45 protein-coding genes and 1 tRNA gene (2 of these 46 running past the window's edge) are annotated in these 57,671 nt (G+C 39.0%); 34 read left to right on the top strand and 12 right to left on the bottom strand.

Going from position 1 to position 57,671, the window contains the following annotated elements; genetic code table 11:
• Nucleotides 1-190 carry the start of a MarR family winged helix-turn-helix transcriptional regulator gene (locus LIV57_RS04255; RefSeq protein WP_227941565.1) on the bottom strand. The gene continues 233 nt to the left of window position 1, outside the view, so only the first 190 of its 423 coding nucleotides appear in the window; its start codon is at nt 188-190; its stop codon lies off the left edge, out of view.
• Between the two features lie 51 nt (nt 191-241).
• Between LIV57_RS04255 and LIV57_RS04250 the strand changes: the two genes are divergently transcribed.
• Nucleotides 242-2,491 carry an ATP-binding cassette domain-containing protein gene (locus tag LIV57_RS04250; protein WP_227941564.1) on the top strand — a complete coding sequence of 750 codons (2,250 nt, stop codon included), beginning with the start codon at nt 242-244 and terminating at the stop codon, nt 2,489-2,491.
• 117 nt (nt 2,492-2,608) lie between these two features.
• Here LIV57_RS04250 and LIV57_RS04245 read toward each other — a convergent pair whose 3' ends face one another.
• The 7 genes from LIV57_RS04245 to LIV57_RS04215 all read right to left on the bottom strand — a co-directional run bounded on the left by LIV57_RS04245 (nt 2,609) and on the right by LIV57_RS04215 (nt 9,891).
• Complete coding sequence (locus LIV57_RS04245) at nt 2,609-3,643, bottom strand: phytase (RefSeq protein ID WP_227941563.1); 1,035 nt, start codon at nt 3,641-3,643, stop codon at nt 2,609-2,611.
• Nucleotides 3,644-3,650: 7 nt separating this feature from the next.
• Nucleotides 3,651-6,461: a TonB-dependent receptor gene (locus LIV57_RS04240; protein WP_227941562.1), complete on the bottom strand. Its 2,811-nt coding sequence runs from the start codon at nt 6,459-6,461 to the stop codon at nt 3,651-3,653.
• Nucleotides 6,462-6,594: 133 nt separating this feature from the next.
• A complete protein-coding gene (locus LIV57_RS04235; RefSeq protein WP_227941561.1) occupies nt 6,595-6,978 on the bottom strand; it encodes a hypothetical protein in 384 nt (127 codons plus the stop codon).
• Nucleotides 6,979-7,045: 67 nt separating this feature from the next.
• Nucleotides 7,046-7,579 carry a Crp/Fnr family transcriptional regulator gene (locus LIV57_RS04230; RefSeq protein WP_227941560.1) on the bottom strand — a complete coding sequence of 178 codons (534 nt, stop codon included), beginning with the start codon at nt 7,577-7,579 and terminating at the stop codon, nt 7,046-7,048.
• A 10-nt stretch (nt 7,580-7,589) separates the two neighbouring features.
• Entirely contained in the window at nt 7,590-8,126 is a 537-nt protein-coding gene (locus tag LIV57_RS04225; protein WP_227941559.1) for a TetR/AcrR family transcriptional regulator, read from the bottom strand.
• Nucleotides 8,127-8,183: 57 nt separating this feature from the next.
• Complete coding sequence (locus LIV57_RS04220; RefSeq protein WP_227941558.1) at nt 8,184-8,897, bottom strand: hypothetical protein; 714 nt, start codon at nt 8,895-8,897, stop codon at nt 8,184-8,186.
• A 112-nt stretch (nt 8,898-9,009) separates the two neighbouring features.
• On the bottom strand, nt 9,010-9,891 hold the full coding sequence (locus LIV57_RS04215; protein ID WP_227941557.1) for a cupin-like domain-containing protein: 882 nt from the start codon (nt 9,889-9,891) through the stop codon (nt 9,010-9,012).
• A 234-nt stretch (nt 9,892-10,125) separates the two neighbouring features.
• On the opposite strand from LIV57_RS04215, the gene LIV57_RS04210 reads away from it, so the two are divergent.
• The 3 genes from LIV57_RS04210 to LIV57_RS04200 all read left to right on the top strand — a co-directional run bounded on the left by LIV57_RS04210 (nt 10,126) and on the right by LIV57_RS04200 (nt 13,532).
• Nucleotides 10,126-11,421, top strand: coding sequence for an Ig-like domain-containing protein (locus tag LIV57_RS04210; RefSeq protein ID WP_227941556.1), 1,296 nt, complete (start codon nt 10,126-10,128; stop codon nt 11,419-11,421).
• A 255-nt stretch (nt 11,422-11,676) separates the two neighbouring features.
• The gene (gene putP / locus LIV57_RS04205; RefSeq protein WP_227941555.1) at nt 11,677-13,173 is read left to right on the top strand and encodes a sodium/proline symporter PutP; all 1,497 of its coding nucleotides are present in this window, start codon (nt 11,677-11,679) and stop codon (nt 13,171-13,173) included.
• A 194-nt stretch (nt 13,174-13,367) separates the two neighbouring features.
• Complete coding sequence (locus LIV57_RS04200) at nt 13,368-13,532, top strand: bacteriocin-like protein (RefSeq protein WP_227941554.1); 165 nt, start codon at nt 13,368-13,370, stop codon at nt 13,530-13,532.
• Nucleotides 13,533-13,559: 27 nt separating this feature from the next.
• Here the strand turns inward: LIV57_RS04200 and LIV57_RS04195 are convergent, their stop codons facing one another.
• Nucleotides 13,560-14,723 (bottom strand): MFS transporter, encoded by a 1,164-nt coding sequence (locus LIV57_RS04195; RefSeq protein WP_227941553.1) that lies wholly within the window; start codon nt 14,721-14,723, stop codon nt 13,560-13,562.
• Nucleotides 14,724-14,830: 107 nt separating this feature from the next.
• Between LIV57_RS04195 and LIV57_RS04190 the strand changes: the two genes are divergently transcribed.
• The 4 genes from LIV57_RS04190 (at nt 14,831) to LIV57_RS04175 (ending at nt 17,464) form a co-directional block, all read left to right on the top strand.
• Nucleotides 14,831-15,187 (top strand): winged helix-turn-helix transcriptional regulator, encoded by a 357-nt coding sequence (locus tag LIV57_RS04190; protein WP_227941552.1) that lies wholly within the window; start codon nt 14,831-14,833, stop codon nt 15,185-15,187.
• A 65-nt stretch (nt 15,188-15,252) separates the two neighbouring features.
• Nucleotides 15,253-16,248, top strand: a complete 996-nt coding sequence (locus tag LIV57_RS04185) for an MsnO8 family LLM class oxidoreductase (protein ID WP_227941551.1) — start codon at nt 15,253-15,255, stop codon at nt 16,246-16,248.
• Between the two features lie 56 nt (nt 16,249-16,304).
• Nucleotides 16,305-16,856 carry an AAA family ATPase gene (locus tag LIV57_RS04180; RefSeq protein WP_227941550.1) on the top strand — a complete coding sequence of 184 codons (552 nt, stop codon included), beginning with the start codon at nt 16,305-16,307 and terminating at the stop codon, nt 16,854-16,856.
• Between the two features lie 44 nt (nt 16,857-16,900).
• A complete protein-coding gene (locus LIV57_RS04175; RefSeq protein WP_227941549.1) occupies nt 16,901-17,464 on the top strand; it encodes a DUF6624 domain-containing protein in 564 nt (187 codons plus the stop codon).
• Here LIV57_RS04175 and LIV57_RS04170 read toward each other — a convergent pair.
• Together LIV57_RS04170 and LIV57_RS04165 are read right to left on the bottom strand one after the other, a co-directional pair.
• Complete coding sequence (locus LIV57_RS04170) at nt 17,461-17,799, bottom strand: nuclear transport factor 2 family protein (RefSeq protein WP_227941548.1); 339 nt, start codon at nt 17,797-17,799, stop codon at nt 17,461-17,463. The genes LIV57_RS04175 and LIV57_RS04170 overlap by 4 nt on opposite strands.
• Nucleotides 17,800-17,862: 63 nt before the next feature.
• On the bottom strand, nt 17,863-19,014 hold the full coding sequence (locus LIV57_RS04165; RefSeq protein ID WP_227941547.1) for a tetratricopeptide repeat protein: 1,152 nt from the start codon (nt 19,012-19,014) through the stop codon (nt 17,863-17,865).
• Between the two features lie 147 nt (nt 19,015-19,161).
• Here LIV57_RS04165 and LIV57_RS04160 point away from each other — a divergent pair, with 147 nt between their 5' ends.
• From LIV57_RS04160 to LIV57_RS04125, 8 genes are all read left to right on the top strand, one after another.
• Nucleotides 19,162-19,665, top strand: a complete 504-nt coding sequence (locus LIV57_RS04160) for a DinB family protein (protein ID WP_227941546.1) — start codon at nt 19,162-19,164, stop codon at nt 19,663-19,665.
• Between the two features lie 76 nt (nt 19,666-19,741).
• Nucleotides 19,742-21,514, top strand: a complete 1,773-nt coding sequence (locus LIV57_RS04155; protein WP_227941545.1) for a S41 family peptidase — start codon at nt 19,742-19,744, stop codon at nt 21,512-21,514.
• 531 nt (nt 21,515-22,045) lie between these two features.
• Nucleotides 22,046-24,208, top strand: a complete 2,163-nt coding sequence (locus LIV57_RS04150) for a type VI secretion system Vgr family protein (protein WP_227941544.1) — start codon at nt 22,046-22,048, stop codon at nt 24,206-24,208.
• Nucleotides 24,208-25,467, top strand: coding sequence for a tetratricopeptide repeat protein (locus tag LIV57_RS04145; protein ID WP_227941543.1), 1,260 nt, complete (start codon nt 24,208-24,210; stop codon nt 25,465-25,467). Before LIV57_RS04150 ends, LIV57_RS04145 begins: the two co-directional genes overlap by 1 nt.
• Before the next feature lie 18 nt (nt 25,468-25,485).
• A complete protein-coding gene (locus LIV57_RS04140; RefSeq protein ID WP_227941542.1) occupies nt 25,486-30,258 on the top strand; it encodes an RHS repeat-associated core domain-containing protein in 4,773 nt (1,590 codons plus the stop codon).
• A gap of 14 nt (nt 30,259-30,272) precedes the next feature.
• Nucleotides 30,273-30,944, top strand: a complete 672-nt coding sequence (locus LIV57_RS04135) for a hypothetical protein (RefSeq protein ID WP_227941541.1) — start codon at nt 30,273-30,275, stop codon at nt 30,942-30,944.
• 318 nt (nt 30,945-31,262) lie between these two features.
• Nucleotides 31,263-31,757 (top strand): hypothetical protein, encoded by a 495-nt coding sequence (locus LIV57_RS04130; RefSeq protein ID WP_227941540.1) that lies wholly within the window; start codon nt 31,263-31,265, stop codon nt 31,755-31,757.
• A 197-nt stretch (nt 31,758-31,954) separates the two neighbouring features.
• A tRNA-Ser gene (locus LIV57_RS04125) sits at nt 31,955-32,039 on the top strand.
• Between the two features lie 95 nt (nt 32,040-32,134).
• Here the strand turns inward: LIV57_RS04125 and LIV57_RS04120 are convergent.
• Nucleotides 32,135-32,923 carry an AraC family transcriptional regulator gene (locus LIV57_RS04120; RefSeq protein WP_227941539.1) on the bottom strand — a complete coding sequence of 263 codons (789 nt, stop codon included), beginning with the start codon at nt 32,921-32,923 and terminating at the stop codon, nt 32,135-32,137.
• An 89-nt stretch (nt 32,924-33,012) separates the two neighbouring features.
• Between LIV57_RS04120 and LIV57_RS04115 the strand changes: the two genes are divergently transcribed.
• The 18 genes from LIV57_RS04115 to LIV57_RS04030 form a co-directional block, all read left to right on the top strand.
• Nucleotides 33,013-33,273, top strand: a complete 261-nt coding sequence (locus LIV57_RS04115) for a hypothetical protein (RefSeq protein WP_227941538.1) — start codon at nt 33,013-33,015, stop codon at nt 33,271-33,273.
• The gene (locus LIV57_RS04110) at nt 33,260-34,594 is read left to right on the top strand and encodes a TolC family protein (RefSeq protein WP_227941537.1); all 1,335 of its coding nucleotides are present in this window, start codon (nt 33,260-33,262) and stop codon (nt 34,592-34,594) included. The genes LIV57_RS04115 and LIV57_RS04110 overlap by 14 nt, the downstream gene beginning before the upstream one ends.
• Nucleotides 34,595-34,605: 11 nt before the next feature.
• On the top strand, nt 34,606-35,652 hold the full coding sequence (locus LIV57_RS04105; protein ID WP_227941536.1) for an HlyD family secretion protein: 1,047 nt from the start codon (nt 34,606-34,608) through the stop codon (nt 35,650-35,652).
• Nucleotides 35,653-35,654: 2 nt separating this feature from the next.
• A complete protein-coding gene (locus tag LIV57_RS04100; protein ID WP_227941535.1) occupies nt 35,655-37,244 on the top strand; it encodes an MFS transporter in 1,590 nt (529 codons plus the stop codon).
• A 573-nt stretch (nt 37,245-37,817) separates the two neighbouring features.
• A complete protein-coding gene (locus LIV57_RS04095; RefSeq protein WP_047430953.1) occupies nt 37,818-38,543 on the top strand; it encodes an NUDIX hydrolase in 726 nt (241 codons plus the stop codon).
• Between the two features lie 16 nt (nt 38,544-38,559).
• Nucleotides 38,560-40,044 carry a xylulokinase gene (locus LIV57_RS04090; protein ID WP_227941534.1) on the top strand — a complete coding sequence of 495 codons (1,485 nt, stop codon included), beginning with the start codon at nt 38,560-38,562 and terminating at the stop codon, nt 40,042-40,044.
• Between the two features lie 107 nt (nt 40,045-40,151).
• On the top strand, nt 40,152-41,480 hold the full coding sequence (gene xylA / locus LIV57_RS04085) for a xylose isomerase (RefSeq protein WP_227941533.1): 1,329 nt from the start codon (nt 40,152-40,154) through the stop codon (nt 41,478-41,480).
• A gap of 93 nt (nt 41,481-41,573) precedes the next feature.
• Nucleotides 41,574-44,468 (top strand): SusC/RagA family TonB-linked outer membrane protein, encoded by a 2,895-nt coding sequence (locus tag LIV57_RS04080; protein WP_202842954.1) that lies wholly within the window; start codon nt 41,574-41,576, stop codon nt 44,466-44,468.
• Between the two features lie 12 nt (nt 44,469-44,480).
• Nucleotides 44,481-46,439: a RagB/SusD family nutrient uptake outer membrane protein gene (locus LIV57_RS04075; protein WP_227941532.1), complete on the top strand. Its 1,959-nt coding sequence runs from the start codon at nt 44,481-44,483 to the stop codon at nt 46,437-46,439.
• Nucleotides 46,440-46,518: 79 nt separating this feature from the next.
• Entirely contained in the window at nt 46,519-47,694 is a 1,176-nt protein-coding gene (gene uxuA / locus LIV57_RS04070) for a mannonate dehydratase (RefSeq protein ID WP_227941531.1), read from the top strand.
• A 31-nt stretch (nt 47,695-47,725) separates the two neighbouring features.
• The gene (locus LIV57_RS04065; RefSeq protein ID WP_227941530.1) at nt 47,726-48,541 is read left to right on the top strand and encodes an SDR family oxidoreductase; all 816 of its coding nucleotides are present in this window, start codon (nt 47,726-47,728) and stop codon (nt 48,539-48,541) included.
• 225 nt (nt 48,542-48,766) lie between these two features.
• Nucleotides 48,767-50,185 (top strand): glucuronate isomerase, encoded by a 1,419-nt coding sequence (uxaC, locus tag LIV57_RS04060; RefSeq protein ID WP_227941529.1) that lies wholly within the window; start codon nt 48,767-48,769, stop codon nt 50,183-50,185.
• Nucleotides 50,186-50,189: 4 nt separating this feature from the next.
• Nucleotides 50,190-51,188 carry a sugar kinase gene (locus tag LIV57_RS04055; RefSeq protein ID WP_227941528.1) on the top strand — a complete coding sequence of 333 codons (999 nt, stop codon included), beginning with the start codon at nt 50,190-50,192 and terminating at the stop codon, nt 51,186-51,188.
• Complete coding sequence (locus tag LIV57_RS04050) at nt 51,185-51,817, top strand: bifunctional 4-hydroxy-2-oxoglutarate aldolase/2-dehydro-3-deoxy-phosphogluconate aldolase (RefSeq protein WP_227941527.1); 633 nt, start codon at nt 51,185-51,187, stop codon at nt 51,815-51,817. Before LIV57_RS04055 ends, LIV57_RS04050 begins: the two co-directional genes overlap by 4 nt.
• A gap of 4 nt (nt 51,818-51,821) precedes the next feature.
• Entirely contained in the window at nt 51,822-53,096 is a 1,275-nt protein-coding gene (locus tag LIV57_RS04045; RefSeq protein ID WP_227941526.1) for an MFS transporter, read from the top strand.
• Between the two features lie 37 nt (nt 53,097-53,133).
• On the top strand, nt 53,134-55,644 hold the full coding sequence (locus LIV57_RS04040) for a glycosyl hydrolase family 95 catalytic domain-containing protein (protein WP_227941525.1): 2,511 nt from the start codon (nt 53,134-53,136) through the stop codon (nt 55,642-55,644).
• A gap of 11 nt (nt 55,645-55,655) precedes the next feature.
• Entirely contained in the window at nt 55,656-57,374 is a 1,719-nt protein-coding gene (locus LIV57_RS04035; RefSeq protein ID WP_227941524.1) for a glycoside hydrolase family 43 protein, read from the top strand.
• Between the two features lie 86 nt (nt 57,375-57,460).
• Nucleotides 57,461-57,671, top strand: the 5' end (the start) of a protein-coding gene (locus LIV57_RS04030) for a glycoside hydrolase 43 family protein (protein ID WP_227941523.1). Its footprint extends 1,397 nt past the window's final position; only the first 211 of its 1,608 coding nucleotides appear in the window; it begins with the start codon at nt 57,461-57,463; its stop codon lies beyond the right edge, outside the window.

Here is a 57,671-nt window from a genome sequence, read left to right as displayed (position 1 = left end):
TGGCTGCCTGGCTAATGTTGAAAGCCAGTGATATTTCCCTTCCTGTTGCTGTTCCTTTCCTCATAATAAATTCAATAATATTATAATGAGCAGCAGTTACTCCGTTAATGTCACCCCGGTTCATGTTAGCCAGAATAAGACATTGGAAATCAGTAAATGTGTTAAAAAATTCTTTTTCAATGGGTTTCATTACAAATATGCTTAACTTAGTTAAATATTAACAAAGTTAAGTATTTTTATCATGGAAAATATAGAAATTACGAACGCCCGTCAGAATAATCTCAAAAATATTTCCATAAAAATTCCAAAGTACAGGATCGTGGTTTTTACGGGAGTATCGGGATCCGGAAAATCATCTTTGGTCTTTGAAACGATTGGAGCTGAAGCACAAAGACAGATTAATGAGACCCAGAACAGCTTTATCAGAAACCGCCTGCAGCATTATGGCCTTCCGGATGTAGATAAAATTGAAAACCTTAATGTTCCAATCATTATCAATCAAAAACGGTTGGGTGGAAATGCCAGATCTACAGTGGGAACGGCAGCGGACGTGTCTGCTTCTCTGAGACTGTTGTTTTCGAGAATGGGAGAGCCGTTTGTAGGATATTCCAATGTATTTTCATTTAATCACCCTCAGGGAATGTGTCCTGAATGTGAAGGATTGGGATTTGTGCAAACTTTAAATGTGAATACCTTGATTGACCGTGACAAATCTTTGCATGAAGGAGCCATTCGCTTCCCTACATTTCAGCCTGGAGGATGGCGTTTAACAAGATATACTTTGTCCGGTTATTTCGATAATGATAAAAAGTTGAAGGATTTCACCGATAAAGAATGGGAAACCCTGTTGTATGCACAGGAACACAAACCGAAACATCCTGATAAAGAATGGGGAAAAACGGTAAAATATGAAGGTATTGTTCCAAGGATTGAAAAAGCATTTCTGAAAAAAGATTCAAAAGAAAACATCACAAGAAAAGACGCTCTGAAGAATATTGTGATTACCAAAACCTGCCCGTCTTGCCAGGGAAAACGTCTGAACGAAAAAATACTGTCCTGTAAAATCGAAGGTAAAAGTATTGCAGATTGTATGGCCCTTTCAGTGGATGAACTGCTTGAGTTTATTACCTCACTGGATTCAAAAGCATATGAAGTCGTCATCAAAGAGCTTTCCGCAAAGCTGCAGAATATCATTACGATAGGATTGCAGTATCTGACTCTTGACAGAAGTACCAACACGCTTTCGGGAGGAGAATCCCAGCGTATAAAAATGGTGAGGAGTTTGGGAAACAGCCTGGTAAATCTGTTGTATATTTTTGATGAACCCAGTATTGGACTTCATCCGAAGGATCTGCAGAATATCATCACTATTATTCAGCAGATCAGAGACAAAGGAAACTCTGTTTTAATCGTTGAGCATGATCCGGATCTGATCAAAATGGCGGACAGGGTGATTGATATTGGCCCCGGTTCAGGAAGAAACGGAGGAGAAGTGATCTATGACGGGACATTTAAAAATTTAAAAAAATCAGCAGGTAAAACAGGTTCTTATTTCGCAACAAAACCTTCCATCAAACAAGAATTCAGAAAACCTGATGGCTATCTGGAAATTAAAAATGCCAACAGATATAATCTTAAAAATGTGACGGTAAATATTCCCACCGGGATAATGACAGTCGTTACCGGAGTGGCAGGATCCGGCAAAAGTACCCTGATAAACCGTATTTTGCCGGAACTTTATCCGGATGTAACTATTATTGATCAATCTTTGTTCGCTGCAAGTGCCCGCTCCAATTTGCTTACTTATCTCGGAATATCAGATATTGTGCGTAAGCTTTTTGCACAATCCAATCATGTTTCTGATAGACTGTTCAGCAGAAACAGTGAAGGAGCCTGCAAAAACTGTAAAGGTTTGGGAATAGAAAAGATTGACCTGGCTTTTATGGATGATATTGAGCAGCCATGCGAGGTTTGCGGAGGTTCAGGATTTGATCCTGATGTACTGCAATATACCTACAGCGGAAAAACAATTGCAGAAGTCATGAGCATGACAGTTTCTGAGGCTGCTGATTTTTTTAAGGAAGAATTGGTGCTCAGAAATTTTGATCTGCTGATACAATTAGGACTTGATTATCTGACATTAGGGCAAAGACTGGACAGCTTTTCCGGAGGCGAAAGACAACGCCTGAAGCTGACAAGAGAACTGAAAAATACCAATCAGATCATTATTCTGGATGAACCAAGCACAGGACTGCATCCAAGTGATACCCAAAAACTGCTTACGTTTTTTAATGGACTTGCAGATCAGAATAATACGCTGATTGTTATCGAACACAATCTTGATATTATTTCCCAGGCAGACTGGATTATTGATATGGGACCGGGTGCAGGGAAATTTGGAGGTGAAGTATTGTTTGAAGGAACTCCGGTGGAGCTATTGAAAAATAAAAAATCATTCACTGCAGAGTTTTTGAGAAAACATATCCAATAAAACAAAAGCATTAAGTTGAACTGAACCATGAGATTGCTTCACCTATGGTTCGCAATGACAGGACAGTTCAACTTAATGCTCCTAAAACCTTATCAGCCTTAATGATTCAAGATTCTTTTATTTTCCAGCCTTTACCGCAGATTTAATGGCTTTTTCAATCACTCTCCAGTCATAATAATGAAATACTCTGCCATTGCTCATCGCAACAAAAACGCCTTTCGGGAATTTTGCACCCAAGTTAACATGGGTCACTTCAGAACCATCACTTTCTAATGTAGAAACCGGAATTTCTGCAATTCTCCCCTTTGATTGGTCTTCTCTTAAGTAGACATTAAAGGTATCATTCTGCTGATTCGAAACCAGAATATAACCTTTCCCTTTATCAGTAGGATAGATGGAAATTCCTTCCACATCAGATTTAAAATCACCTTTTCCGAAAACAGCTAATTCCTCATTACCTTTTTCCGGATCAGCATAGTATTTATGAACTCCAAACTGCTCATCAGAATAGTAGATATAGCCCATTTCGTCATCTACAGCAATGCTTTCAATCTCTTTCAGGCCACTGTATTTTCCGAATTTACGGACAACTTCTCCGGTGATAGAGCCATTTTTCTCCGTAAGCTTATATTGCGATAGGTAGCCGTCAGCAGGACCAGATTTTCTTCCTACAATGACAAATATTTCTTCTGTCTGCGGATTTTTATACATTGAAACTCCCATCGGACCACGTTCCGTTTCTCCTTCAAATACAGAGACTTCTCCCACTTCTTTCAGTTCAGGAAGCGAATATAATTTTACTTTGTTCGTTTCCCTTTCCGTTACGGCAGCGATGTCTGTTTTCTTTCCATTTAAAATAAAACCATATTCAAGATCAACATTGTTGGGACGTTTCAATCCTAATACTTTATGGATGATTTTTCCGTTAAGATCAAAGGCGTACAAACCTCCATCCGTATCTTTATCTGTGCCGATGATTATACTTTTTGAAGCATCCTGAGAATTGATCCATATGGCAGGATCATCCGTATCATGAACTACTGTTTCTGTGATAACAGCAGGTTTTAATTTTTCTATGGCTTCTTTCTGCCCTTTGCAGCTGATCACAAAAGGAAGAACTGCAAGTGCTAGTATATAATGTATGTTTTTCATGTTTATTTTAAAAATCAAATTTCACTCCCATCGTAAACCTTGGTCTGTAATATTCAGCCTGTGCGGTTCTGCTTGGGATTCCCTGGTAGTATCTTAACGGCTGGTTCGTCAGATTATTGGCTTCTGCAAAAACTCTGAGCTGGGTCGTAATCTTGTAGGAAGCATTAGCATCAAGGAAAAACTGTTTGTCGTAATAACGGTCATCAAATGCCTTGCCACCAAGCTCATCAATATAATGAGAAGCATAGTTCATGGAAACTCTTGCTGAAAAACGTTTGTTTTCCCATGAAAGAGATCCGTTGAACATATGAGGAGCAGCTCCCGGAAACCCTACATCTGTTCTTTCAATGCCTTCTTCATTGGTAATTCCTTTTGCTTTGGATTTAGTATAAGTATAGTTGACATACACTCCAAGTCCTTTCCAGAAAGCTCCGGGAATGAAATCAAGCTGTCTTTGCAAAGCAACTTCAAACCCATAAATATCTACATTGTCACCATTACGCTGCTGGGTAAATTTCCAGTTGCTTTCTCCGGCCGGAATTGGGTTGGTTTGTCCCGCAAAATCATTGGCAAAGTCGTTCGCGGTATAATTTCTTTTGGAATACGTATAAATGAAATCGTTAAGATTTTTATAGAAAACACCTCCGGAAAGAATCCCTACAGACTTGAAATATTTTTCTGCCATGAAATCAAAATTGTAGGCATAGGTTGCCTTCAGATTCGGATTTCCTGCTGCAACAATTTCATCTTCTGAAATAACATTCAGGTAAGGAACTAAAGAATAATAGTTCGGGCGGGCAAGAGCGGTAGTAAATGCTGCACGAAGGACAAGATCCTGCACCGGGACATATTTGAAGGAAATATTCGGAAGGATATTGGTATACGTATTGGTATTATTGATTTGCCCTACCAGATCCTTCTCATTCATGACATAATTTCCGGTGTAATCAATCTGGGTTGTTTCAATACGGGCTCCAACGATCATGGATAGTTTATCATTAAAGTCCTGATCCCATCGGATATAACCTGCATAGATCTGCTCTTTTGCATTGTAGTTGCTGGAAAGATACTTTTCAGGTTTCAGCTTACCGTTAAATAAAGTTGGATTGAATAAATCCAATCCGCCAAGGAAAGAAGGATCAACAAATGTTCCCGGAACATAATTTCCCGGCTGGAAGTTTTCACCATTAAGGTGTATGGTTGGCACCGATAAAAGACTTCCCATATTGTTAACAGGTGTAAAAGCGTAGAAATCATTCTCTCTTTCCTTTTTCTTCAAACGCATCCGGAAACCGGTACGAAGTCTTCCTTTCTGACCATCAATCACGGAAAACGGAAAACGTACATTCACTTTTGCTCCCAGTTCTTTTTCCTGAGTAAAGTTATTGGCATCCGAGAGATCACTCAGTTTATAGCTTCCCAGATTGTCTGCTGCGAGAAGGTTGATCACAGGTTTTTCAGGATTGCTAAGGTCAGGAGCGAAGTTCATTTTGCTGTTTTCAAACTCTATATAACGCTGATGAGGCTTATCTTCACTTGCGATGGCGTAATTGACAGCCCAGTCGAGGTCAACTTTAGAACCTAATAAATGTTCTCCTCGTAAAGCATAGTTCTGAACTTTTTGTTTTTCCAGACGGGTATTGTCATTATCGGCATCACCTCCTTTATTTTGTCTTGTGATACTTCCTTTCCAGTCTGTAATCTCAGTTTCATCAGCATTATAAACAGGTTTTATTTTATATCCTAAAGCAAATCTGGTTTCCTTATCATTCCTGAAGTTGTACATCGCAGAAGCATAGATCTTATTTTTGGAATTGAACTCATAATCCATGTTGAGATCAAAACTATGTCTGATACGGTGTTCATTATAATAGCGAACTCCCATTTTGCTTACATAAACCGTTTGGGCAAGATCATTGGCCTGGCTCCATACGGGTTCTATATTGTCCGAACCAAAATTGTTGTTGTTATAGGAAAAACTGAATACCGCGCCTAATTTTTTATCCAGAAAACGGTTTCCGTACACAAATCCGGCAGTGTAATTTCCTTTTTCACGGATGGGATTGTATCCTCCGGCAACGGTTGCGGAAATCCTCTGTCCGTTCGGGGAAGCCCTGGTAATAAGGTTTACGGAACCTCCGATGGCATCGGCGTCCATATCCGGAGTGAGGGTTTTATTAACTTCTATAGTAGAAATCATATCGGAAGGGATCAAGTCCATCTGTACATTACGGTTATCTCCTTCAGCAGACGGAATCCGGTCGCCATTCAGCGTAACGGAGTTCAGATTGGGAGCAAGCCCTCTGATGATAAGGTTTCTGGCTTCACCTTGGTCATTTTGTATCGTAATTCCCGGAACACGTTTCAAAGCATCTCCGATATTGGCATCCGGAAAACGTCCGATCTGATCAGAAGAAATCACATTGGTAATATTGGCGTTATTTCTTTGTTTATTCAAGGCTCTTGCCTGATTTTTCAGAGTCGCTCCCGAAACTACAATGGCTGCAATGGATGTCTCTTTCTTGTCGAAGATAATATTCTGACGGGTGTTTTTTTCAGGTTCTACCGTTACAGTATACTCATGCACACCATAACCGAGGTAGTCAATTTTCATGGTATAGCTTCCAGGAGGAACATTCAGAAATACAAAGTTTCCGTGCTCATCCGAAGTGGTATATATATTTCCCGGGCTTAAAGAGATCTTGGCTCCAGGTAGGGCTATCTTTGAATCATCATTGATATTTCCGGACAAAGAACCGTTTTGCGCATAGAAAAAAATAGAGGCACAAAACAAAACAGACGTAAAAATTTTCTTCACTTTTAATATTTTAGATAAAAATAACAGTAAAATTAAACGTCTGTTTGGCAAATGCGTTGAAGAGAAAATTAAGGTTTTCTTAAGAATTGTTAATATAGAAACTGTTTGTTGAAAGGAAATATGCAGTGATTGTTTACCTTTCAGATCCTAAATTCTTTTCAACAGTATTCCCCTCTAGAAGTAAAGTCAATTCATTACATCGTATAATCTGATGATTCTGGATAGTAAATTCTGCCAATACTTTATGTACCACCTTACTTCCATCTTTTAGGGTGGATTTTGCTATGTGGTGGGTAAATATGATATTCCCATTTTCAGCGTGGCTGATGATATCAAGCTTCTGTTCAGCCACTTTTTCTTTCAGTTTTCTGATGTGAAGAACAAATTCATCATAAGTAAGCTGAGAATGATCAACAATCTGAATGTATTCTTTTGAAAAATATTTCTCAATTAATAATTCGTCAAATACCGGATTTTCTAATACTTCTTGGAATACCTGCCGGATAAAATGCTGCATAATTTTATTATTTTGAAGCAAAATTACCTTACAGACTCATGACTAAACGATAACAATTGTAAAGAAATTACTTACGGTTGCGTATTCTGCTTAGTGAAACACTTGTGATTCCAAGATAAGAGGCAATATAATGCTGCGGAAAGCGCAGAAGAAGCTCCGGTCTGTTTTTGAGAAGCTGCTGATACCTTTCCTGAGGTGAATCTCTGATAAAAGAAATCAGCCGTTTATTAATTTCACTGAAACGTTTGTAAAAAAGTGGTAGGAAAATATGCTGGAATTCCTCATTTTCCATGAGCCTGTGAAAAGTTTCAGCCTGTAATTCATAAACGGTAGTTGATTCCAGAGTTTCAATAACAAAATCGCTGGGATTGCCATTCAGGAAGCTGTCAAAAGATGAAACTGCCTGGTTTTCTGTTATAAACTCCAGGGTAAGTTCTTTTCCGTCCTGATAGAAGAATATTCTTAAGGCTCCTTTTTTTACAAGGAACATCTTATCTGAGATCTTTCCTTCCTCAAGCAGGATCGTTTTAGCAGGATAAGTAATTTCAGTTGATAAATGAAGGTCTGTTTTCAAAAAAGAATGAAGATCAGGAATGTGCATATCTGAAGGATTAATGGGAGGCGTTCAGTATATCCTGTACGATCACTTTAGATTTTTCAATCAGTTCATTGGATCTGTAAAGCTGACTGGTCAGGATCGAACTTTCAAAAAGAAGATAGATATGGGCTGAAATCATATCGTTTTGGATATCTTCATTGAAGGATTCTCTCAACTTTATTTTATGATCACGGATTACTTTATGAATTTCTTCCTTATCTGCAGGAATTTCTGACAAAATATTCAGAAAGCTGCATCCTCTGAAATCTTCTCTTTCATTCATGTCGATCAGGAAATCGAAGGATTTCCGGAACTTTTCTTGTAGTGTTTCTGCTTCTGCTGTGAATTTTTCAAGTTCAGACACCCAGTAATCATATCTTTTATTAAGAAATTCTATGCAAAGATCATCTTTAGACTTAAAATGCTGGTAAAAGCTTGCCTTGGATACCTTAGACTCCTCAATTATTTGATTGATGCCCGTATTGTTGTAACCTTGCCGATGGAAGAGAACCATTGCAGTGCTTATTATTCTTTCGCGAGGTTTGGGCATAATGTAAAATTTTTACAAATGTAAATAAAATATGAACAGACTGGTAGGTGTTGGTTTTTAAATAAATCCTTTTGTATAATATAGCTGAATAACAAAGAAAAGTAAGGTAAAAAACCATACGATATAAGGATGATAAGTGAAGTTATTTTTCAGAATATAATGCAACGCTTTGAAAAGCTTGAAAATTCCGATAATTCCAATGATAATAAAAGCCAGAATAACGAGAATGAGCAAATATTCTCTTGTTCCATAATTATTTATCTTGTCCAGGCTTTGTATGTAAGCATTTACATTCAAAGTTTGTCCCAGAAACATAGCCGAGCTGATTAATATAAAAAAAGGAGTAGAGGTGTATACGGTTGTATAAATAAAAGAAAATAATAAGGTCCGGAAGGTGACGGTATTCACTTTTTCTTTTTTGTACCATAATATGGCAACGGTGAATAATACCGCAGTAATATTATTCATCAAAAATATAAAGAGCGCTTTTTCTACCATACTGAGCCCTTTGATCTTTGAAATAATATTATGCTCACCACCATAATCCATTAAAAGAACAGAGACAATCACAGAGGTATAAACAGACAGTTTGATAGGAGATAGGTAGTCGTGAAAACGTTCAGTTTCCTCTTTTTCCATCTCGTGAGCAGACAGGTCATAACATCGGCGGGGATCCTGAAACAATTTGAAGATGGTTACCGGAACCAATAAGATTTCAATAATAATCTGAAGGCACAGCTTCTCAAAGCTATCAATTAATTTTTCAAACATATATGTGTATTTTTGTATTTAGGGAACGTTTGCAATTTAATTATTTTTTGCAATACATCTCAAAAGTGAATAAAAAAAGTGGATGATTCGCTCAGAATCATCCACTTTTATTTTATTTTGGCAGTCCTTTTTTCAAAGCGATATGGGCTTTTTCTACTGCTTTTCTTTCTTTCCAGTCCATATACCTTTTCTTGTATCTGGCTTTCATAAAGTTATCAAAATTACGCTGAACAGCAAGATTCCATAGAGAATGTGCTTTTACAGCCCAGCTTTTATCCCAGGCACGCAGGGAAATAGAGAACGATCCGTCCAGATATTTCATCCAGTGCCACCAGCCTGTAGGCATAAATAAGGTATCTCCGTGCTCCAGAAAACATTCAATGCCTTCTATACCGTTCAAAGCCGGAAACTTTTCAAAGTCAGGATTGGCAATATCATAATCTTCCAGTGCATAGGTGGCATAAGGAAGTTTATACAGACGTGTTTTCCATTTGTATTCAAACAGAAGAACATGCTTTCTTCCATTGAAATGGGTATGGAAAATATGTGGCATATCAATATCGTAATGAAGGAATGTCACAGAACCTTTACCTCCGAAAAACATACTGGGATATTTATCTAAAAATCCACCCATAAGATTTTTTGGTGGCACATAGTCGTCCAACAGTTTGGGAGCAAATTTTATAGGGTCAAAGAAAAAAATTCTCAGATCTGTAGGCTCTTTCTGAATAAGATCAACATAATCACGAAAAGGCATTTTTGTAGTCGGAGTATTGATAGGAGCGGCAGGATCTGCTTTGGAACTATCATAAAGGGGAACTTCAACATCGCCTACTACTTCTTTCATGTAATCCATCGTCCATTTCTGATAAGCGGGCCACTTTCTTGCCATATTTCTGATTACCACCGGCTTACATGGCTTTAGATATTTTTCACGGAAATCTTCCTGTGAAATGTCATCTACAATATCAATTGGTTTAAGGATTATTCCCATTCGTTCAAATTATTAAGCTAAAGTATTAAATATTTGTGATAAAAAGATGGAAAGAATTAAAATTATTTGGAATTAATATAAATAAAGAGTAAAATGCAGATTTACACCTTACTTTTTTGGAGTTATTATGATGAGGATGTTTCTGTTATTCTTTTAATTCTATTGTGTGCAAACGATAAACGATATTTGTAGAATACAATAATTGTATGTATCATTGTTGTATTAAAAACAGCCATGAAGCGTATTTCGACTATTATTCTTTCGCTTGTATTTGCAAGTGCTTTTTCACAGAAATCAACAAGGATTTTTACTTCAGATATTGATAATTTTTGGGTGGCTTATGACAGCATTCAAAAAACAAATGATTATTCCGGAAAGCTTGATCTTATCAAACGACTCTATACTGACAAAGCAACAAAAGGCTTAAAAGCTTTTATGGATGCCAGAGATTATAACGATAGTGTATATGTGAAAGCCATAGAAAAATATCCTAAATTCTGGAATTCAGTCAGGCCGAATACCTTAACGATAAAAACCAAGACCAAAGAGTTGGAAGCAGGTGTTGCCAGGTTGAAGAAATTGTATCCTGAACTTAAAGATGCCGAAATGTATTTTACAATTGGGGCACTTAACTCTGGCGGAACTGTGAGCGGAAATATGGTATTGGTAGGTGCAGAACTTGCCAGCGGAACAGAAGCTACAGAGGTCTCAGAATTTAAAGATGAATGGCTGAAGGGTGTTTTTGCCAATCAGTCTCTGGATAATATCGTTTCCCTGAATATTCATGAATATATCCATACCCAGCAGAGCGGAAATCAAAACAGGGTTTTAAACCAGGCCATAAAGGAAGGATCATGTGATCTGATTGCCGAACTTGTGATGAATGAACCTTTGAAAAGGAAATATATTTCATACGGAATAGCGCACGAAGCTGAAATTAAAGCTCAGTTTAAAAAAGAAATGTTTAGCGGTAATCTTCCCAACTGGTTTTATAATGGAAGACAAAAAGGAGAAGGAGCTGATTTAGGGTATTATGTGGGGTATGAAATCAGTAAAATGTACTACCAGAATACCAAAGATAAAAAGCAGGCTATCAAAGATATTATTGAGCTGAATTATGATGATAATAAAGCTGTTGAAGATTTCCTGGACAAATCAAAGTTTTTCAAGGAAAAAACCGCTGATCTTTTGAAAGAATATCGTAAGAAGCAGCCATATGTTGTAAAAATAGATCCTGAAAATGGCTCTGCGAGCGTAAGTGCTGATATAAAAGAACTCAGAATTACTTTTTCACAGGAAATGGTACCGGAATACTTTTCTTTTAATCTTTCTGATAAAGGAAAAGAATATATGCCGATGACCAAAGTGAAAGGAATGGAAAATAATGATAAAACGTTGGTCTTGGGAGTAGATGTAAAGCCCGGCAAAGAATATGAATTTATACTCACTAATAAAAGTTTCAGGTCTAAAGAAGGATACCCTCTGAAAGATGAAAACTTGGTTATAAAATTTAAAACGAGGGAAAAATAGTTTGATTACAAACGATTGATAACCAGCTTTTATATACAGTTTCAATAGTTTGCTTGTTGGTTGCTATTTTTTTTCTCAGTATTACAGAAGGTTTGGGGTAAATATAATTCTGTTTTTGTTTATGGGGCTCGGTTTTATATTATCATTTGTTGTTTGGCAGAGTTCGAAAAAAGCTGCAAAAGTAAAAGCTGAGTTTGCTTTTCATAATTCTATTCATTAGAAAATCATTATATTCGGCTTCGTAAAAATAATGATATGCAAGTATATGAAGGGATTTCTGTGGGGTTGTATCTGTTATTAATGATAGGTATAGGCATATATTCTTATAGAAAATCAACAAGTAATTCAGAAGAGTTTTTAATTGGCGGCCGGAAAATGGGAGCTGCCGTAACAGCATTGTCTGCGGGAGCTGCCGATATGAGCGGATGGCTTTTGATGGGAGTACCGGGGGCGATGTATTTGTCCGGAATTTCAAGCTCCTGGATTGCCATAGGATTAACCATTGGTGCTTATCTCAATTATATTATTGTAGCCCCAAGACTCAGAATTTATACCGAAGTGGCACAGAATGCCATTACGTTACCTGTATTTTTTGAAAACAGGTTTAAAAATAAAAATCAGCTTCTGAAGATCACGTCGTCTATTTTCATTCTGGTATTTTTTACCCTGTACACTTCTGCAGGAATGGTATCCGGAGGAAAATTATTCGAATCAGCTTTTGGAATGGATTATACGGCAGGCTTACTCCTGACAAGTCTGGTGGTAGTGCTGTATACATTTTTAGGTGGGTTTCTGGCTGTAAGTCTTACTGATTTTGTGCAGGGCACCATCATGGTGCTTGCATTGGTGATCGTTCCGATTGTAGCCATTACCCAGATCGGAAGCGTGGGAGAGACGTTTTCTCTGATTGAAGCAAAAAATCCAAAATATCTGGATCTGTTCAGAGGAACAACGACTGTAAGTATTGTTTCTTTACTGGCATGGGGATTGGGATACTGCGGCCAGCCCCATATTCTGGTACGTTTTATGGCCATTGATAAACCGAAAGATCTGATCAAAGCAAGGCGTATAGGAATTACATGGATGATATTTACTGTTGCGGGAGCTTTGGCCATAGGATTGGTAGGAATCGCTTATCTGCAAAAGTTCGATATGGATACCATGATGAAGTTTGACGGATCAAAGACGGAAGCAGAAACTATTTTCATTTATTTCTCCCGTATATTATTCCATCCGTTTATTGCAGGATTTTTACTTACAGCTATTCTGGCAGCGGTAATGAGTACGATTTCCTCTCAGTTATTGGTGACTTCAAGTTCATTAACAGAAGATATTTACAAAGCTTTTCTGAATAAAAAAGCAACTCCTAAGCAATTATTAATAGCAAGCAGGCTTTCTGTTTTACTGGTAGCTGTCATTGCGGTACTTTTATCCCTGGATCCAAAGGATAGTATTCTCAATCTGGTTGGAAATGCATGGGCAGGTTTTGGTTCTGCATTCGGGCCCCTGATCCTGCTGTCTCTTTTATGGAAAAAGGCAACATGGCAGGGAGGTTTTGCCGGAATGATGGTAGGAGGAATTACAGTATTAGCCTGGGTCTATCTTCAGCATCCGCTGAAAGACTGGTACGAAATCATTCCCGGGTTTGTACTTTCTTTACTAACTAATGTGATCGTTTCTTTATTGACTTATAAGCCTGATCCTGTGATTGAAAGTGAATTTCATGAAGTTCAAAAGATCATGAAGGAGTAATATAGTAGCTTTTCAATGATACAACAATAATAGACCCTTGCTGGACAGCGGGGGTTTATTGTTTTAATATTTCTTAGACGATTTATGGGGAACAAATTATTCATTATAAAATTTAATACTATTTAACAGTCTGTGCTAAAGGTGCTTTGCTATTTTTTTACTAATTTGTCCTTTCAAACTAATAACTTATTATTATGAAAAATCTAAAGAAAATCGCGAGACAAAGTTTAAAAACAATTACGGGTGGCCGTCCTGCCGCAGCCAGTGAATGTATAGCATGTGGCTGTCCAACAACCATCTGTTATTATCTTAATGGAAACGGTGGCGGTGGTGGCTGTGGAAATATTTTATGTGCATAATTATTTCTATAAACAAAGCCTTCCATTTCATGGAAAGCTTTGCTTTTTATTACAACTTAATGTCTGTTTCCTTTTAACAAGCAGCACAACCATGGCAAGAAAAAGACCGGCAATGCTTGACCACATTACATTTTCTATACCATAACGGTCAATCCAAAAACCTCCCAAAAGGGTACCTGCAGTAACCGCAAAATTCCCGCAGGAAGTAAAAATACTGTTGATGAACTCAGAGGTCTCTGATGAGGAAGATGTTACATTGATATTGCTGATCAGAAAACCTCCGGAATGAATAAGCCCCCAAAAGATTACAATTAAAATCATCGGTGTAAAATAACTTCCGTAATGCCCAATCAGAAGGTGGATTCCGGATAATAAAATCAGGAACACAAAAGTAGTCTGAAACGGAAACCTGCTCATATATTTTCCTGCAATTCTGTTTCCTGCAATTCCTGCGGTTCCAAACAGAAAAAATAGCATACTGATCTGTTTCCCGTTCATTTGGGTGACATTCTTTAAAAAATCTGCCATATAACCATAAGTTGAATACATGGCTGCAATGATGAAGAATGCCAGAAAAAGCCCGTTCCATAGATGTTTATTCCGGAATATTTTAATGGGAAATTTACCTGAAGATGCTCCCGTATTCTGAATGGATGGCAGATAAAACCATACTCCCGCCAGAGCAACTCCATTAATGGAAGCGGTAAGTAAAAAAGAGGATTGCCAGGAAAGCAGGTCAGACATAAATGTTGCCAATGGCACTCCCATGACAGTTGCAAGCGTAAGTCCGGAAAAGATAATACTAACAGCCCTGGATTTCTCTGCAGGATCTGAGGTTTGCCCGGCAACAGATAAAGCAATGGACCAGTATACCGGATGAAAAAATGCAGGAATCATTCTTACGATGAGAAGGAGATAAAAACTGGTAATAAATGCAGACAGGATATTGGCAGCAACAAAAACCGATAAAGAAAAAATCAATAAGTTTTTCCTTTTGAAAGAAGACAATATAAGAAGCATGAAGGGCCCGAAAACAGCAACGATCAATGCAAATGCACTCAGCAGCCATCCCGCTTTTTCAATGGAAACCCGGGATGCGGAAGCAAGTTCGGGTAATACTCCAATCACTCCGAACTCTGTAGTGGTAATTCCGAAAACACCTAGTGCCAGTACATAAAGATTTCTGTTCATATTCATTATTTTTTGCAAATTTGCAGAATAGACTATCAGAAAACTATATACTTACCTTTTAGTTCTATACTTACCTTTTTGAAAGTGTCAATCTAAAAAACGTTGTTATGCCTGAATTTTTCCATGATAAAAGACTGTATTATACTCCTATTGAATTTGCGTTAAGTCATATCGGCGGAACATGGAAGATGCCGATTTTGTGGAGACTGCAGGAGAAGCCACTCCGTTTTAGCGAGCTTAAAAAGGATATTCCTCATATTACAGATAAAATGCTCACCAGTCAGCTGCGTGAGCTGGAAGCTAAAGAAATGATTCACAGGGAAGTATTTCCCGTAATTCCTCCAAAAGTAAAGTATAGTCTTACAAAGAAAGGAGAGAAAGCCATTCCGGTTATTGAAACTATCATGAAATTTGGTTACGATCTGATTAAGGATGAGGGAATTGTCTTCCCGCCTAAAGAATGATAACACTTCATTTTCTGTTACATAAAGCTTTTTTTATACCTTCACCATAAAATTGATCCAACAATATGAAGCTGAAATTAGGGATATTAGATCAGTCACCGACCTCCATGGGCGGCAGTGCGGCATCTGCATTGAAGAACAGTCTTAATCTTGCTGTAATGGCTGAAGAAACAGGGGTTCACAGCATCATGTATTCCGAACATCATGGAGTAGAAGCTTATGGAAGTTCCAGTCCCGAGCTTTTAGCTGCAATTGCTCTCAGTAAAACAAACCGGATCAAAATAGGAACTGCCGGAATCATGATGAGAAACTATTCAGCCTATAAGATTGCAGAATGGACCAAAATGCTGTCGACCCTATATCCTGAACGCTTTATTCTAGGCCTGGGAAAAGCTCCCGGAGGTTTAAAGGATGCTGTCATGGCACTGAACAATCATAAACCGGTAGTGTTATCCAATATGGAAACAAAGCTGGAAGAGATCATTCAATTCATAAAGGACGAAGAAGGAGTTTATGATGGACTTATTGCACAGCCGACTCATGTACAGCATATTCCGGAAATTATGTGGCTGGGCTCAGGAATGACCTCTGCCCGGGAAGCTGCAAAGCATGGAGTTGGATATTCATTCGCTGCTTTTATGAATAGTGAGAACGGAAAGGAAAATACAGATACCTATCTCAGAGAATTTGACAGAACACAATATTTTTCCCGGCCTTCTCTGCAGGTTGCCGTATCGGTATCAGTAGCAGATAAAATGGAAGATGCCAGACGGAATGCTTACGGAATGGCCTATCAGTTTTTACAATCTCGGAAATTGGAAAGTCCCAACGCGGTTCTTTCTCCGGAAGCAGTAGAACAGAAGATTCTGGGAGCAAAGGATGAAGAAGAATTCTATACTGTTTTGAACAGAATTATTATAGAAACACCGGAATCTGTTAACCAGAGATTAGATGAAATTGCCCAAAAGTACAATACCGATGATCTCCTGATATTGTGTAATATGTACCGGGAAGAAGACCGCATCAACACGTATAAAAGTATCATTAAAAATAACAGATAAACTCCGCAGTATGAAATTCTGCTGTATGGTGGAGTTTTATACTATAATTCAAACCCATGAAACAGAATATTTCAACATTCTATATCATTACCGGAGGTCCCGGAGCAGGAAAAACAACGTTGCTGGATGAATTAAGCCGCCGTGAACTGATAACTGTACCTGAAGAAGGAAGGAGAATCATTAAAGAACAGATGGATTCCGGTGGAGAAGGGCTTCCATGGCTTAACAAAGAACTTTTTGCAGAACTGATGTTCGAAGAATCTGTAAAAACCTATCTGAGAATAAGTCAGACAGCTTCTGCAAAACCTGTTTTCTTTGACCGTGGAATACTGGATACACTTGGTTATATGAAACTTGAAAATATTCCTGTTCCGGAATCTATGGAGGTTAAAGCAAGAGAAATGATTTATCATAACAATGTTTTCATTCTGCCGCCATGGAAAGAGATTTACGAAAATGACCCTGAAAGAAAACAAACCTTCGAGAAATCTATGCTTACCTTTGAATGTATGAACGAAATTTATCAGGAATATGGTTACAATATCATAGAAGTCCCGAAAATTTCAGTAAAAAACAGAGCCCGTTTTATCCTTGACAGGCTCATATAAAGTATCATCATCACCTATTAATTATCACTCATCAATTATCAAGTATGAACCATCTTCCTTTTGAAAAAGAACTGATCGAAATGGCTGACAAAGACCTGTCCGTAAGAGAAAAACTATTGAAATCAGGAGCGCTTTCCGGAGGTTATCATCCCGAAATGGAAACTATTCATAGAGCCAATGCACAACGGCTGCGGGAAATTATTGCAGAAATCGGTTATCCTACCATCTCAAAAGTAGGTGAGGAAGCTTATGATGCAGCATGGCTGATCATCCAGCATGCCATCGGCGAACCCGAATTTATGAAAACAAGCTACGCTATGATGGAAAAGCATTGTAATGATATTAACCCTATCCATAAAGCCTATTTATACGACAGGATTCAGGTTTTTCAGGGTAAACCTCAAAAGTATGGTACTCAGTTGACCTCTGACGGAATAATTTATCCCGTAGAAAACAAAAAAAAGTTAAATACAGAACGCGAAAAGGTAAATCTGCGGGTCCTTTCCGAATCAGATATCAATAAAATCCCGGATACCGAAGACATTCCGGAAATTGATAGCAAAGACGCTGAATATACCGCATGGAGGAAAAAAACAGGATGGATTTAAGACTCTTTTAATAAAGGTCTGGGATCAAACAGAACTTTTAAAGTACGGATCTTTCCATCCTTTATGTGATACCATCCCGAAGATTCTATTGTTTTTTCTCCCATATCAATATTGTACCAGAAACAAACATCTTCACCGGAAGTAAAAGTCTTAAGAATCTCATACTTAAACTTCATCTGCTTCATATCTTTGATGTAAACAGAGGCGCCTTCTCTCTTTCCCATTACCCCTATAAATTTAAAATCAGGATCAAGACAGCTTTCTGCCTTATCAAAATTTTCTTCGTTTAGATATTGGATAAATCGTTCTGCTATGTTTTGCGTTGTATTGTCCATAATATTCTGTTTATTGTCTATACAAAATTAACGGATCACCGGAGATTCTTCTTGTGACTATAATCATAAAGAGCCTGTCTGTTTTAAAACAAAAATTCTTCCTTTTGCATAGGCAATCTGCTCTTTTTCCTTGTCCTGATCAGGATTGTTTTTAAGGTACATCTGATAATATGTTGCGGCATTCTTAGGCTGCTTCAGATTGAGATCATAAAGAAGCCCCAAACGGTAATAAATAATATTGCTGGTACCAAAAGTTAATCCTCTTTTATAAGCTGTCAAAGCATCATTATACTGGTTTTTAGCTTCATAAATGCCTGCCAGTGCAGCATAATAAAGGTTGGTGTGATCTGAAATAGCTTCGTCAATAGTCTTTTGAGCATAGAGGGCAGCATTGTTATAATCTTTCAGTTCACGATAGCTCAGGGCCATAAAATATAATGTGCCTTCATTTTGTACTCCCATATCTTCCAGTGTTTTATAAAGCGTGATACATTTCTGATAATCCTTTACATAAAAATAGGCCTGTCCGAGATCATTCATTACATTAACATCAGCATGGTTTTTCAGGAGCTTTTCACCTGTTTCAATCACTTCCGGATATTTGTGGAGTTGGTTGGCAGCCGGCAGTAGAGCCTGCAGTAAAGTAAAGTTCTCAGTATCGGCTGCAATGGCTGTTTTCAATACATCATACGCAGACTGATATTGTTTGAGGCTGATGTAAGTTGCAGAAAGATCATAAGCTACATCGGGATCTGCAGAATTAAGGGTATTGGCTTTTTTGAGGTAAGAAAGTCTGGATTCAGGAGTTTCTGCATAAGCAGCAAGCTGTTTATAGGCACTGAAATTAAGACTGTCCAGCCGGATAATCTGTTGAAGATACGTTTGGGCATTGGAAACATTTCCCCGTCTGGAATTGATACTGGCCAAACTGAATAAAGTGGGCACACTGTCGGGTTGAATGGTGTTGATCTTCAGATAATTTTTTTCTGCTTCCGGTAGTTTTCCGGCCATCATATTACAATAGGCTATTTGCGACAGAGCTTTTATATCCTGTGTATCTCCGGGATATATGCTCTGAAGATAAGTAGCTGCATCAGCATAACGTTGTGTTTCGTAATACTCAAGAAGTTTTTCAGTATCAATTTTTGCAGACTGGGCAGTAAGATTTCTAAAGCTTAATAGAATAATACACAAGCAGATTCCTCTTTTCATCATGGTTATTTTTAACTAAAATATAGGTTATTTACCAGGCATCCAAATTTTAGTCTCACTTATCGGGGATTTTTTTATTCTGAATGGTTTATGATGAAACACTAAGTCAGATTTCTTATATTCATTTTATATAAAAATCAGGCAAAAGATATGGAAATAAAAACTGTACAGTCATTCATTGATTATTATGAAAAAATAAGAGAGAGAACCAACCGCATTATTGAAGTTGTTCCTCCTGAGCATATTGATTTTTCCTATAAACCGGGAAAATTTACCATTGGAGATCAGATAAGACATATTGCAGCTATTGAAAGGTATATGTACGGGGAAACTATATCAGGAAAGAAAAGTGCTTATCCGGGTTGTGGTAAAGACCTTGCTGACGGCTATGCGGATACCGTTAAGTTTTTTAATGAAATGCACAGGCAGACGCTTGAAATGATCAGAGGGCTTTCAGATGAGGATCTTACCAGGAAATGCCTTACTCCTGCCAATCATGAAATTTCTGTATGGAAATGGCTCCGGGCTATGACAGAACATGAAATCCACCACAGAGCAGAATTATATATCTATCTGAACCTTCTGGATGTAAAAACACCACAGATCTATGGATTTTCTGCAGAAGAAGTACAGGATATGAGTGTGAAACTATAGTGCTGAAAGGGAATAGCCGAAGAATATTCAATCGGTTGAGGTTAATTTGTATATTAGCCCATTCAAAAAAATAATAATGACCAGACCTCTTATCATTCCTCTTTTGCTATTCTTAAACAGTGCATATGCACAGACTCATCTGGAGCTTAAACCGGGAGACACCCTGAAATATTCGCCACAAGCCCACAAACCATCATGGATTTCGGTACAGTCGGCTGATGCTAATCTGGGAATTGCTTTGTTCATGGATGGAAAGAAACTGAAAGAACAGGATGATTCCAGAGGAATAAAAAGTATCGAGCGCCTGTATTTTACTCCTGAAAAAGGAAAGAAATATGAAGTAAAGATCTGGGCTAAATCTTATCTTGAAAAAAGTAAAATCGCAAAAGTATCTATTGCCGAATCTAAAAGCGTACCTGTTCTGAACGGCCAGTTCAATTCCGACCAGTTTGTGGAAGATCTCAGAACATTTCGCCTGATCAGGGAAAAAGCAAATTCCGGACTGTATGTATATAGAAGCAAAAAGCAGATAGACAGCATTTACCAGCAGGCGGAAGCAGAAGCCAGAAACAGTAAAAATATTTTTGATTTCTATAAAATCATTGCCAGACTTACCGGATTTGAAGGAAGCTGCCATAATTATACGGATTTACCCAATCATGCCTCCTATTATCTCACCCAGAAACCTGAATATCTGCCCATCACTCTGAAGAATATTGACGGTCGCCTGCTTCAGGATTCAAAAGAGGCAGCAATACCTCTTGGTGCCGAAATTCTTTCCATCAACGGAGTTTCTGCAAAAGAAATGATCGGCCGTTTCTCGCAATACTATTTTTCTGATGGCTATTCCATGCCTTACAAGGAAACAACAGGTTTTGAAAGAGGAATGCTGGATAAATTTTATATGGAATTCGGAAACCATAAAAATTATGTGATCCGATATAAATGGAATGGAGCCGTAAAAGAAGTTTCTCTGGAAGGAATACCATTGGAAAGTTTCAAAAAACTTCAGGAATCAAGATATTCGCTTGCCTTTGACAAAAAACTGCTGTCTGAAAAATATAGCTTCAGCAAAGAAGGAGAAGGAGAAGGAATTTACAGATTATCTTTGAGAGGATTCGATTTTGCCACCGGAAAAGAAGATCCGGCCTATAAAAAATTCAGTGTTTTTCTTGATCAGATGATGGATACTCTGGAAAAGGAAAAAATACAGAATCTGATCATTGATCTCAGAGGAAATACAGGAGGCACTGGAGCTCTTTATGAAAAAGTATTCTCTTATCTTACACAAAGACCTTTCCGTGACAGTCACTATGCGTACACCCAATTCAATGAAGTTCCTTTGGAGGAAAAACTCATTATAACTCCTCTTTTTCTCTCTAACGGAGTACAGGATAAAAATGGCCTTAATGCCTATCTGAAACAGCTTTACCCTAAAAGTGTTCAGGGGAAATATTACTGGGCAGATGACAAGAATCCATCCGTTTTGCCTAATGAAAGAACTTTTAAAGGACAGCTTTATCTGCTTGTTGATCAAAGGGTAGCTTCTGCAGCTTCACACCTTGCTTCCCTTATTAAATCCTATACCAATGCTGTTGTGATTGGAAAAGAAACGGTAGGAGGCTATTATGAACATAATGGCCATCTTCCATTGGTGTATGAACTTCCCAATACCGGAATCCAGACAGGATTTTCTATTGTTCACGTCATTCAGGATGCTCAAAATCTTCCTGATCAGAAAAGAGGACAGGGGATTATTCCTCACGTGACAATACAGCAGACCGATCAGGAATTTCTTGATCAGACCGATGTTTATCTGAAAAAAGTAGCAGAACTTAGAAAACAATAAAAAGTTTTTTACACGTATAAAGCCAGCTGTAAATTTATTTTTTGCAGCTGGTTTTTTATAATAATATTTTAGATTATTTCTATTTTAAGTGATAAATTTATCATTTTCATTTATTAAAAATTGTTAAATATTTATTTGATATAGAGGTATTTATTTCTTTTTTTTAATCATTTATTTTGGAATTATTGATGGAAAGTCGTAGAACTACGACAAAATTTCAGATTATCCATTGAAAATTTCCTGAATAGCAATTACCGCTTTATCTTTGTAATACCACCAATCCAATTACAAAAAATTAATAATGATTACAATCTGCATATTACAACAATAAAATCAGGTGAAATCCTGAATTTCAACAGGGATACAAAGTAAACTTATAGTCGTGCTTTTCCTTTTAACACCCTGTTACGACCTCAATATCCGGATTCCTCTTTACAGATGAAGCACGGATAGCGAAATGATCTGAACTTATGGTCCGGATCACTTTCAGCTTAAAAAAATCTGACACCCAATCAATCAAATATTACCATTATGTTTCAGGACGATCATTCACCCAAATTGCCTGTTTCCCAAGATAAAATTTCAGCTGTAAAAAATGTTAAACAAACATTGACGGATGAGGCAGTTCATAAAGCTGCTCAGGAAGTACAGGAAAAATCAAGTGGAACCATTAAAAAAGCTTCAGAAAAAATGGCTCAGGCCCAGGCCTATACAGGGATGGCTCAAAACGGGTCCCAAATGTTTATGAACCAGGTTAAACAATCCAACCCTCCCACATTGGTGGAAGACAAGGTATGGGCTAAGCAGCCAACTTCAGGAATTTATAATGCCAGTACGATACCTGGAAATCAGGTAGCCGGAATTAACCGTGTGGTAAAACTTGAAATCGTAATTGACGGAAAGGTCATTAAACATTTCAAACATTTTCAGTTAAAACAAAGTGCTGTAAAACATCATGAATTTGATCTGATGCTGGCTCACGATAGTCTGGGAAATTCCGAAAACCACAATCTGGAAGAAGCTCAGAACTTTCTGGGAAAAAGAATTACTGTTATTTTCAGATATAAAGACGTTGAAGACGGGCCGGAAAGAAATTTCGTTGGAGTCATCACAGAAGTAGGTTTCAGCCAGGAAAAAGGAAGCCTGGGAAATATCGTTCTTACAGGATCCAGCCCTACAGTTCTTTTAGATGCAGCACCCCATATTCAAAGTTTTGGCGGAGCGCAGGAAATCAGTCTGAACAGTATTGCAGACCAGGTGATCAAAGAAGGTCTGGGACAAAATACGTTCGATTTCAGAGTAGACGCAGCCCATGGAAATGTTTCTTACAGCTCACAATATGAAGAAACTCATTATAACTATCTTGCCCGAATTGCGGAAGCCTACGGTGAACAGTTTTATTACGATGGCGAAGTACTGCATTTCGGGAAACTTCCACCTCAGGAAAAACCTGTAAAGCTAACCTATGGCAGCAGTGTGAGTGATGTCAAGATAAAAATGAAGGCACAGCACGTGAATCCGTCATTTTACGGTTACAACAGCAGTAAAAATGAAAAATTAACGGCAGGAAGCTCAAAGATTAATCATACCTCAGATATTGCGAAGAGAGCCTACGAAATTTCAGAAAAAACTTTTACCACTCCATCACTGAGGGTAGCTCCTATAAAAGCGGTGTCTTTCATGGATGTAGAAACTTCCCAGAAAGGAACTGCCGGAAGTAAAGCCGCTGAAGTCTTTGTTATTTCAGGAGTTACCACAGTACCATTCCTTTATCCCGGCTGTATCGCCGATATTGAAATGAGAAAAGCCGAAAGCAGCGAAACAACCTATTTTACCAAATTAATGATTACAGATATGTACCATGAGGTAGATGCCAGAGGATATTATACCGGAACTTTTGAGGCAATAGCTTCTGATACGGGATTTATTCCCCGCCCGGAGTTTCATACTCCAAAAGCAGATGCCCAGTTTGCCAAAGTGATTTCCAATGCAGATCCTTTAAATCAGGGAAGAGTGAAAGTACAGTTCGACTGGCAGAATGGCTCTACTACAACAGAATATATCAGAGTGATGACTCCTGATGGCGGAGGCAGCGAAAAAGTGAGTAAAAATCGTGGATTTATGGCGATTCCGGAGGAAGGAGATCAGGTAGTGGTCAATTTTGCACACCAGCATCCTGACCGTCCGTTTGTGATGGGAGGAATGTTCCATGGCGGAGTTGGCGGTGGCGGCGGTGCCGGAAATAATATTAAAAGCTTAAGCAGTAAAAGCGGACATACCATGAGTCTGGATGATGCCGGTGGAATTACCGTAAAAGATAAAGATCAAAATTCTGTTTTTCTGGATGGAGCAGGAAATATAAGCATAGACAGCAAAATTTCCATTACACTGAATTGCGGAAGCAGCTCGATTTATATGGATAAAGAGGGAAATATTCAGATTAAAGGTAAAGAAATATTTATACAGGGAGTTAATATTGGTGTTGGCGGAACAACGAGTATCGGAGTTGGAGTAGGGCCTGAAGACGGTGAACCTACTTCAGGTGTCGGAATCAAATCCGATACACTGGATATCGGAACCAATACGCTTTCCATGAGAGGTGATACTGAAGCCAATCTCAGCAGTGGAGGAAAAATCAATGTCGGTGGAGGAAGCGAAACGAATATTGTAAGTGGAACTGTAAAACTGAATTAATGAATCCGGTAGATTTGGAGTTGGTAAAATTAAAAAGACAATGGCAGAAAGTGGTTTCAAAAAACGAAGAAAAGCCTATGCTGATCTGTTTGGGAGAAAAACATGAAACCGATCTTTTTGATGGATTTATCAAATCGAAGCTTTCTGAAGATGAAGAAGGAGATGATGTTTTTTTACTCCATTACCAGGAATTTAACGGAATGAACTCCTTCGGACAAACCTTATTGGATGAATGGACTGAGTTCTATGAAATGCTGAAGAAAAGCGAGGCAGATATTCCCCATTGGAATCTGGAAAAGCCGGATGAAAGTTTTAAAACAGATGCTTACAAAGCTTTTTACCCTTTGCTGGAACTAAAGAAAAACTTCCCGAATATTAAGGATTCTAAAATCTATATCTACATTGCCCCGCTCAGGATTAATGATACCGAAGAACTTTCTTTATGGGTGAAAGAATGGTGCAGGATCTGTGAAGCAACGGGAAATAAAGATATAAAACTGGTTTGGGCGGAACATCACCATTACAGGACTTTGCCCGGTATCTCTTCAGCACACAGCTTCAGAATAGAGGTAGACATTCATCAGTTAATGCAGAATACTGCCGCTCATACCAACCGTAAGAAGAACAGCCCGGATACAGACTTCCAGCAGCAGATTCTTATAGCGAGTAATCATTTAAGCAAAGAAAGATTCAAAGAAGCAGAGCACGCATTGAAAAAGGCGGTGAAGCTCGCCGGAGAACAAAAAAATAAACAGGGTGAAATTTCTGCCTATTTCATGCTTACCCAGGCATATATAGCGGACAGGAAGAAGGATAGGGCAGAAGATACCTATCGGACAATATTTGAAAAAGTAGAACCTGATACTCCTCTGGAAATTCAGATGTATATGAATTATGGAAGCCATTTATTAGGCAACTCCAAAAAGTCCAGGGCAGAAAAAGCATTTGAAAAAGCTGCAGAGACGGCTCGTAAAATAAGAGAATATGCAATGGCGATTGAGTGTTACAGGATCATCGCGACATTGAATGATACGGTGCTGACAAAAGATAAAATGATCCGGTATTTTGAAAAATGTCTGGATATAGCAAAACTGATGGATCCTTCAGCAAGAGAACAGAGCAGTCTGAGGTTTGTTGCCTCCATGCTTATTCTTAAATATGAAGGCGATACTGATAAAAAAACAAAACTGGACAGTGAAATGAAGACTTATTTTGGTGATGACTGGAAGGTGAGTGTGGAAAAACCAAAAGCAGGGTAATCTCAAATTAAAAGAATCATGGCAGATCTGAATAAAAAAACAGTAAAACCCATTAAAGTAGCAAAACCGGACATGAACCCAGACCGCTCATGGAAGGTAAACACAGATGTTACTTCGGTAAGCTGGGATAAAACCAAACAGGGATGGAAGAACGGAATGAAAAATAATTTCGATTCCCTGAATCCTGTTTCCATGGCTAAATCCATAGTGGGAGAAGATGCCGGACAGCCGGAAAAAAGCAGCGGAGGCGGAGGTGGAGGTGGCGACAGTGCCGTGACAGTAGAAAAGGCCGCTCCGGAAAGCAAAGTGAAGCTGATTAAGGTTAATAATCCTGCAATGCCTTCCACAGCCATTCAGCATACAAGTAAACATTTTGATATTGTACTGGCCATTGATATCCACTGGACTCTCATTCCGCCGCCACCTTCATTCATGTTTATTCCACTGCCGCTGCCCCATCCGTTTATCGGGATTGTGTTTGATATTATGGATTATATTACCATTAAAATTACAATTCCGCAATTTGCACGAAATCTTATGCCTTCTCTTCCGGAAAATATTCCGCTGGGAGGCTCTATATATGTTCATGGAAGGCACAAAGCAACCACCACAACCAGTGTGATGGGAGTGGTCATTCCGTTCAGACATGTCACATCGCTTATTCCGGTGTATATCATTCCTTTTCCTCAGGAAGCTCCACACGAAGGAGAAGTGTATTACGGTTCGCAGACTGTTCTGGCACAGGGAAGTAAAATGAGCGGTAACCAGCCTCAGCAGGTATTAACCTGTATGGGATTTCCTTTCGGAATGACAATGCTGCCCGCAATGCCTGATAAGCCAAAGAAAAATCCGCTGGCCTATTTTGCTTTCTACAATAACTTTTCAAGCATGTATATTCAGATCAATACGGGTGGACCGGTATTGGTAGGAGGCGCTTTTGTGCCCCATGTTTATACACCCGGAGAAATGCTGATGCGTCTTGCCGGGATGTTTTTAATGAGAAATTTAACCAAGAAATTAGGAAAACTTGGTGCTAACGGTTTAAAAAAGCTAAACAACAGTGTTCTTAAAAAAGCTCCTTTCAATAAATTCAAATTAGCCAATGCCTTATCTAAAAAATTATGTCATTACGGCCTTGAACCTGTGAATTTTGCAACCGGTGCCATGGTTTTCGAATGGGATGATTTTATAATTCAGGGCAGTACACCATTAAGCTGGAAAAATATCTGGCACAGCGACAGGCCTTATGATTTCGGACCTCTTGGAAATGGTGTTTTCAATAATCATGACCTGTTTATTCTTCCTGATGAAGATAATAAGTTTGCAGGCTGGATGCATCCGGACGAAAATATGGCAATGCTGATTCCTGCACCAGAGATCGGAGAAGAAATGACTTATTTCAGAGATCAGAAGATATGGCAGTACAGGCCCAATAGCAGTATCTGGATTGTTCGTAAAGGAACTGATGTCTATACATATCAACGTTTTCATCATATTTCGGAAGGAGTTGTTTATAAGGTAACCCGTATTGAATATGGTGACGGAACAATCAGGGAATATGAGTATGAAGCCCGGAACATTGTACTGAAAAGTATAAAAGATGTAAAAACTGGCTGCAGTATAGAAACTGTAATTCACCCGACATATAAAAAAGTAACAGAAGTTTACTATTGTTATAAAAACCAGAGAGATCTGCAGGTTAGGTACGACTATGATGAACGTGGCAACCTTACCCATGTCTGGGATATTCATAAAAAAGCCATTGTGTTTGACTATGATGGAGAAAACCATGTGGTGAGAAGAACCAACCGGAACGGGATGAGCTATCAGTGGGAATATGATAAAAACGGAAGAGTAGTTCATACCAAAGGTACGGATGGGTATATGGAAGGAAGACTTCATTACCATGATGAGGAAGGTTACACAGAAGTTATCTATCCAAAGCAAAACAATAAAACCGAGGAATATCATTATGATGAAAACTTTCTGGTTTACAAAAAAGTAGATGGAGAAGGTGGAGAAACCTGGTACGATTATACAGCCCACAACGAGTTGAAAATGATGGGATCCCCGGAAGGAAGAGTTCAGGGTTATACCTATGATGAAATGGGAAATATTAAAATCTTCCATACTCCGGATGGCGAAGAATACCATTATCAGTACAATGAATTCGGACAGGTAATTGCCCGTTTCTCTCCTTCGGGAGCTTCGGAAACGTGGAGTTATGATGAAGGGGGAAAACTGATCAGCTATACTGACCCTGCTGAAGAAAGTGTATACTATGAATATGCAGACGGTGAAAGAATTCCTGAAAGCAGCAGCAGAGAAGAGATTGTCACTTATTATAAATATAACCAGAGAGGTCAGCTTACTCAGCTCACCAACACTGCCGGAGCCGAGCAGTACTGGAAATATGATGAGTATGGAAGGCTGACGGTGTTCAGTCCGGGCCCTTTGAACAGAATACTCTGGAACAGGGATAAAATGGGAAGAGTGGTCGAAGTGAACGAGCAGGGGCAATTCCCGTTAAAACTCCGTTACGATGCCTATGATCTTCCGGTGTATGCTACCGACGGGCGTGCAGAATGGCTCATGAGCTATACGCCGATGGGAAGCCTAAAACGTCAGGTCCGCAGGAATGCTCTATCCCATAAAAAAGAAGAAACATTGTTTTTCGGGTATGATGCTTATGAAAATTTAATGAGTATTACCAACGAGAAAGGAGAAGTCTATTCTTTTGAAAGAAATAATAATAATGATATCATTGGTGAAATAGGGTTTGACGGCCAGAAAAAGTTCTTTGTAAGAGATAAAGACGGAATGGTTACCCAAACCAGGACTCCTCAGGGAAAAGATATTTTTTATGAATATGATCTGGGCGGAAGATTGACACAGACCCATTATCCCGACGGAACCTGGGAAGCCTATCAGTATGACACTTCAGGATTATTGGTTAAAGCAGATAATGAAAACAGTAGTGTCGCTTTTCAGAGAAATAAATTAGGACAGGTCACCAGTGAAAAGCAGGGTGAGCATACCATTCAATATGAATATGACAGTCAGGCAAATCTGATCGGTTTGAAAAGCAGCCTGGGAGCCGAAGTAGACTACTCTTATAATGATCTGGGACAGCTTAAAACGGTAACTGCCGCAACTCCGGAAGTGCATGCACCGTGGCAGATGAATATTGAGATCAGCCGGAACGGGCAGATGCATTCCCGTGAAATGACCGGCGGGGTGGAAAGCATTTTTGAATTTGACCATATCGGAATGCCGGTAAGTCAGAAAGTAACAGTAAATAAAACCAGTACTACCTTTCATAAAGACTACAACTGGGGAGCCGGAAACCGGTTGCTGCATACCCTGGACAGGGTGACGGGCGGAAGAACAAGATTTGATTACGATGCTTTCGGAAGCCTTGTTGCTGCAGAATATTCAAGCGGAGAGGTGCAGTACAAAAATCCGGATGCTACGGGATGCTTATATGAAAGCGCCCGGCAGACTGACCGTGTCTACGACAAAGGAGGAAAGCTGATGCGTGATAAAAACTGGTTCTACCATTACGATGAAGAAGGAAATTTATTATTAAAAAGTAAACGGCCAATCAACAATGCCAGACCTGAGCTTAAAGAAGAACAGGAGAATACGCATCCTTATTATAAAACCATTGCTTCAGATTGGCTGAACAGCCCGAAACTGCCGGATGGAGCCGATTTACCCAATGTAACCGAAGACTCTCCAACAGAAATTCAAAACCCGGAATGGTCCGCCGGAGACTGGGAATATTCCTGGAATGCCAACGGAATGCTGGCCAAAGTAAAGCGCCCCGACGGCAAAGAAGTAAGCTTTGAGTATGATGCCCTCGGAAGAAGAACCTCAAAAATTGGTCTGAAGAAAATAACTCGTTATATTTGGGATGGTAACGTTCTCCTGCATGAATGGAGCTATGATGCTGAAGAAGTTCCTGTAACGGTTGTAGATGATGACGGAAATGTCAGTGTTGGAAAAGAACCTGTGGAGAATGTGGTGACCTGGGTGTATGAGCGATATTCATATATACCATGTGCCAAAATTATCAATGGAGAAAGTTACTGCATTGTTTCTGACTATATAGGCAGACCTGTTCAGGCTTTTGATGAAGGAGGGCAAACCGTATGGAGTACAGAATATGATGCCTATGGAAACCTTAAAAACTTAAAAGGAAATAGATATTTTATTCCTTTCAGACAGCTTGGACAATATGAAGACCAAGATACTTGGTTATACTATAACAGGTTTCGTTATTATGATATAGAAAGTGGAAATTATATTTCTAAAGACCCAATTGGATTAAAAGGAGGATTAAGCCTTTATAACTATATAAAAGATATAAACTGGTGGGTTGATATTTTTGGTCTAGCGGGATCTGGGGGAGCTTATCTGTTTGGATTTGCAAGTGGGGATAAGTATATAGGAAAAGGTGAAATTGGAAGAATGAATCAATCCATTTCTACAAGAACTTCACAAGTTGGTAAAATGGGTGGAGATAATACTCTTATTGGAAAAGCACATGTTAGTACAGGAGGAAATAATGATCTTGGAAAAATGGTTGAGTATAAAACAATGAAAGATGCAGGCTTCAGACCTGGTGGAGCTGGAGTACCGGCGGATTATTTAAATAATCATATGAGTGGTAAATCTACTTGGGATGCAAACCCTCAATTACAAGCAAGAGCAACAGAATTGGCAGATAAATTACAAGCTGATTATGATGCTGATGTAAAAGCAAGAGCAAAAGTAAATTATAATTGATTTTAGTATATTATATGGAAAAATATAAAGTAGATTTTGGTGAAACATCGCATTTTAAAGGAATAACGATTTCTTATGATCACATTGAGGAAGGTTTGGACTTTGCACAAAAAAATAATATTAATGAGGTATGTATATCGACTGATGATATTGATACAAAACAAGTGGTAAATTTTGATTTTTTAAAGGGAAGGAATTTTATTACAACTTTTCATTGGCTGGTTCCCTTAGCTAAAAAATCTAACATTACAGGTTTGTATAATTTGTCAGGATTGGAAGATTTCCGTTGGAGTGCTGGTACAGATTTTAATCTTGATTTATCAAAGATACCAAATTTGAAAATTCTTAACATTGGCTACTATAAAGGTTTAGAAGGTTGGGAAAACTTAAAGTCACTAAATCGTTTATTAATTGGAAATGTAAAAACTGAGGATTTATCTTTTCTAAGCGAAACTGTTAACTTAGAATTTTTGCGTATCATACGGGGAACTTTTATCTCTGTTAAAGGAATTGAAAAGTGTAGTAAATTAAAAACAGTATTTATTCAAAGTTGTAATTCTTTAATTCATGTAAAAGAAACCATTAAGCAAATGAAGAGTATTGAAAATTTGCTTTTAGAAAAATGTAAAAATGTAGACCTGGAAGGAATTGAGTTGTTAGGATTAAAAAATATCTCAGTTATTTAATTTATAGATACGATAAAAGATAAAATTCAGGCTCTGCAAATTTTATATTCCACAAGAATTTGATAAATAATTTGGATAAAGTAAAATTAGACAAGAAGCCTTAGACATTATAAAGAAACATCATGATTCACATATGATAATGGCTTGGCAATATCTTTTGAAAGTTGGTATCTCAATTGTCTTGAAGAGGTTAGTTGGTGACAGGAGAATTGATTGAATTTAAAGTCATTATAAAAACAAGTATTGTAAAGTTTATTAAATCATTAGAATAACACCTACTGTATAAACTATTTAATCCAAATCTAATTCAAATATATTATGAAAAAAATATTCTCTGAACTTAAAGGTTTCGTGATATTCAGTCCACAGCTTTTAACGCAGTATCTGCAGGACCATCATCTTTCAGGTACTAATATTTTAAAATATTTCGTAGAAAATGAACATGGCGATGAAATAACAAAGTCGGGAATCGCTATTCCGATAATAGGGGTAGAAGAAGATTATTATGCATTCCGGGTTTCTGTGAATGATGAAAAGATTCTGAATGATGAAGAAGTAGAGGTGGAATCAAAAGGCTGGATATTTCAGACTGCGAATAATGAAGTAAAAATTGTCGGCATTGGATATCTGAAGGATATCGCTGCCATCAGTGAAGAAAACAGTGTCACGCTTTCTCTTGAAAACGGGTGGTACTCCTTAAAAATAAGGGGTGGAAATAAAAATGGCGAAAGATTATTTGAACTGAATATGCAGAAACAGGACATGCATCCTGCTTTTAGTGGAGATATCACCACCGAATATTACTACGGATAAAATTTAAAGCTTGATACTTCCTGTTTAAGGATAAATAGCTGATGGTGAGTTCTTAATGTTTATGTTTGACAAACTTGAGAAAATAGAGTTTTCTGCAAACTTGCAGAAATACGAATTTTATTGAAAAAATATTTTGTCAGTAATAAAAAACTCTCTATATTTGCACCACTGAAAACAACGGTACTACCGGAGTTTAAGGAGAGTTGGCAGAGTGGTCGATTGCGGCAGTCTTGAAAACTGTTGACTGTAACAGGTCCGGGGGTTCGAATCCCTCACTCTCCGCAAAAAAAAAGCCTTGAATCATTTGATTCAAGGCTTTTTTTTTGCTCCTCATTCTAAATAGTAATTCCTTAGAATCACATCTGATAAACGAGTTTTCATATTCTGGACATAGTCCTGAATTCAGTAGGCCTCATATTGGTTAACTGATAAAAATTATTGCTGAAAGCTGCAATATTGGAGTACCCAATTTCATAGGTAATTTCAGTCATATTCAGATCGGTATCTTTTATCAATTCCATCGCCCGGATAATCCGGAGCATTTTTATATACTGAATAAACGTAATATGAAGTTTTGTCTGAAAAAGCCTTGTCAGACTTCTTACACTCATTCCTGCCTGCCTGGCAGTATTTTCTAAAGTAAGCTTTTCATGTAACTGGGTTCTGAGATGATCTGTAATAGCATTAAGCCGCTGATCATCAGTTGTAGGAAGCTGGATTGAAAATTTTTTGAGATTTTCTCTTGATATAAGTTCCTTCAGTGTTGTCAGAAATTGAAATTCCCAGGAACCTTTATAATAGTCTCCCTGCCATTTTTCGCTGAAAGTAAGCATTTCCGATAACAGCTTGCTCACCGGATAGATTCCCAGCTCATTATAAAATCCGTCAGAGTTTTCTTCCGGAAAGTAAATGTTAATAATATACAGATCCTGAGTATTAAACATCAGATTATGGGGATATCTTCCAGGTATCCAGATGTAATGGCTCGACGGAATATAAAAATCCTTCTCAGCAGTCTTCAGATAAGCAATTCCTCCAAAAACCAATAACAGCTGTGCCTTATCATGCTGATGTGGAGGCATCTGCTGTTCAGTTTGCTGTCGTACCACCAGGATAGAGTCGGGATTTTGATCTACGCTGTCTAAAAGTTGTTTGAGAACTTCCATATGGCCAAATATAACAAATATTAGGCTGATTATATTAAAAGATAGTTTTTGCCCATGAATAATTTTGCTCTTGTAAATAAAACAGAATTATGATAAAACATACAATAGCAAACCGGGATCAGTACCCCGAAACTGAAACAAAAGAAAAAGCTTTCGATCATATCGGCTTTGATCATGCAGAAACTTTCGAACCAATTAATTTCTACCGCTTGGCCTATTCTTATCCTTATGTGCCTATGGTTGATTTAACTTTAATCTTTGATGAACTAGGGAAAATGATAGCAAACAGGCTCTTTAAAAGAAGAGAAAATAGAAAAACTCACAAAAGTAAAATTCATGAAACCCTATAAATTACTTCCATTATGGGTTGCAGTATTGTTGCTGCCCATGTCAAATATTCATGCCCAGAACACAGCCACTACTCAGGTGATGAGCCTGGAAGAAATGTGGAAAGCAGCCGAAGCGAATAATCGTCAACTGAAACTGTCAGATTTACATCTCCGGCAAAGTAAACTGGAAGTACTTGAAGCCAAAGATCGTCTGCTGCCGGAACTTTCGCTGGGTGGAGAAGTAAAGCTCAATTCCAGATTCCTTCTTTATAATGAAGGATTATTTTCGTCTCCGCAGGATGTACCGGTTAAAAGCTATGGATATGGAGCAGGATATAGTCTGAATTTTAACCTCTATAATGGCGGAAAGGAAAGAATAAATATAAAAATGAAGCGGGAAGAAGAGTTACGCAGGCAATATGAAGCTCAGCTGGAAAAGCACGGCGTGAAATATACGATTGCAGTTGAGTATTTTGATTTGTACAGATTCTTGTATTTCCGGGATTTTCTCTATGCAGAAATTGCTGCAGAGAAAAAACAGTTATCAATGATCGCGAGCCTGCATCAAAATGGAGTAGTACTAAAAAGCGATGTGCTGCGGACCTCTGTAAAATTATCCCAATTGGAACTAAACCTGTCTGATATAGAGAAAAAAATAGATATCAGAAAACAACGTCTGAATGTGCTGATGGGAAGAGATCAGCTTCAACAGCTGGAAATTGATTATAAAAAAAGTCAGGATATGGAAATTATTCAGGACAGCAATTACACCGGTTACCTTGATATTGTGCTCAGCCAGTCACCGGAACTTAAGATGATGGACAGCGATATTAGATCGAGTGAATTAAATATCAGTCAGGTTAAAGCAGCACGTTTGCCAAAAGTGTCATTATATTCCACTTATAATTATACCTATCCCCAGATCTCATTCTATCCTTACTCAAATGATATATGGGGATTCGGGCAAACCGGAATCAGAGTACAGTTTTCCCTGGATAATTTATACAAAAGCAAACATTCCATTGCTTTGGCCAGGATTATCAACGGTGAAGCTAAGGAAAAAGCCAATAGGAAAAATGATGAAGTTACCCTTCAGATAAAAGAAGCTTATCTCCAGCAAAAACAAGCTTTGGAAAGCGTGGAAACCGCAGAGAAAAATATCTTAAGGACTACGGAGACTTTACGGGTAATCCGAAACAGTTATCTCAATCAGGAATCCCTGCTCACCGATCTTCTTGAAGCAGAAAACGCCTTACTGGAAGCAAAATTTGATTTAACAACTGCACAAACAAACGTACAACTTAGTCATATCCGGATTCTGGCAATCGCTGGAATTCTTTAAAACCAATTATTATGAATAAAAATAAAACAGATCAATGGATTGTCAACCTAACTCAATGGTTGGGAGCTGTATTGTTAACAGGTATTTTCATATGGGGAGTCCTGTATTTCATAAGACAATATCGCTATGAACAAACCAATGATGCACAGGTAGATGCCTATTTGTCTCCCATTAATGCAAAAGTAGGAGGGTATATCAGTAAGATTTATTACAAAGACAATCAACAGGTGAAAAAAGGGGATACACTGGTTCTTATTGAGCTTGATGAATATGGTTTAAAAAGAGATATTGCATCAGCTGAACTGGCAGGTTCATATGCTAAATTGCCTATTTTGGCTGCCAGTGAAGAAACACAGAGAAAAAGTATTGAGGTGATAAAAGCACAACTGGCCGGAGCTGATGCCAAACTGAAACAGCAGAAAAGAGAGTTTCAACGCTACAAAAACCTTCTCGCAGACGAGTCAGCCACACCACAAAAATTTGACAATGTCAGCACAGCTTTATCTATCACACAATCTGATTACGATCAGACCCAGGCCTCCTTACGGGTAGCCGAATCAAAGCTCAGTGATATTCATGCACAGCGAAATGCAGCAGAAGCAGAAATAAAAATCAGGAAAGCTATGGTGAAACGCCAGGAACTGGACATTAAATATACTGTAATTACTGCGCCTTTTGACGGACAGATTGGTAAAAAGACCATTCAGGAAGGACAATTGATACAGCCGGGTCAGACGCTGGCATTTCTGGTGAATAAATCAGAAGAAAAATGGGTGACTGCCAATTTTAAGGAAACGCAGATTGCCCGCTTCAAAACCGGTCAGGCTGTAACGGTAGAAGTAGATGCTTTTCCGGATGAACAATTCCATGGAGCCATCGAATCACTTGCTCCCACCACAGGTTCCCGATATTCATTGCTGCCACCGGATAATGCCACCGGGAATTTTGTGAAAATCATACAGCGTATTCCTGTGCGCATCAGACTGAGAGATACCCCTGAAAAATTAGCAAAACTTTCTGCAGGAATGAATGCCAATGTTTACATTTTAAAAGATTAACGATGCAGGCTCATAAAATTCCGGTTTTTAAACCCTGGGTTTCCGAATGGCTGGCAAGATCCGTAATATTTGCCATTCTGATGACCTGCCTTTTTAGTTTTGCTTACTATAGCAGTCCTGTTTCGGCAATGGGTTTTTATGGTGTGCAAGCTACTGATGTTCAATATGCCATGGTGGTAACTTATGGTTCAACTGTAGCCTTTTTAGCACTGGATTTTCGTATTGTAAAATATTTTGCTCCAAGAAAATATTTGTTGACGGCGTTTGCAGCTAATATAATATGTTCTGTTATCTGTTTTTATTCCAAAGACTGGACACTGTTTGTAATCTGTCAGTTTGTGCAGGGAATTACCTGTGCACTGACCTCGGGGATTGTCTTACAGCTTATCTTTCCGAGATTGCATTCCACACGTGCAAGGATAATTGCATATAGTCTTCTCTATGGGAGTATACAGATTGCTGTCCCGTTCTATTCCATCTATTCCAGCATCGTGCTTTATTTTTATGACTTCAACAGGCTGTTTTATGGTCTCGTCATGATACTTATTTTACTTGCGTTGGTTGTATTGGTAACAATGAACGGTAAGGCAAGATTTACCAGAAAAATACCTCTCTATCAGGTAGACTGGGCCGGTTATTTGTTTTATGCCTCTTTTATTTTGATTCTGGGATACATCCTTGTATATGGACGGCAGTCAGGCTGGTATGACAGTCCGGTAATTATTCTTCTTACCTTAAGCAATATAACTATTCTTGTACTTTTTGTTGCCAGAGAGTTGAAGCTTAAACGGCCATTGATTAATTTACAAATTTTCAGAACAAAGAATTTTGTGATCGGATTGCTGTTGCTTTTTCTGTTTTATATTTTTAAAGGAAGCACGGGGCTTGCCTATGGTTATCTTGAGGCTATTTTAGGCAATAATCCACTCAGCACAATACCGATCTGGATAGCCGTAATTGCAGGAACTACAGTGGCAATGTTTGTTACCTCCCGGTTGATACTGATGGGATTTAATCTGATCAGGATTATTATTGCAGGATTTGGTTTTATGGCTCTGTACTACGCCTACATGCTGATTTTTGTTTCTGTGCAGGGTGAAACAGCAGATTTCATTCTGCCTATGTTGATCTACGGTGCCGCAACAGGTGTTTTATTTGTTCCGATTGTTTCTTTTACTACATCAGCGGCACCGCCAAAAATTGCCAGCAATGCTTCATTGATAGGAATATTGGCCAGATTTGTTGGTTTTAGCGCCAGCCTGGCTTTTAATAATGAACTTCAGCTGTTTACCAAATCGGCCGTAAGGGAAAAATTCAGGGAAACATTAACAGAAACGAATACCCAATTGCCTGTTAGTTTAATGGATATTCAAAACCAATATATGAATGCGGGAAATGATGTGTATACTGCAAAAGCTGCTTCAGCCGCCCAATTCAATGCTTTGATCCGGCAGCAGATTTTGGCACGTGCTACCCGTGATTATTATGACTGGATGCTGTTGGGAATAGTGTGTGTGATTATAATGCTCCTTCTGTTTCCAAAAATTCAGCAAGTACTGCTTAGACTAAGGAAAGGAAATATACCTTATTAGAAAGCAGTAAATCTTTCAGATATTTTTAAGTTCAAGATTGGGAAAACGTAACATTCTTCTAATCCTGCAGAATCCCATTTTTGCAGGGTTTTTTGTTCTCTGATTTCCGAAATTTTCAGGTGTTTCCAGATGCTGTATTGTAGAGTTTTTTCGTGTTTACATTATTATATCATATTATTGTTTAAGCTGACTGTTTCATAATTATTTGTAGTTAGAGTGTAAAAAATGGTAATCGAAAATGATGATTTACCTCTTTTTTAATAATGAAAAGTGTGCTTTTTACATTTTTTTTTCGTGCAAAATGAAAAAAAAAATAATTCTTCTTATCATAATATTTATTCAGAAAAAAATAATCTTTTTAAGGGTATTATAAAATTGCAATTGATTGTGAATTCATGTCTTATGAAATAAGTAAGTGTAAAATTAATGATAACCTTATCATATTTTTTATACAATTGATATCATAAAAATTCGATATGTAAATCATTGATAAGCAGTAGATAATAGCGGATTTATTTTTTTTATTCAGATGAATTTTTATATTTGTAATGTTACCAAAATGTTAACAAACTAATGAATCAGAACTTTATTCATACCTATGTCTCTGTAGATTGTGTTGTGTTTGGATTTGACCATGAAAACAGGTTGAATATATTACTAGTACAACGCCATGTTGATGACGTTCCGTTGGAAAAGCAGATCAAACTTCCTGGAAGTCTTATTTTCAGCGATGAGGATGTAGATGATGCAGCACAAAGGGTACTTCATGAACTGACAGGGATAAAAAAAATGGTTCTCAAACAATTCAAATGCTTTGCCGATCCCATGAGAGCGAGCAATGCCCATGATATCAAATGGATGGATCAGGAATACAAACATCATATAGACAGGATCATTACGGTGGCCTATCTTTCTCTTTGTAAAATAGACCATAAGATTAACAGTACAAAATATGATACCGTAGACTGGTATCCTATTGATGAGGTTCCGGTACTGCCTTTTGATCATAACAAAATTATCACTGAATCTTTAATGGAGATCAGAAAATGGATTGAATCTGATTTCTCCATTATTTTTGAGCTGCTGCCTAAAAGATTCACCATAAGACAGCTTTATCAGCTGTACAGTGCTTTAAATGAAAAGAATATAGATATTAAGAATTTCCATAAAAAAATATCCTCATTCCCCTATATCGTTCCTTTGGATGAAATTCAAAAAGATGTATCACACCGCGCAGCAAGATATTACCGATTTGATGCTAAAATCTACAAGAAAAACAATACAAAACTTATAAAATAACCCTTTTAAAAAAATTATGTACTTACTAGGCTATGACATTGGCAGTTCTTCTGTGAAAGTGTGTCTCATTGAGGCGTCCAGCGGAAAAGTGATTGCTTCTGAATTTTCTCCCAAAAAAGAGATGAAAATCACTGCTATAAATCCCGGATGGGCAGAGCAAAATCCGGTAGACTGGTGGATCAATCTGAAGTTGGCACACGAAGCTGTCATGCATGAATCCGGAGTACATGCAGAAGATATTAAAGGAATCGGAATTACCTGGCAGATGCATGGGTTGATTCTTGTAGACAAAGATCAGAACCTTTTAAGGCCATCCATTATCTGGTGCGACAGCCGTGCTGTACCTTATGGTGAAAAGGCTTTCAAAACCATAGGAGAAGAAAAATGTCTTTCACATCTGTTGAATTCACCGGGAAACTTTACAGCATCAAAGCTTGCCTGGGTAAAAGAAAACGAACCTGAGATCTTTGAAAAGATAGATAAAATAATGCTTCCCGGAGACTATATTGCCATGAGGCTTTCAGGGCAGATAGGAATGACCATTGAGGGATTATCAGAAGGAATATTCTGGGATTTTAAGAACAACTGCATTTCGGAAGATATCATTAACCACTATGGAATTCCTGAAAGTTTCTTCCCGGAAATTGTACCTACATTTGGTATCCAGGCAACAGTTTCAAGGGCAGCAGCAGAAGAATTAGGCTTAAAGGAAGGTACACCTATTTCTTACAGAGCAGGAGACCAGCCCAACAATGCGCTTTCCCTGAATGTCTTTAACCCTGGAGAAATTGCCTCTACAGCAGGAACTTCAGGAGTGGTTTATGGAGTGCTGGACCAGCTGGAATATGATAAATTATCAAGGGTCAATACATTTGCCCATGTCAATTACACACCGGAACAGATCAGGCTTGGGGTTTTACTGTGTATCAACGGAACCGGAATTTTAAATTCCTGGCTGAAGCACAATTTTGCAACTTCGCTTTCTTCGTATGGTGATATGAATGATATGGCTTCACTTTCACCCATCGGATCTAAAGGGTTAAGCATCATTCCTTTTGGAAACGGAGCTGAAAGAGTGCTGGAAAATAAGGATACAAGCTGTTCAATTCACGGAATAAACTTCAATATCCATTCAAAAGGCGATATTCTTCGTGCAGCACAGGAAGGTATTGTATTCTCTTATGAATATGGAATGGATATCATGAGAAATATAGGCATGGATATCCAGGTGATCCGTGCCGGAAATGCCAATATGTTTTTAAGTTCGATTTTTCGCCAGTCGCTATCCAGTGTCAGCAACGCGGTTATTGAACTTTATGATACCGATGGAGCGGTAGGAGCAGCAAGAGCTGCCGGAATGGGAATAGGATTTTATTCAGATTCCAGAGAAGCATTCTCTTCACTCGAAAAAATAGCGGTGATAGAGCCCGAACATGAAAAACAGGAACAATATTTAGAAGCCTATGCCAGATGGAAACATCATCTTAACGAAATAATCTAGGACCATTACAACAGCATTTTTCATCCTCTTACTGACTTTTCAGAATCAGTGAGAAGGGAATTTCTACGCAAAAAATTAAAAACAAAAATAAAAATAATCAAATAAATATGAACACTTTAACAGGTACAAAAGAGTTTTTTACAGGTATTGAAAAAATTAAGTTTGAAGGGAAGGAAAGTAAGAACCCGTTGGCATTCCGTTACTATGATGCGGAAAAGATAGTGATGGGAAAACCTATGAAAGACTGGACAAGATTTGCGATGGCATGGTGGCACACCTTATGTGCCAACGGAAGCGATCCGTTCGGAGGACCTACCATTCACCACCCGTGGGATATCGGAAACGATCCGGTAACAAGAGCAATGCACAAAATGGATGCAGGTTTCGAATTCATGTCTAAAATGGGATTCAATTACTACTGCTTCCATGATATCGATCTGGTAGACCCTGCCAACAACTGGAAGGACTACGAGAAAAATATGCAGACTATTGTGGAATATGCAAAACAAAAACAGCAGGAAACAGGAATTAAGCTTTTATGGGGAACAGCCAATGTTTTCACTCATGAAAGATACATGAACGGTGCTTCTACCAATCCGAATTTTGATGTAGTAGCCTGTGCAGGAACTCAGGTGAAAAATTCAATAGATGCAACCATAGCACTTGGTGGTGAAAATTATGTTTTCTGGGGTGGAAGAGAAGGATATATGAGCCTTTTGAACACAGACATGAAGCGTGAAAAAGATCACCTTGCCCGTTTCCTTTCCATGTCAAGAGACTATGCACGCCAGCAGGGCTTTAAAGGAACTTTCCTGATTGAGCCTAAACCAATGGAGCCTACCAAACATCAGTATGATTATGATTCTGAAACCGTAATCGGATTCCTTAGACATTATGGATTAGATAAGGATTTTAAACTGAATATCGAAGTGAATCACGCTACATTGGCAGGTCATACATTCGAGCATGAGCTTCAGGCTGCTGTTGATGCAGGTCTTTTAGGAAGTATTGATGCCAACAGAGGAGATTATCAGAACGGTTGGGATACCGACCAGTTCCCAATTGATTATTACGATATGGTTCAGGCATGGCTGGTGCTGCTTCCGGCAGGAGGTCTGGGAACCGGAGGGGTGAATTTTGATGCCAAAATCAGAAGAAATTCTATTGATGCTGAAGATCTGTTCATTTCCCACATCTCAGGAATGGATGTATTCGCAAAAGGTCTTCTTGCTGCAGCTGATATCCTTGAAAATTCAGATTACAAAAAGCTGAGAACAGACCGTTATGCTTCTTTTGATAACGGAAACGGAAAAGCATTTGAAGAAGGCACACTTACACTGGAAGATCTGCAGAGAATAGCTCACGAAATCGGCGAACCACAGCCAAAAAGCGGAAAACAGGAATTGTTTGAAGCCATCGTGAATATGTATATATAATTAAAAATAAAAGGCTTATAAACACTAAGGATTTTTATACACAATAATTATTAAAGAGCCTTTTATTCAACAACTAATATTAAAATAATAATTATGAACCGATTTTATTTCAATAAAAGCAATAGAGCAGCACTGTTTTTTGCAATGACTCTATTGCCTTGCGGCATAGCATATTCACAGGTTAAGAAAGATACAGTAGCTAAAGAAAATAAAATAGATGAAGTTGTTGTGATAGGATATGGAACCCAGAGAAAAGAAGCTGTAACAGGTTCTGTAGCCACTGTAAAAGGAGATGCCCTGCGTGAAGTACCTTCTGCCAACATTACCCAGGCATTACAGGGAAGAACGGCAGGGGTAGATATCTCGCAAACCTCCACTAAACCGGGTGCTGCCATGCAGATCCGTATCAGGGGAACACGATCTCTGACAGGAGATAATAACCCATTGATTGTATTGGATGGTATTCCTTTCGTAGGGTCACTGGGAGACATCAGCTCAAGTGATATCAAAAGTATTGACATCCTGAAAGATGCTTCTGCTACAGCTATCTACGGGTCAAGAGGAGCAAACGGTGTTATCCTTGTTACCACCAACAGAGGAGCAAAAGGGCAGAGGCCTAAATTTACCTATAACACCTTTACAGGAGTTCAGACCTTGTTTTCAAAATATCCGATGATGGATGGTCCTAAGTTTGCAAAGCTGCGTGCTTATGCCATTCCTGCGGGAAATAAAACGCCATTGTATTCCAACGGAGCTGATGAAAATAACAGCGTCAATACTGACTGGCAAAGTCTGTTTTATAAGCCGGCGATGATGACCAGTCACGATGTAGGAGTTTCAGGAGGAACAGAAGGTGGAAATTATAATGTAGGATTATCCTATTTTAAACAAAATGCATTAATTCCTATTCAGAGTTATGAAAGATTTGCCCTGAGAATGGCAATTGACCAGCAGGTAGGATCTGTCTTTAAGTTTGGCTTTACAACCAATACAAACTATTCTGTCTCTGAAGGAAATGGAGTAAATCCGGGAGCGGTTCTGGGATATTCTCCGATTGCCAATCCTTACAATGCGGACGGAAGCCCGAAAAGAGTAATGAGCACCGCAGGCGGTATCGATCAAACATGGATTTATACCAGAAGAAGCCTGGAGAGCCTGGCGGAGAAATATATTGATGAAACCAAATCTTTTGCATCCTATAACAACCTTTACGGAGAAGTCAGCCTTCCAGTCAAAGGGTTGAAATACAGGTTAAATGTAGGGTTGGATTTCCGTACTTCAAACAGCGGAAACTATAGTGGTGTAGGAGTCTTCAATACAAACCCTCTGGGACCGTCAGCTGCAGGAAAAGGGAATAACCAGACTTATCACTGGGTATTGGAAAACCTCCTTACGTACGACCGTACATTCGGAAAACATAAGATCAACGCTGTAGCATTATACTCTGCAGAACAGAACAAATATACAAGCTCATACATGAGTGCAAAAAATGTCCCTGCAGACTTTTTCCAGTATTATAACCTGGGACAGTCGCCTCAGGCAGATATTACGGTAAGACCTGAAGACCAGGCGTACTGGAAAACAGGCCTGCTTTCAGCGATGGGAAGAATCATGTATACGTATGATAACAGGTACATGCTTACAGCCACACTCCGTGCTGACGGATCTTCCAGACTGGCACCGGGTAACAAATGGCATACCTATCCCGCATTATCATTAGGATGGAATGTTACCAACGAATCCTTCATGGAGAATATCAAAGCGATTAATCTTCTGAAATTCAGAGCAGGATGGGGGCAGACTTCCAATCAGGCAGTAGATCCATACACTACGATGGGAAGATTTAACGTGGCTCCTTATAACTACGGAAGCGCAGGAAGTGCAGGAATCTATGGAAATCAGCCACCTAATCCAAACCTTGGATGGGAATATTCAAAAACACAAAACTACGGGGTAGACTTCGGGATCCTGAACAACCGCCTTACGGGAAGTGTGGAATATTACAAAACCCATACATTTGACCTGTTGACACAAAAAAGTCTTCCGGCAACAAGCGGTTGGTCATCCATCGTTTCCAATGTAGCCGAAACGGAAAATAAAGGGGTGGAAATTTCCTTGAACGGAGTTATTTTTGATAACCCGGATGGGTTTACATGGGAAGCCGGAGTTAATTTTTACACCAATAAAAACAAAATTTTATCTCTTGCATCCGGAACACAACGGGACATCAATAACTCATGGTTTGTAGGACATAATATTAATTCATTATACGATTATCAGTATATCGGTCTTTGGCAGGCTGGCGACCCGTATCAGAGCATTCTTGAGCCGGGAACTGCTGCGGATGTTATAGGATCTATCAAGGTTCTTTACACCGGAGGCTATAATGCTGACGGAACTCCGGTAAGAGCAATAGGACCGGATGACAGACAGATTTTTGATACCGCTCCGAAATTCCAGGGAGGATTTAATATGCGCTTTGCCTACAAGAACTTTGAACTGAGCACAGTAGGAGCTTTCCAGCACGGAGGAATCCTTGTGAGTACGATTTACGGATCTGCAAGTTATCTTAACAGATTAACGGGTAGAGGAAATAACGTGGATGTGGACTACTGGACAGAGGATAATACCGGAGCCTATTTTCCGCGTCCGGGACGTCATTTGAGTGGCGATAATCCAAAGTATTCTTCTACTTTAGCGATGTTTGATGCTTCTTACCTTAAGCTTCGTACCATTACATTAGGCTATAATGTCAATAAAGATTTTTTAAAGGATCTGAAAATTACCAGCTTAAGAATTTACTTTACGGTAACCAATCCTGTTGTACTATTCTCACCTTATCATAAGTTCTCAGGAATGGATCCGGAACCAAACTCTTTCGGAAATGAAAACCAGGCAGTAAGCGGATATCCAAACCGCCAGCTTGTCATAGGGACGAACAACCCTTCCACAAGAAATTACTTAATGGGACTTAACTTAACCTTTTAAAACTGTACTGTCATGATAAATTTTAACAAAAAACTGCTATTAGGAGCAATCTTTTTATCCTTAACATTTACAGGTTGTAGTGAAATTCTTGATGAGCAGCCAAGAGCAATCTATACAGCTGACTATTTTAATACACCGGATGGAGTTAATCAGGGATTTACGGCTTTATACAGACAGATGAGATTACTGTATGGCAATGGCTACTTTATGAGCAATTGTCAGAACGGAACTGACGAATCTACCTGGGCACAAAGTGCGGATGGAAACTTCAAAGAATTGGATATGTCCGGAAACGGTATTATCAATTCCAATACTTTTCCTACAAGTATGGTCTGGAACTCCGTATTCCCGTATATCAATACTGCCAACGGAATCATTGAAAAAGGACCAGGATTTGGAATTGCAGAATCTATGATTTCTGAAGCCCGTTTCTTCCGCGGATTTTACTACTTCATGCTCGTACAGACCTATGGAGGAGTTCCTCTGGATTTAGGAGCAGGGGAATTGAAATATAACACTCTGCCTTCCACCTCTTCCGTAAGAAATACCGTACCGGAAGTATATACAAAAACGGTTTTTGCTGACCTTAAAAAAGCAATAGAAAATTTACCTGCATCACCAAGGGTAACGGGAGGTGTAACCAAAAATGTTGCAAGACTGATGCTTGCCAAAGCTTACCTTACTTATGGATGGTGGCTGCAGAATCCCAACAGCATTCCAACTTATCCTGAAGTGGCAAGAACTGATCCTGACGGACACAATGCCCAGTGGTATTTCCAGCAGGCTTATGATATCGCCATGGAAGGAATCAACAATCCCGGACCTTATGCGCTTCAGCCTACCTTCTATGATGTGAATGTAGGTTCCAATGACAGAAATACCGAATCTATGCTGTATGCAGACCATACACAGTCAAGTACATACTACAACGAAAGTGATCCTGTAGGATTTGGATCAGGCTGGGCACCGGACAATTTTGCAGCATGGATGCAGACCTGGAACTATACTGCCATCAAAAGTAGTAAAACTACAGCATGGGAAGGGGCGGACGTTGTAAGCGCCGTACAGAGAGAAGCAGCACAGCCATTGGGACGTCCATGGGTGCGTATGTGTCCTACCTTAGGTGTTATCAAAAATACTTTTGCAGATAAAACCAACGATTCCCGTTATGATGGAACTTTTGTAACCACCTACAGAGGAAACTGGAACAAGAATGGAACAGGCCTTACAACAGTTCCTGTACTTTATAATGCCAATAATTTACCTGTACAGCCGGGAGGAGCTATCTTAAGCTTCCTGAATGATGACAGCCAGACGCCTTCTTACCCTACAGGATCCGGACAAAGCGGTGTAGGAGCAGGAACCCTTCCGGGAAGAGCAGACTGGGTGATCGCACCGAACGGAATCAGCAGAATTGTATATCCGGGTCTTTGGAAAATAGGAACTTACCGTACCGATGATCCGAACGGGTTAGGATATCCGAATGCAGGATTAACCCGTCCTTTCAGTGTTGCCAAATTTTCAGAATTCTATTTTATTGCCGCAGAAGCAGCAGTAAAAGGAGCTTCAGGAGCTATGACAGCCAGAGATCTTATCAACGTCATCCGTGCCCGTGCCGGAAAATGGAAGTTCAATAATGCACAGAATACCGCTTATGTAGCAGATAACAGTGCAGCGATGACGGCTGCTACGCCATCTGTAATTACCATTGATTATATCCTTGCAGAAAGATCCCGTGAATATTACGGAGAATTCTACAGATGGTATGATCTGGTACGTACACAGAAGTGGGGAGATTATGCGGCAAGCTATCAGATTGGAGGAGCTTCTTACGGAGATCATGATCCGCAGACGGTGACAAGAACGATAAAGCCTTTTCATTATCTGAGACCGATTCCTCAGAATCAGATTGATGCGATGGAAGTATCGGCAGATATTAAAGCTAAATATCAAAATCCCGGATACAACTAATTTCATTCTACATTCATATCAGCAACAAAGTAGGTGTGGAATGCACCTGCTTTGTTTACCTGAATTAAAACTTTACATTATGGAAAAAACCTGGCGTTGGTTTGGAAAAAAAGACAAAATAGAACTGGGTACACTCCGTCAGATCGGAGTAGAAGGAATTGTTTCTGCACTGCATGACATCCCAAACGGAGAAATCTGGAGTTTGGAGGCCATCAATGATTATAAAAACTATATAGAAAGCCACGGACTTCGCTGGTCTGTTGTGGAAAGTCTTCCCGTAAGTGAAGCTATCAAATACGGAGGTGAAGACCGTGACTCTTTAATAGAAAATTATATTACGAGCCTTGAAAATCTGGGTAAAGCAGGAGTTACAACAGTTTGCTACAACTTTATGCCTGTTCTCGACTGGGCAAGAACCGACCTTTTTCACGAGTGGGAAGACGGCTCATCCTCACTTTATTTTGACAAAGCCAAGTTTGCCTACTTTGAAATTCATATCCTTCAAAGAGAAGGAGCAGAAAATGATTACAATTCAGAAATCCTTCAAAAAGTAGAAGAATTAAAAAATACCTTAACGGAAAAAGATAACAATGACCTGATAGACTCAGTTATTGTAAAAACACAGGGATTCGTGAACGGAAATATCAAAGAAGGCGAATTGAATCCTGTAGAAAAGTTCAAAAGTTTATTAGCATTGTATGACGGGATCGATAAAGACAGACTTCGTCAGAACATGAAATATTTCCTCGAAAAAATAATGCCTGTCTGTGAAAAATGGAATATCCAGATGTGTGTACATCCTGATGATCCTCCGTTTTCACTATTGGGTTTACCAAGAATAGTGACCAATGAAGAGGATATTGACTGGCTTCTGCAGGCTGTTGATAATCCTCACAACGGATTAACGTTTTGTGCCGGTTCTTTAAGTGCTAACCTTCAGAATGATGTTCCCAAGCTTGCGCAAAAATTTGCTCACCGTACCAAATTCGTTCACCTGAGAAGCACGAATGTCTTTGAAAACGGTGACTTCATCGAGGCTCATCACCTGGGAGGAAGAGGAAAGCTCATTGAAGTGATTCGTGTATTCGAAAAAGAAAATCCTGATCTTCCGATGAGAATTGACCATGGAAGGCTTTTAACAGAAGATATTGACAAAGGATATAATCCCGGCTATTCATTTTTAGGAAGAATGTTGGCATTGGGCCAGATCGAAGGAGTAATGGCAACAGTTCAGTCAGAACTACAGAACAATTAATCTGCGTTTGTAATAAATAATAAAAAGTAAAATGAAAGACCTGTTTAGTATTAAAAACAAAGTAGCAGTCATCACAGGGGCTTCGGGCGTTTTGGGAGGCAGCCTTGCCAAAAGTTTTATAGAGGCCGGTGCCAAAGTTGTGGCTCTGGGAAGAAACCAGGAAACACTGGATGCCCGCGTAAAAGAGCTTACAGATCTGGGAGGAGATGCATTCGCTGTAGAAACCAATGTGATGGATATTAAAAGCCTTGAAGCGGCTGCTGTGAAAATAAAAGAAAAGTATGGCAGCATTGACATTCTGCTCAATATAGCCGGTGGAAATATACCGTCAGCAACCTTATCACCCGAACAGTCATTTTTTGATATGGATATGAAAGGATGGGCAGAAGTTACCGATCTTAATATCAATGGAACTGTTTACCCGAGTTATGTTTTCGGAAAAGTAATGGCGGAGCAGGGGAGCGGCAACATTATTAATATTTCTTCCATGGCTGCCTATTCAGCGATTACAAGAGTGGCCGGATATTCTGCAGCCAAATCGGCAATTACCAATTTTACCCAATGGCTTGCATCAGATCTGGCATTGAAATTCGGAGATAAAATAAGGGTAAATGCAGTGGCACCAGGATTTTTCATTGGAGATCAGAACCGTGCTATCCTGTTGAATCCGGACGGAAGCTTAACCGAAAGAAGTAAAAAAGTAATAGCGAAAACGCCCATGCAGAGATTTGGAGAAGTAGAAGAACTGAACGGGGTTGTACAGTTTCTGTGTTCCGGTGCAGCAAGTTTTATCACAGGAGCACTGATTCCTGTTGATGGAGGTTTCAGCGCATTCAGCGGAGTATAAAAAGCTAATTTCTTCATATCATCAAACAGGACCTTAGTGGTTTCATTAAGGGTTCTGTTTTTAAATGTAGACACCTAAGTGTTGTGAAAATCATTGATTTTCATCTTATGTGAACTTTTCTGCATAATCATAATTGAAGTGTTCTAAAAACAAAGCTTTTGTGACTTTTGTGGTTTTGCAGAGTGTAAACAAGTTAATTAAAATCCAGGATTGTAAAAATAAATAATGAGTAATTCCATTAAAAATAAAAACGTTTTCGGAGAATTGTTTTTGCTTGAATCAGCAAAGGCAGAAAATCTGTATTTCGGATATGCCAAAGACATGCCGGTGATCGATTATCACAATCACCTGGAACCGGATGTTATTTCTGCTAATCAGAATTTCCGTTCTCCAAACGCTATCTGGCTGGATGGTGATCATTACAAATGGAGAGCCATGAGAAATTTTGGTATTGATGAACAGTATATTTCCGGAAATGCTTCAGATTATGAAAAATTCATGAAATGGGCAGAAGTGGTGCCTTATACCCTTCGCAATCCGCTGTTTCACTGGACCCATCTGGAACTCAAAAATCCTTTTGGTATCAACGAATATTTATCACCCAATAATGCAGATACGGTGTATCATCAGATGAATGAAAGTCTGCAGACACCTGGTTTTTTACCACAATCCATTATTCAGAATTTTAAAGTAGAAGCGTTGTGTACTACGGATGATCCTGCAGATGATCTGGTTCATCATAAAGCTTTAAAAAGCAGCAGCTTCCAGACAGCTGTTCTTCCGGCTTTCCGCCCTGATGCTTATATCAATATGATTAATCCCGAACAGTATCTTTCAGGAATTAAAAAGCTTGAAAAAGTCTGTGGATTTTCTATCGTGTCAGCTTCTGATCTGTTAAATGCGCTTCAGGGCAGAATCAATTATTTTGTGGAAGCAGGAGCAAAAGTTGCTGATCACGGCTTTGAATATTTTCCGGATACCACAAAGTGGAATCAAAACCTTGAAAAAGAGTTTTCCGAATTCCTGAAAGGGAATATTTCGACATTTTCCGATCCCGATGCATTATGCGGCTATATGCTGAAAGAGCTTTGCAAAATGTACGCAGAAAAAGGCTGGGTACAGCAGTTTCATGTAGGGGCAACCCGAAACAACAATTCAGAAATGTTCAAAAAAATGGGTGCCAATGCAGGATACGATGCCATTGGAGAACCCTATTATGCACAGCGGTTGAGCGTTTTGCTGGATGCATTGAATTCAGAAGGAAAACTGGCCAAAACCATCATATACAATCTGAATCCGGCATGTAATGAAGTTCTGGCAGCACTTGCCGGAAATTTCAATGAAGGAGGCATTAAATCCAAAGTACAGTTTGGAGCAGCCTGGTGGTTTCTAGATCAGCTCGACGGGATGACGAAACAGATGAATACACTTTCCAATATCGGTCTGATCAGCACTTTTGTCGGCATGCTGACCGATTCCCGAAGCCTGCTGTCATTCTCAAGACACGATTATTTCAGAAGGCTTTTGTGCAATCTGTTCGGAAGTGAAATGGAAAGAGGTCTTCTTCCCGATGATGAAAAATGGGTAGGAAAGATCATTCAGGATATCTGTTATCATAATACCAAAAAATATTTTGAAATCTAATACTATGCAGAATCCAGCTAAAATACTATGTTTCGGGGAACTGCTTCTCCACTTTGCCCCGGATTCCGAAGGAAACTGGTTGAATGAGCAGTCTCTGAAGATGTATGTTGGCGGCGCTGAATATAATGTGGCAGCAGCACTTTCCCAGTGGAAGAATCCTGTGAAATTATTATCAGCTTTACCGGAGAATTTCGTAGGAAACCAGCTGGAATACCAGCTTAACAATAAAGGAATAGAAGTCCTTGCAGAAAAAACTCAAGGGCGAATAGGAACATTTTACCTTTCTTCTGATGGAGATATGCAGAACGCTTCAGTAGTGTACGACCGATTTCCGTCTGTTTTTACCCAATCGGATTTTGAAACTTTCAGTGATGATGAACTATTTTCAGAGGTAAAATGGCTGCACATCACTACCATTACACCTGCTCTGAGTGATAATGCATTCCGCAAATGTCTGCAAATCATGAAAGAAGCCAGAACAAGAAATATTACGGTTTCTCTCGACCTGAATTACAGAGCGTTGCTTTGGCAAAATCAGAATCCTAACAAAATTAATGAGCTCATGCCATTTGTGAATGTCCTTATGGGAAATATCTGGTCTGTGGAGAAATTCCTGAATATTCCTGTTGAATATGAGCTTAATGGAAAATTTGATGATGAAAATCATCTGAAACAGGCCGAAAAAACAGCATTGGAAATCAGAAGACAATTCCCGGAGGTGGAAAAAATTGCGAATACCTTCCGCTTTACAAACGGAGAACAGGTGAATTACTTTGCCACCTTATTTGCTGATGAACAGCTTTTGATTTCAGAAAAATATAATTCAGATACCATTGAAGAAAGGGTAGGAAGCGGTGATTCTTTCATGGCCGCTTTGATTCATGGAATTTTAAGAGGAAATCCTGATCAGCAGATCCTTGAGAATGCGACAAAAGTTGCTTTTAAAAAGCTTTTTGTAAAGGGAGATACCATTGATGAAAGCATTAATATCGAAACATTATGAGTGAAATACTGCAAAAAATAAAAGACCAGAAAATCGTTCCGTTGTTTTATAACGAATCGTTTGAAGTCTCAAAAAATATCGTAAAAGCTTTATACGAAGCAGGAATCCGTGTGATAGAATATACCAACCGCGGTCATCAGGCACTGGAAAACTTCACTAAGCTGAAAGAAATTTCCCATATTGAATTTCCGGGACTTCTGTTAGGAATCGGGACGGTAAAAAACATACAAGAAATGGATGATTATGCTAACGTAAAAGCAGATTTTATCATTACACCTGTTATCAATGAGGCATTGGTGAAACATGCTCTCGAAAAAAATGTCCTTTTGATTCCGGGCTGTTTTACCCCTTCCGATATCAATATTGCGTATCAGAACGGTTTAAAACTGGTTAAAATATTCCCGGCAGATGCTTTAGGGAAGAACTACATCAAATCTGTGAAACCTGTTTTTCCGGGAATGAATTTTATGCCCACCGGAGGAATCCATGCCGAATCTGAAGATATCAGGGAATGGCTCAAGGGAGGCGCCATAGCGGCAGGGTTGGGAAGCTCTCTCATCGGAAAAGATAGTAATGAAGAAGAACTGATGCTGAAAACAAAAAATTTATTACAACAACTTAATCAATAACTCAATGCAGGCTCCTCAAAACCGCAATATAAGATGGTGGATGCTGTCTCTTGTCTTCCTCGCCACTACGATCAATTATCTTGACCGTCAGGTAATGGGTTTGCTGAAACCTGTACTGGAAAAAGAATTCAGCTGGGATGAAAAAGATTATAGCTATATCGTCATGGCTTTTACCACGACATATGCCATCGGTTATATGGCGATGGGAAGGTTTATAGACAAGGTAGGAACCAAAATCGGGTATGCGGTTTCTCTTATTGTATGGAGTTTGGCCTCGATAGGACATGGTCTTGTCAAAAGTACCATCGGGTTTATCATTGCGAGAAGCACGTTGGGAATCAGTGAAGCAGGAAACTTTCCTGCTGCCATCAAATCAGTGGCTGAATGGTTTCCCAAAAAAGAAAGAGCACTGGCAACGGGAATTTTTAACTCAGGAGCAACGGTGGGAGCTATTTTAGCACCGTTATTGGTTCCGTTCATTCTTGGGCATTACGGCTGGAGACAGACCTTTGTATGGATTGGTGCTTTGGGCATGGTTTGGATTATTCTTTGGTGGAAATTTTATACCGTACCGGAAAAAGCCAAAAATATCAGCAAGGAAGAATTGCAGTACATAAAAAGCGATCAGGCTGAAAAAGCAGAGGAAAAAACCAAAATTCCTTTATCGGAATTACTGAAATATAAAGTAACATGGTCATTTGCCATCGGTAAAATGTTAACCGATCCTATCTGGTATTTCTTCATGTTCTGGCTGCCGGCGTATTTCTCGGATGTATTCAAAATGGATTTAACAAAACCTTCCCTTCCATTGATTATTATTTATGGCGGAACTACGATCGGAAGTATTGGCGGTGGATATCTCTCATCATTTCTGATCAAAAAAGGATGGGCTATTGGAAGGGCCAGAAGCATTACCATGTTATTGTTTGCTTTGATGGTGGTTCCGGTCATGTTCTCAAAATATGTAGATAATATGTGGATGATCACGATCATCATTGCCTTTGCAACAGCTGCACATCAAGGATGGGGAGCCAATCTTATGACCACGGTCGGAGATCAGTTGCCTAACAGCTATGTCAGCTCTGTCATTGGTTTTGGAGGAATGCTCGGTTCTGCGGCAGGAATTATTTTTCCGCTTTTTATCGGAATTGTTCTCGATGCTTTTAAAAAATCAGGAAACATCAACGGAGGCTACAATATTATTTTCTTTATTGCAGGAATTTCATATGTTGCAGCCTGGGGACTCATTTTGTTGATTAACAGAAAGAAAACAGTTTAGTATAACAATAATACAGTTTGAAGTTTAAAAAGTAAAAATGAAATCCGGACTTTATATAACCATAGGTCTTCTGATCAGTATATTTTCCTTTGCCCAGAAAGGAGGAAAGTATAAGCTGTGGTATGATAAACCCGCAAAACAATGGGTGGAAGCTTTACCCATAGGAAATGGAAATATTGCAGCTATGGTCTATGGAGACCCTTATCGGGAAAAACTTCAGCTGAACGAAGGGACATTCTGGTCCGGAGGCCCTTCCCGGAATGATAATCCGGATGCTCCAAAAGTACTGGATTCCATCCGGTATTATATATTTAACGGAAACTATAAAAGAGCTCAGATCCTTGCGGATAAAGGATTAACAACAAAAACAGTTCACGGCTCAGCATTCCAGAATATTGGCGATTTTATGCTGGATATGGATAACCTTAAGGATATCAGAAATTATTACAGAGAACTGGACATCGAAAAAGCAATCGCAACCACTACATTTACCTCTGGTGGCATTAATTTTAAAAGGGAGGTTTTTGCCTCAATTCCTGATCATGTAATCGTTATTAAATTAAGTTCAGATCACAGGAATGCACTGAACTTTACAGCAAAATTCAACAGCGAACTCAAAAAGGAAGTCAAAGCCATTGATGCCACTACTTTACAGATGGATGGGGTTTCTTCCACATTAGACGGCATTCAGGGGCAGGTGAAGTTCAATGCACTGGCAAAACTCATGACCAAAGGTGGCAAAACCCAGATCTCAGAAGACGGAATTTCAGTAAGCAATGCTCATGAGGTCATGATTCTTATTTCCATAGCCACTAATTTTACAGACTATAAAAATTTAAATACAGACGAAATTGTAAAAAGCAAAAAATATATTGAAGCAGCAGCGAATAAAAATTTCAAAACCCTATTTCAAAGCCATCTGAGTGCTTATCAGAACTATTTCAAAAGAGTAGATCTGGACTTAGGAACCTCTGAAGCTTCGAAAAATCCAACGGATATCAGGATTAAAAATTTTGCAGCGGGTTATGACCCGGAACTTACTTCATTATATTATCAGTTCGGGCGTTATCTCCTGATTTCTTCTTCTCAGCCGGGCGGCCAGCCTGCCAATCTGCAGGGGATCTGGAACAATTCCAACAAACCGGCCTGGGACAGCAAGTATACCATTAACATTAATACGGAAATGAATTACTGGCCGGCAGAAAAGACCAATCTTTCTGAAATGCATGAACCGCTTATCCGGATGATAAAAGATTTGAGTGAAACAGGAAAAGAAACGGCAAAAACAATGTACAACAGCCGTGGCTGGGTAGCGCATCATAATACCGATATCTGGAGAATAACAGGGGTGGTGGATTTTGCCAATGCCGGAATGTGGCCGATGGGCGGAGCCTGGCTTTCACAGCATTTGTGGGAAAAATATTTATACAGCGGAGACAAAAACTATCTGCGAACCATCTATCCTGTTCTGAAATCTGCAGCACAGTTCTATGAAGATTTTCTGATTGAAGAGCCTGCACATCACTGGCTGGTAGCAAGCCCGTCAATGTCTCCCGAAAATATTCCGCAGGGACACCAGGGAAGTGCTCTGGCAGCGGGAAATACAATGGACAATCAGTTGATGTTCGACCTGTTCACCAAGACAAAAAAGGCGGCACAGATTCTCAGTATAGATTCAGACAAAATTCAGGTCTGGAACATTATTATTTCAAAATTACCACCGATGAAAATCGGAAACTATGGACAATTGCAGGAATGGATGGAAGACCTGGACGATTCTAAAGACAACCACAGGCATGTTTCTCATTTGTACGGATTATTTCCTTCCAACCAGATCAGTCCGTTTACTACACCGGAATTGCTGGATGCTTCCAGAACCGTACTCGTTCACCGCGGAGACGTGTCCACAGGCTGGTCAATGGGCTGGAAAGTCAATCTTTGGGCTAAATTATTAGACGGGAATCACGCCAATAAATTAATCAAAGATCAGTTAACGCTGGTAGAAAAAGACGGTTGGGGCAGCAAAGGCGGAACGTATCCGAATCTTTTCGATGCCCATCCGCCATTCCAGATTGATGGAAATTTCGGCTGCACTTCCGGGATTACCGAAATGCTTCTGCAGACTCAAAACGGTTTTATAGACATTCTTCCCGCACTTCCGGTTGAGTGGAAAAACGGCAGCATTTCCGGGCTGAAAGCCTATGGAGGTTTCGAAGTCAGTATTATCTGGGAAAATAATAAAGCTAAAGAAATCACTATAAAATCAGGATTGGGAGGAAACTGCAGAATAAGGCTTCCGAATGAAATGCAGCTTTCCGGAAACACAAAACTGAGAAAAGCAGAAGGTAAAAATCCGAATTCTTTATTTGAAATTCCGGAAACTCCAAAACCGTTGATTTCTGATCAGGCAAAATTGAATCCTGTTGAAATTAAAGCCGATCTTATCTATGATTTCCCTACTGATGCAGGAAAGATATATACATTAAAATGGAGTGATAAAAGCGCTGAAGGACAATCTGAAACTAAATCTATTTACAATAAAAACTAAAAAATCTATATATGAAAAAGAGTCTAATGAATCCTGTTTTTTTAAGAAATAAAACCCATGTTATTGCAGTGGCAGCTTTACTTTCCATCAGTAACATCTCTGCACAGACTTTTTCCGACTTCAACTACCATGGAAACGATAAAATATATAATGACAACCCTCTTAAACCGGACGAGTTTTATTCCCCGATTTTACAGGGCTGTTATCCCGATCCAAGCATCACCAAAAAAGGCGACGATTATTACCTGGTAAACTCTTCTTTCTCAATGTTTCCGGGCGTTCCGATTTTCACGTCTAAAGATCTGGTAAACTGGAAGCAGGTGGGACACGTTTTAGACAGGCCTTCCCAGCTTAAAGTTGAAAATTCGGGCGTTTCGCATGGAATTTATGCACCGGATATCAAATACAATAAGCATAACGATACTTTTTATATGATTACTACTCAGTTTGCAGGTGGTATCGGAAATATGGTCGTAAAAACCAAAGATCCGGCAAAAGGATGGAGCGAAGTTCAGAAACTGAATTTTGATGGTATTGATCCTGCTATTTTCTTTGATGATGATGGAAAAGCTTACATTGTTCATAACGATGCACCACCAAAAGGAACCGAACAATACAACGGTCACCGCGTTATCAAAATGTGGGATTATGATCTGGAAAAAGATCAGGTTGTTGCAGGTTCAGACAGAATTATCGTAAACGGTGGAGTCGACCTTTCTCAAAAACCCATTTGGATTGAAGGTCCGCATTTGTACAAATACAAAGGGAAATATTATCTGATGTGTGCAGAAGGCGGAACCGGAGGCAACCATAGCGAAGTGATTTTTATGGCAGATTCTCCGAAAGGACCGTTTGTTCCTGCTAAAAATAATCCAATTCTTACACAAAGATATTTTCCGAGAGACAGAAAGGAAAAAGTGGATTGGGCAGGTCACGCAGATTTGGTGGAAGGTCCGAACGGACAATGGTATGGTGTATTTTTAGCAATTCGACCGAATGTAAATAACCGTGTTAACAAAGGCCGTGAAACGTTCATCCTTCCTGTAGACTGGAGCGGAACGTATCCTGTTTTCCAAAATGGCCTGGTTCCAATGAAACCAAAATTGAAAATGCCACAAGGCGTTCAGAATCAAACCGGGCAAAACGGATTTTTTCCGAATGGAAACTTTACCTATAACGATAAATTAACCGATAAAAATCTTGATTTCCGATGGATTGCGATGCGCGGACCGCGTGAGAATTTCATTACTGCCACGAAAAATGGCGTAAAAGTGAATCCTATGGAGACTAATATCAAATCGTTGGCTCCGGTTTCGGCATTATTCCACAGATTGCAGCACGAAGACTTTGAAACGTCAGTAACGCTTGATTTCAAACCTAAATCAGAAAAAGAGCTGGCAGGAATTACCTGTTATCAAAGTGAAACATTCAATTATGTTTTCGGAATCACGAAAAAAGATAAAGATTTCTACATCGTATTGGAAAGAACAGAAAAAGGACAATCAAAGCTGATCGCCAGCGAGAAAATTTCATTATCCAAACCTGTTAAACTGCAGGTTGTTGCCGATAAAGATGAACATAGCTTTAATTATTCACTGGATGGCAGGAATTATAAAAACCTTGGCGGACCGGTTTCAGGAGATATCCTTTCTACCGATGTAGCGGGCGGCTTCACAGGAAGCCTTATCGGGCTTTACAGTACATCTTCCAATGATATTATACCGAATTAAGTTAGTATTAGCAATGTCACACTGAGCTTGTCGAAGTGTTCCTTTTAAGACTGAAAAGAATCAAATCGAACCAAAATATCAAAACCTTGAAAATCAAAAAATCTTATATAGTTTCTTTATTGGGATTTATCGGGCTGAATCTTCTTTCAGCCCAGGTAAATCCTTCCGGAAAACAAAGTACTGCATTTACCAATCCCATCATCTGGGCAGATGCACCGGATTTATCCATTACCAGAAACGGAAATGATTTTTACCTGATCAGTACCACCATGCATTTAATGCCCGGAGCTCCGGTAA

The organism is Chryseobacterium sp. X308 (assembly GCF_020733145.1).
In the GTDB taxonomy this organism is placed as follows: Bacteria; Bacteroidota; Bacteroidia; order Flavobacteriales; family Weeksellaceae; genus Chryseobacterium; species Chryseobacterium cupriresistens.
Note: the sequence above shows the minus strand (reverse complement) of the source record. Positions and strands in the feature narration are given on the sequence as shown.

What these genes read in the sequence shown, in the direction of transcription:
- LIV57_RS04210 (WP_227941556.1), top strand. Translation starts at nt 10,126, where the DNA reads ATGAAGCGTATTTCGACTATTATTCTTTCGCTTGTATTTGCAAGTGCT.
- LIV57_RS04055 (WP_227941528.1), top strand. Translation starts at nt 50,190, where the DNA reads ATGCAGAATCCAGCTAAAATACTATGTTTCGGGGAACTGCTTCTCCAC.
- LIV57_RS04130 (WP_227941540.1), top strand. Translation starts at nt 31,263, where the DNA reads ATGAAAAAAATATTCTCTGAACTTAAAGGTTTCGTGATATTCAGTCCA.
- LIV57_RS04090 (WP_227941534.1), top strand. Translation starts at nt 38,560, where the DNA reads ATGTACTTACTAGGCTATGACATTGGCAGTTCTTCTGTGAAAGTGTGT.
- LIV57_RS04150 (WP_227941544.1), top strand. Translation starts at nt 22,046, where the DNA reads ATGTTTCAGGACGATCATTCACCCAAATTGCCTGTTTCCCAAGATAAA.
- uxuA (WP_227941531.1), top strand. Translation starts at nt 46,519, where the DNA reads ATGGAAAAAACCTGGCGTTGGTTTGGAAAAAAAGACAAAATAGAACTG.
- LIV57_RS04115 (WP_227941538.1), top strand. Translation starts at nt 33,013, where the DNA reads ATGATAAAACATACAATAGCAAACCGGGATCAGTACCCCGAAACTGAA.
- LIV57_RS04200 (WP_227941554.1), top strand. Translation starts at nt 13,368, where the DNA reads ATGAAAAATCTAAAGAAAATCGCGAGACAAAGTTTAAAAACAATTACG.
- LIV57_RS04235 (WP_227941561.1), bottom strand. Translation starts at nt 6,978, where the DNA reads ATGCAGCATTTTATCCGGCAGGTATTCCAAGAAGTATTAGAAAATCCG.
- LIV57_RS04140 (WP_227941542.1), top strand. Translation starts at nt 25,486, where the DNA reads ATGGCAGATCTGAATAAAAAAACAGTAAAACCCATTAAAGTAGCAAAA.
- LIV57_RS04050 (WP_227941527.1), top strand. Translation starts at nt 51,185, where the DNA reads ATGAGTGAAATACTGCAAAAAATAAAAGACCAGAAAATCGTTCCGTTG.
- LIV57_RS04190 (WP_227941552.1), top strand. Translation starts at nt 14,831, where the DNA reads ATGCCTGAATTTTTCCATGATAAAAGACTGTATTATACTCCTATTGAA.
- LIV57_RS04045 (WP_227941526.1), top strand. Translation starts at nt 51,822, where the DNA reads ATGCAGGCTCCTCAAAACCGCAATATAAGATGGTGGATGCTGTCTCTT.
- LIV57_RS04095 (WP_047430953.1), top strand. Translation starts at nt 37,818, where the DNA reads ATGAATCAGAACTTTATTCATACCTATGTCTCTGTAGATTGTGTTGTG.
- LIV57_RS04165 (WP_227941547.1), bottom strand. Translation starts at nt 19,014, where the DNA reads ATGATGAAAAGAGGAATCTGCTTGTGTATTATTCTATTAAGCTTTAGA.
- LIV57_RS04145 (WP_227941543.1), top strand. Translation starts at nt 24,208, where the DNA reads ATGAATCCGGTAGATTTGGAGTTGGTAAAATTAAAAAGACAATGGCAG.
- LIV57_RS04105 (WP_227941536.1), top strand. Translation starts at nt 34,606, where the DNA reads ATGAATAAAAATAAAACAGATCAATGGATTGTCAACCTAACTCAATGG.
- LIV57_RS04075 (WP_227941532.1), top strand. Translation starts at nt 44,481, where the DNA reads ATGATAAATTTTAACAAAAAACTGCTATTAGGAGCAATCTTTTTATCC.
- uxaC (WP_227941529.1), top strand. Translation starts at nt 48,767, where the DNA reads ATGAGTAATTCCATTAAAAATAAAAACGTTTTCGGAGAATTGTTTTTG.
- LIV57_RS04225 (WP_227941559.1), bottom strand. Translation starts at nt 8,126, where the DNA reads ATGCCCAAACCTCGCGAAAGAATAATAAGCACTGCAATGGTTCTCTTC.
- LIV57_RS04080 (WP_202842954.1), top strand. Translation starts at nt 41,574, where the DNA reads ATGAACCGATTTTATTTCAATAAAAGCAATAGAGCAGCACTGTTTTTT.
- LIV57_RS04155 (WP_227941545.1), top strand. Translation starts at nt 19,742, where the DNA reads ATGACCAGACCTCTTATCATTCCTCTTTTGCTATTCTTAAACAGTGCA.
- LIV57_RS04185 (WP_227941551.1), top strand. Translation starts at nt 15,253, where the DNA reads ATGAAGCTGAAATTAGGGATATTAGATCAGTCACCGACCTCCATGGGC.
- LIV57_RS04180 (WP_227941550.1), top strand. Translation starts at nt 16,305, where the DNA reads ATGAAACAGAATATTTCAACATTCTATATCATTACCGGAGGTCCCGGA.
- LIV57_RS04175 (WP_227941549.1), top strand. Translation starts at nt 16,901, where the DNA reads ATGAACCATCTTCCTTTTGAAAAAGAACTGATCGAAATGGCTGACAAA.
- putP (WP_227941555.1), top strand. Translation starts at nt 11,677, where the DNA reads ATGCAAGTATATGAAGGGATTTCTGTGGGGTTGTATCTGTTATTAATG.
- LIV57_RS04110 (WP_227941537.1), top strand. Translation starts at nt 33,260, where the DNA reads ATGAAACCCTATAAATTACTTCCATTATGGGTTGCAGTATTGTTGCTG.
- LIV57_RS04100 (WP_227941535.1), top strand. Translation starts at nt 35,655, where the DNA reads ATGCAGGCTCATAAAATTCCGGTTTTTAAACCCTGGGTTTCCGAATGG.
- LIV57_RS04220 (WP_227941558.1), bottom strand. Translation starts at nt 8,897, where the DNA reads ATGTTTGAAAAATTAATTGATAGCTTTGAGAAGCTGTGCCTTCAGATT.
- LIV57_RS04035 (WP_227941524.1), top strand. Translation starts at nt 55,656, where the DNA reads ATGAAAAAGAGTCTAATGAATCCTGTTTTTTTAAGAAATAAAACCCAT.
- LIV57_RS04195 (WP_227941553.1), bottom strand. Translation starts at nt 14,723, where the DNA reads ATGAACAGAAATCTTTATGTACTGGCACTAGGTGTTTTCGGAATTACC.
- xylA (WP_227941533.1), top strand. Translation starts at nt 40,152, where the DNA reads ATGAACACTTTAACAGGTACAAAAGAGTTTTTTACAGGTATTGAAAAA.
- LIV57_RS04245 (WP_227941563.1), bottom strand. Translation starts at nt 3,643, where the DNA reads ATGAAAAACATACATTATATACTAGCACTTGCAGTTCTTCCTTTTGTG.
- LIV57_RS04040 (WP_227941525.1), top strand. Translation starts at nt 53,134, where the DNA reads ATGAAATCCGGACTTTATATAACCATAGGTCTTCTGATCAGTATATTT.
- LIV57_RS04120 (WP_227941539.1), bottom strand. Translation starts at nt 32,923, where the DNA reads ATGGAAGTTCTCAAACAACTTTTAGACAGCGTAGATCAAAATCCCGAC.
- LIV57_RS04160 (WP_227941546.1), top strand. Translation starts at nt 19,162, where the DNA reads ATGGAAATAAAAACTGTACAGTCATTCATTGATTATTATGAAAAAATA.
- LIV57_RS04230 (WP_227941560.1), bottom strand. Translation starts at nt 7,579, where the DNA reads ATGCACATTCCTGATCTTCATTCTTTTTTGAAAACAGACCTTCATTTA.
- LIV57_RS04250 (WP_227941564.1), top strand. Translation starts at nt 242, where the DNA reads ATGGAAAATATAGAAATTACGAACGCCCGTCAGAATAATCTCAAAAAT.
- LIV57_RS04170 (WP_227941548.1), bottom strand. Translation starts at nt 17,799, where the DNA reads ATGGACAATACAACGCAAAACATAGCAGAACGATTTATCCAATATCTA.
- LIV57_RS04065 (WP_227941530.1), top strand. Translation starts at nt 47,726, where the DNA reads ATGAAAGACCTGTTTAGTATTAAAAACAAAGTAGCAGTCATCACAGGG.
- LIV57_RS04215 (WP_227941557.1), bottom strand. Translation starts at nt 9,891, where the DNA reads ATGGGAATAATCCTTAAACCAATTGATATTGTAGATGACATTTCACAG.
- LIV57_RS04135 (WP_227941541.1), top strand. Translation starts at nt 30,273, where the DNA reads ATGGAAAAATATAAAGTAGATTTTGGTGAAACATCGCATTTTAAAGGA.